General features: G+C 73.0%; 61 protein-coding genes and 2 pseudogenes (2 of these 63 only partly in view). 43 read left to right on the forward strand and 20 right to left on the reverse strand.

Annotated elements, in window-relative coordinates:
- Positions 1–727: the 5' portion of a helix-turn-helix domain-containing protein gene (locus tag AB0B41_RS04780; protein WP_358198986.1), read on the reverse strand. Its footprint begins 206 nt before the window's first position; the window shows 727 of its 933 coding nt (coding positions 1–727); the start codon lies at positions 725–727; its stop codon lies beyond the left edge, outside the window.
- Between the two features lie 229 nt (positions 728–956).
- Between AB0B41_RS04780 and AB0B41_RS04785 the strand changes: the two genes are divergently transcribed.
- The 13 genes from AB0B41_RS04785 to AB0B41_RS04845 all read left to right on the forward strand — a co-directional run bounded on the left by AB0B41_RS04785 (position 957) and on the right by AB0B41_RS04845 (position 13,136).
- The gene (locus AB0B41_RS04785; protein ID WP_358198988.1) at positions 957–1,961 is read left to right on the forward strand and encodes a GDSL-type esterase/lipase family protein; all 1,005 of its coding nucleotides are present in this window, start codon (positions 957–959) and stop codon (positions 1,959–1,961) included.
- Positions 1,958–2,734 (forward strand): SDR family NAD(P)-dependent oxidoreductase, encoded by a 777-nt coding sequence (locus AB0B41_RS04790; protein ID WP_358198990.1) that lies wholly within the window; start codon positions 1,958–1,960, stop codon positions 2,732–2,734. Before AB0B41_RS04785 ends, AB0B41_RS04790 begins: the two co-directional genes overlap by 4 nt.
- A 43-nt stretch (positions 2,735–2,777) precedes the next feature.
- Positions 2,778–4,307, forward strand: a complete 1,530-nt coding sequence (locus AB0B41_RS04795) for an NAD(P)/FAD-dependent oxidoreductase (RefSeq protein WP_358198992.1) — start codon at positions 2,778–2,780, stop codon at positions 4,305–4,307.
- Positions 4,304–4,498 carry a hypothetical protein gene (locus AB0B41_RS04800; protein WP_358198994.1) on the forward strand — a complete coding sequence of 65 codons (195 nt, stop codon included), beginning with the start codon at positions 4,304–4,306 and terminating at the stop codon, positions 4,496–4,498. Before AB0B41_RS04795 ends, AB0B41_RS04800 begins: the two co-directional genes overlap by 4 nt.
- 102 nt (positions 4,499–4,600) lie before the next feature.
- On the forward strand, positions 4,601–5,518 hold the full coding sequence (locus tag AB0B41_RS04805; protein ID WP_358198996.1) for an alpha/beta hydrolase: 918 nt from the start codon (positions 4,601–4,603) through the stop codon (positions 5,516–5,518).
- 37 nt (positions 5,519–5,555) lie between these two features.
- Entirely contained in the window at positions 5,556–6,761 is a 1,206-nt protein-coding gene (locus tag AB0B41_RS04810; protein ID WP_358198998.1) for an acyl-CoA dehydrogenase family protein, read from the forward strand.
- A gap of 137 nt (positions 6,762–6,898) precedes the next feature.
- The gene (locus tag AB0B41_RS04815) at positions 6,899–7,792 is read left to right on the forward strand and encodes a transporter substrate-binding domain-containing protein (RefSeq protein ID WP_358199000.1); all 894 of its coding nucleotides are present in this window, start codon (positions 6,899–6,901) and stop codon (positions 7,790–7,792) included.
- 1 nt (position 7,793) lies between these two features.
- Positions 7,794–8,669: an amino acid ABC transporter permease gene (locus AB0B41_RS04820; RefSeq protein WP_358199002.1), complete on the forward strand. Its 876-nt coding sequence runs from the start codon at positions 7,794–7,796 to the stop codon at positions 8,667–8,669.
- Positions 8,666–9,409 (forward strand): amino acid ABC transporter ATP-binding protein, encoded by a 744-nt coding sequence (locus tag AB0B41_RS04825; protein ID WP_358199004.1) that lies wholly within the window; start codon positions 8,666–8,668, stop codon positions 9,407–9,409. The genes AB0B41_RS04820 and AB0B41_RS04825 overlap by 4 nt, the downstream gene beginning before the upstream one ends.
- A gap of 20 nt (positions 9,410–9,429) precedes the next feature.
- A complete protein-coding gene (locus tag AB0B41_RS04830; protein ID WP_358199213.1) occupies positions 9,430–10,878 on the forward strand; it encodes an AMP-binding protein in 1,449 nt (482 codons plus the stop codon).
- 71 nt (positions 10,879–10,949) lie between these two features.
- On the forward strand, positions 10,950–11,708 hold the full coding sequence (locus AB0B41_RS04835) for an SDR family oxidoreductase (RefSeq protein WP_358199006.1): 759 nt from the start codon (positions 10,950–10,952) through the stop codon (positions 11,706–11,708).
- Between the two features lie 13 nt (positions 11,709–11,721).
- Positions 11,722–12,939 (forward strand): acetyl-CoA C-acetyltransferase, encoded by a 1,218-nt coding sequence (locus tag AB0B41_RS04840; RefSeq protein WP_358199008.1) that lies wholly within the window; start codon positions 11,722–11,724, stop codon positions 12,937–12,939.
- The gene (locus AB0B41_RS04845; RefSeq protein ID WP_358199010.1) at positions 12,936–13,136 is read left to right on the forward strand and encodes a GntR family transcriptional regulator; all 201 of its coding nucleotides are present in this window, start codon (positions 12,936–12,938) and stop codon (positions 13,134–13,136) included. Before AB0B41_RS04840 ends, AB0B41_RS04845 begins: the two co-directional genes overlap by 4 nt.
- Before the next feature lie 146 nt (positions 13,137–13,282).
- Here the strand turns inward: AB0B41_RS04845 and AB0B41_RS04850 are convergent, their stop codons facing one another.
- From AB0B41_RS04850 to AB0B41_RS04865, 4 genes are all read right to left on the reverse strand, one after another.
- A complete protein-coding gene (locus AB0B41_RS04850; protein ID WP_358199012.1) occupies positions 13,283–13,990 on the reverse strand; it encodes a helix-turn-helix domain-containing protein in 708 nt (235 codons plus the stop codon).
- A complete protein-coding gene (locus tag AB0B41_RS04855; RefSeq protein WP_358199014.1) occupies positions 13,987–14,385 on the reverse strand; it encodes a nuclear transport factor 2 family protein in 399 nt (132 codons plus the stop codon). The genes AB0B41_RS04850 and AB0B41_RS04855 overlap by 4 nt, the downstream gene beginning before the upstream one ends.
- Entirely contained in the window at positions 14,382–14,858 is a 477-nt protein-coding gene (locus AB0B41_RS04860; protein WP_358199016.1) for a hypothetical protein, read from the reverse strand. Before AB0B41_RS04860 ends, AB0B41_RS04855 begins: the two co-directional genes overlap by 4 nt.
- Positions 14,859–14,955: 97 nt before the next feature.
- Positions 14,956–15,579 carry a PaaI family thioesterase gene (locus AB0B41_RS04865; RefSeq protein ID WP_358199018.1) on the reverse strand — a complete coding sequence of 208 codons (624 nt, stop codon included), beginning with the start codon at positions 15,577–15,579 and terminating at the stop codon, positions 14,956–14,958.
- Between the two features lie 112 nt (positions 15,580–15,691).
- Between AB0B41_RS04865 and AB0B41_RS04870 the strand changes: the two genes are divergently transcribed.
- The 9 genes and pseudogenes from AB0B41_RS04870 (at position 15,692) to AB0B41_RS04910 (ending at position 20,627) form a co-directional block, all read left to right on the forward strand.
- A complete protein-coding gene (locus AB0B41_RS04870; RefSeq protein ID WP_358199020.1) occupies positions 15,692–16,969 on the forward strand; it encodes a TetR/AcrR family transcriptional regulator in 1,278 nt (425 codons plus the stop codon).
- Between the two features lie 93 nt (positions 16,970–17,062).
- The gene (locus tag AB0B41_RS04875) at positions 17,063–17,506 is read left to right on the forward strand and encodes an OB-fold domain-containing protein (RefSeq protein ID WP_358199022.1); all 444 of its coding nucleotides are present in this window, start codon (positions 17,063–17,065) and stop codon (positions 17,504–17,506) included.
- Positions 17,503–18,681: a thiolase family protein gene (locus tag AB0B41_RS04880; protein ID WP_358199024.1), complete on the forward strand. Its 1,179-nt coding sequence runs from the start codon at positions 17,503–17,505 to the stop codon at positions 18,679–18,681. The genes AB0B41_RS04875 and AB0B41_RS04880 overlap by 4 nt, the downstream gene beginning before the upstream one ends.
- An 18-nt stretch (positions 18,682–18,699) precedes the next feature.
- Positions 18,700–19,218: pseudogene (locus tag AB0B41_RS04885) on the forward strand (FAD binding domain-containing protein); the annotation flags it as partial.
- Positions 19,215–19,382 (forward strand): hypothetical protein, encoded by a 168-nt coding sequence (locus AB0B41_RS04890; RefSeq protein WP_358199026.1) that lies wholly within the window; start codon positions 19,215–19,217, stop codon positions 19,380–19,382. The pseudogene AB0B41_RS04885 and the gene AB0B41_RS04890, both read left to right, overlap by 4 nt.
- Positions 19,379–19,639: a 2Fe-2S iron-sulfur cluster-binding protein gene (locus AB0B41_RS04895; RefSeq protein WP_358199028.1), complete on the forward strand. Its 261-nt coding sequence runs from the start codon at positions 19,379–19,381 to the stop codon at positions 19,637–19,639. Before AB0B41_RS04890 ends, AB0B41_RS04895 begins: the two co-directional genes overlap by 4 nt.
- A 68-nt stretch (positions 19,640–19,707) precedes the next feature.
- Positions 19,708–19,866: a 2Fe-2S iron-sulfur cluster-binding protein gene (locus AB0B41_RS04900; RefSeq protein ID WP_358199030.1), complete on the forward strand. Its 159-nt coding sequence runs from the start codon at positions 19,708–19,710 to the stop codon at positions 19,864–19,866.
- Positions 19,867–19,903: 37 nt separating this feature from the next.
- Positions 19,904–20,344, forward strand: a complete 441-nt coding sequence (locus AB0B41_RS04905) for a hypothetical protein (protein WP_358199215.1) — start codon at positions 19,904–19,906, stop codon at positions 20,342–20,344.
- A gap of 4 nt (positions 20,345–20,348) precedes the next feature.
- Entirely contained in the window at positions 20,349–20,627 is a 279-nt protein-coding gene (locus AB0B41_RS04910) for a hypothetical protein (RefSeq protein ID WP_358199032.1), read from the forward strand.
- A 178-nt stretch (positions 20,628–20,805) separates the two neighbouring features.
- On the opposite strand, the gene AB0B41_RS04915 is transcribed toward AB0B41_RS04910, so the two are convergent.
- The gene (locus tag AB0B41_RS04915) at positions 20,806–21,039 is read right to left on the reverse strand and encodes a hypothetical protein (protein ID WP_358199226.1); all 234 of its coding nucleotides are present in this window, start codon (positions 21,037–21,039) and stop codon (positions 20,806–20,808) included.
- Between AB0B41_RS04915 and AB0B41_RS04920 the strand changes: the two genes are divergently transcribed.
- From AB0B41_RS04920 to AB0B41_RS04930, 3 genes are all read left to right on the forward strand, one after another.
- On the forward strand, positions 21,013–21,468 hold the full coding sequence (locus AB0B41_RS04920) for a molybdopterin cofactor-binding domain-containing protein (RefSeq protein WP_358199217.1): 456 nt from the start codon (positions 21,013–21,015) through the stop codon (positions 21,466–21,468). The two genes, AB0B41_RS04915 and AB0B41_RS04920, sit on opposite strands and share 27 nt — an antisense overlap.
- Positions 21,469–21,668: 200 nt before the next feature.
- Positions 21,669–22,982: a phenylacetate--CoA ligase family protein gene (locus AB0B41_RS04925; RefSeq protein WP_358199034.1), complete on the forward strand. Its 1,314-nt coding sequence runs from the start codon at positions 21,669–21,671 to the stop codon at positions 22,980–22,982.
- Positions 22,979–23,677, forward strand: a complete 699-nt coding sequence (locus tag AB0B41_RS04930) for a hypothetical protein (RefSeq protein ID WP_358199036.1) — start codon at positions 22,979–22,981, stop codon at positions 23,675–23,677. Before AB0B41_RS04925 ends, AB0B41_RS04930 begins: the two co-directional genes overlap by 4 nt.
- Before the next feature lie 49 nt (positions 23,678–23,726).
- Here the strand turns inward: AB0B41_RS04930 and AB0B41_RS04935 are convergent, their stop codons facing one another.
- The 7 genes from AB0B41_RS04935 to AB0B41_RS04965 all read right to left on the reverse strand — a co-directional run bounded on the left by AB0B41_RS04935 (position 23,727) and on the right by AB0B41_RS04965 (position 30,156).
- Complete coding sequence (locus tag AB0B41_RS04935) at positions 23,727–24,308, reverse strand: DoxX family protein (RefSeq protein ID WP_358199038.1); 582 nt, start codon at positions 24,306–24,308, stop codon at positions 23,727–23,729.
- Positions 24,309–24,410: 102 nt separating this feature from the next.
- On the reverse strand, positions 24,411–24,626 hold the full coding sequence (locus tag AB0B41_RS04940) for a hypothetical protein (RefSeq protein WP_358199040.1): 216 nt from the start codon (positions 24,624–24,626) through the stop codon (positions 24,411–24,413).
- A 27-nt stretch (positions 24,627–24,653) separates the two neighbouring features.
- On the reverse strand, positions 24,654–25,778 hold the full coding sequence (locus AB0B41_RS04945) for an amidohydrolase family protein (RefSeq protein WP_358199042.1): 1,125 nt from the start codon (positions 25,776–25,778) through the stop codon (positions 24,654–24,656).
- 115 nt (positions 25,779–25,893) lie between these two features.
- The gene (locus AB0B41_RS04950) at positions 25,894–26,535 is read right to left on the reverse strand and encodes a TetR/AcrR family transcriptional regulator (RefSeq protein WP_358199044.1); all 642 of its coding nucleotides are present in this window, start codon (positions 26,533–26,535) and stop codon (positions 25,894–25,896) included.
- A 132-nt stretch (positions 26,536–26,667) separates the two neighbouring features.
- Positions 26,668–27,795 carry a hypothetical protein gene (locus AB0B41_RS04955; RefSeq protein ID WP_358199046.1) on the reverse strand — a complete coding sequence of 376 codons (1,128 nt, stop codon included), beginning with the start codon at positions 27,793–27,795 and terminating at the stop codon, positions 26,668–26,670.
- A gap of 81 nt (positions 27,796–27,876) precedes the next feature.
- Entirely contained in the window at positions 27,877–28,491 is a 615-nt protein-coding gene (locus AB0B41_RS04960) for a TetR/AcrR family transcriptional regulator (RefSeq protein ID WP_358199048.1), read from the reverse strand.
- 120 nt (positions 28,492–28,611) lie between these two features.
- A complete protein-coding gene (locus AB0B41_RS04965; protein ID WP_358199050.1) occupies positions 28,612–30,156 on the reverse strand; it encodes an AMP-binding protein in 1,545 nt (514 codons plus the stop codon).
- A gap of 217 nt (positions 30,157–30,373) precedes the next feature.
- On the opposite strand from AB0B41_RS04965, the gene AB0B41_RS04970 reads away from it, so the two are divergent.
- Both AB0B41_RS04970 and AB0B41_RS04975 read left to right on the forward strand, forming a co-directional pair.
- Positions 30,374–31,687, forward strand: a complete 1,314-nt coding sequence (locus tag AB0B41_RS04970) for a phenylacetate--CoA ligase family protein (protein WP_358199052.1) — start codon at positions 30,374–30,376, stop codon at positions 31,685–31,687.
- Positions 31,684–32,382: a hypothetical protein gene (locus tag AB0B41_RS04975; RefSeq protein ID WP_358199054.1), complete on the forward strand. Its 699-nt coding sequence runs from the start codon at positions 31,684–31,686 to the stop codon at positions 32,380–32,382. Before AB0B41_RS04970 ends, AB0B41_RS04975 begins: the two co-directional genes overlap by 4 nt.
- A gap of 81 nt (positions 32,383–32,463) precedes the next feature.
- Here the strand turns inward: AB0B41_RS04975 and AB0B41_RS04980 are convergent, their stop codons facing one another.
- Complete coding sequence (locus tag AB0B41_RS04980) at positions 32,464–33,276, reverse strand: SDR family NAD(P)-dependent oxidoreductase (RefSeq protein WP_358199056.1); 813 nt, start codon at positions 33,274–33,276, stop codon at positions 32,464–32,466.
- Positions 33,277–33,434: 158 nt separating this feature from the next.
- Between AB0B41_RS04980 and AB0B41_RS04985 the strand changes: the two genes are divergently transcribed.
- Positions 33,435–34,853 (forward strand): MFS transporter, encoded by a 1,419-nt coding sequence (locus AB0B41_RS04985; protein WP_358199058.1) that lies wholly within the window; start codon positions 33,435–33,437, stop codon positions 34,851–34,853.
- A gap of 10 nt (positions 34,854–34,863) precedes the next feature.
- Here the strand turns inward: AB0B41_RS04985 and AB0B41_RS04990 are convergent, their stop codons facing one another.
- Entirely contained in the window at positions 34,864–37,341 is a 2,478-nt protein-coding gene (locus tag AB0B41_RS04990; RefSeq protein ID WP_358199060.1) for a GNAT family N-acetyltransferase, read from the reverse strand.
- Positions 37,342–37,683: 342 nt separating this feature from the next.
- On the opposite strand from AB0B41_RS04990, the gene AB0B41_RS04995 reads away from it, so the two are divergent.
- The 4 genes from AB0B41_RS04995 to AB0B41_RS05010 all read left to right on the forward strand — a co-directional run bounded on the left by AB0B41_RS04995 (position 37,684) and on the right by AB0B41_RS05010 (position 40,962).
- Positions 37,684–38,526, forward strand: a complete 843-nt coding sequence (locus AB0B41_RS04995) for an SDR family NAD(P)-dependent oxidoreductase (RefSeq protein ID WP_358199062.1) — start codon at positions 37,684–37,686, stop codon at positions 38,524–38,526.
- Between the two features lie 282 nt (positions 38,527–38,808).
- Positions 38,809–39,099, forward strand: a complete 291-nt coding sequence (locus AB0B41_RS05000; RefSeq protein ID WP_358199219.1) for an acyl-CoA dehydrogenase family protein — start codon at positions 38,809–38,811, stop codon at positions 39,097–39,099.
- The gene (locus tag AB0B41_RS05005; RefSeq protein ID WP_358199063.1) at positions 39,096–39,854 is read left to right on the forward strand and encodes an acyl-CoA dehydrogenase family protein; all 759 of its coding nucleotides are present in this window, start codon (positions 39,096–39,098) and stop codon (positions 39,852–39,854) included. The genes AB0B41_RS05000 and AB0B41_RS05005 overlap by 4 nt, the downstream gene beginning before the upstream one ends.
- Before the next feature lie 82 nt (positions 39,855–39,936).
- Positions 39,937–40,962 (forward strand): acyl-CoA dehydrogenase family protein, encoded by a 1,026-nt coding sequence (locus tag AB0B41_RS05010; protein ID WP_358199065.1) that lies wholly within the window; start codon positions 39,937–39,939, stop codon positions 40,960–40,962.
- 60 nt (positions 40,963–41,022) lie between these two features.
- Here AB0B41_RS05010 and AB0B41_RS05015 read toward each other — a convergent pair whose 3' ends face one another.
- A complete protein-coding gene (locus AB0B41_RS05015) occupies positions 41,023–41,775 on the reverse strand; it encodes an SDR family oxidoreductase (protein WP_358199067.1) in 753 nt (250 codons plus the stop codon).
- Positions 41,776–41,890: 115 nt separating this feature from the next.
- Positions 41,891–42,304, reverse strand: a complete 414-nt coding sequence (locus AB0B41_RS05020) for a PaaI family thioesterase (RefSeq protein WP_358199069.1) — start codon at positions 42,302–42,304, stop codon at positions 41,891–41,893.
- 78 nt (positions 42,305–42,382) lie between these two features.
- Between AB0B41_RS05020 and AB0B41_RS05025 the strand changes: the two genes are divergently transcribed.
- From AB0B41_RS05025 to AB0B41_RS05045, 5 genes are read left to right on the forward strand one after another with little or no spacing between them, the layout of a single operon-like run.
- Positions 42,383–43,228, forward strand: coding sequence for an enoyl-CoA hydratase-related protein (locus tag AB0B41_RS05025; protein ID WP_358199071.1), 846 nt, complete (start codon positions 42,383–42,385; stop codon positions 43,226–43,228).
- A complete protein-coding gene (locus tag AB0B41_RS05030; RefSeq protein ID WP_358199073.1) occupies positions 43,225–44,220 on the forward strand; it encodes a nitronate monooxygenase family protein in 996 nt (331 codons plus the stop codon). Before AB0B41_RS05025 ends, AB0B41_RS05030 begins: the two co-directional genes overlap by 4 nt.
- Complete coding sequence (locus AB0B41_RS05035) at positions 44,213–45,811, forward strand: AMP-binding protein (protein ID WP_358199075.1); 1,599 nt, start codon at positions 44,213–44,215, stop codon at positions 45,809–45,811. The genes AB0B41_RS05030 and AB0B41_RS05035 overlap by 8 nt, the downstream gene beginning before the upstream one ends.
- Entirely contained in the window at positions 45,808–46,620 is an 813-nt protein-coding gene (locus AB0B41_RS05040) for an enoyl-CoA hydratase-related protein (protein ID WP_358199078.1), read from the forward strand. Before AB0B41_RS05035 ends, AB0B41_RS05040 begins: the two co-directional genes overlap by 4 nt.
- 14 nt (positions 46,621–46,634) lie before the next feature.
- Positions 46,635–47,381 carry an enoyl-CoA hydratase/isomerase family protein gene (locus tag AB0B41_RS05045; RefSeq protein ID WP_358199080.1) on the forward strand — a complete coding sequence of 249 codons (747 nt, stop codon included), beginning with the start codon at positions 46,635–46,637 and terminating at the stop codon, positions 47,379–47,381.
- Here the strand turns inward: AB0B41_RS05045 and AB0B41_RS05050 are convergent.
- Positions 47,368–47,724, reverse strand: coding sequence for a hypothetical protein (locus tag AB0B41_RS05050; protein ID WP_358199221.1), 357 nt, complete (start codon positions 47,722–47,724; stop codon positions 47,368–47,370). The two genes, AB0B41_RS05045 and AB0B41_RS05050, sit on opposite strands and share 14 nt — an antisense overlap.
- A 102-nt stretch (positions 47,725–47,826) precedes the next feature.
- Positions 47,827–48,714 (reverse strand): annotated as a pseudogene (locus AB0B41_RS05055) (AMP-binding protein); the annotation flags it as partial.
- A gap of 212 nt (positions 48,715–48,926) precedes the next feature.
- Here AB0B41_RS05055 and AB0B41_RS05060 point away from each other — a divergent pair.
- The 5 genes from AB0B41_RS05060 to AB0B41_RS05080 all read left to right on the forward strand — a co-directional run bounded on the left by AB0B41_RS05060 (position 48,927) and on the right by AB0B41_RS05080 (position 54,196).
- The gene (locus AB0B41_RS05060; protein WP_358199082.1) at positions 48,927–49,787 is read left to right on the forward strand and encodes an ABC transporter permease; all 861 of its coding nucleotides are present in this window, start codon (positions 48,927–48,929) and stop codon (positions 49,785–49,787) included.
- Between the two features lie 9 nt (positions 49,788–49,796).
- A complete protein-coding gene (locus AB0B41_RS05065; RefSeq protein ID WP_358199085.1) occupies positions 49,797–50,909 on the forward strand; it encodes an ABC transporter substrate-binding protein in 1,113 nt (370 codons plus the stop codon).
- Positions 50,890–51,723 carry an ABC transporter ATP-binding protein gene (locus AB0B41_RS05070; protein WP_358199087.1) on the forward strand — a complete coding sequence of 278 codons (834 nt, stop codon included), beginning with the start codon at positions 50,890–50,892 and terminating at the stop codon, positions 51,721–51,723. The genes AB0B41_RS05065 and AB0B41_RS05070 overlap by 20 nt, the downstream gene beginning before the upstream one ends.
- Complete coding sequence (locus AB0B41_RS05075; RefSeq protein WP_358199089.1) at positions 51,720–53,330, forward strand: AMP-binding protein; 1,611 nt, start codon at positions 51,720–51,722, stop codon at positions 53,328–53,330. The genes AB0B41_RS05070 and AB0B41_RS05075 overlap by 4 nt, the downstream gene beginning before the upstream one ends.
- 83 nt (positions 53,331–53,413) lie before the next feature.
- A complete protein-coding gene (locus tag AB0B41_RS05080) occupies positions 53,414–54,196 on the forward strand; it encodes a PaaX family transcriptional regulator C-terminal domain-containing protein (protein WP_358199091.1) in 783 nt (260 codons plus the stop codon).
- A 24-nt stretch (positions 54,197–54,220) separates the two neighbouring features.
- Here AB0B41_RS05080 and AB0B41_RS05085 read toward each other — a convergent pair whose 3' ends face one another.
- Entirely contained in the window at positions 54,221–54,994 is a 774-nt protein-coding gene (locus AB0B41_RS05085; protein WP_358199093.1) for an SDR family oxidoreductase, read from the reverse strand.
- Positions 54,995–55,053: 59 nt separating this feature from the next.
- Here AB0B41_RS05085 and AB0B41_RS05090 point away from each other — a divergent pair, with 59 nt between their 5' ends.
- Positions 55,054–55,390, forward strand: partial view of an acetyl-CoA C-acyltransferase gene (locus AB0B41_RS05090; protein WP_358199096.1) — the 5' portion only. It continues 833 nt past the right edge of the window; only the first 337 of its 1,170 coding nucleotides appear in the window; its start codon is at positions 55,054–55,056; the stop codon falls past the right edge of the window.

Genomic DNA, 55,390 nt, shown 5'->3' on the forward strand with positions numbered 1-55,390 from the left:
TCCAGTCCACCTCGACCCTGTCGAGCCGGCTGAAGTCGGTGAACGCGTACTGGCTGCGACGCAGCTCACGCATCATGTCAGGCAGCTGCGACTCGTCGGCGACGGTGGCGTAGTCGTCGAGCGCCTTCTCGATGCGTGCCTTGACGTCCAGCCTGCTCGCGGCGGCCACGCCGGTGGTCCGCAGCAGGTCGACGGCGCTGAGGGCCAGCTCGATCTCGGCGGGGTCCATCGGCGGCTGGGCGCGGTCCAGCCAGTCCTGCACCTCGCTCATCGGCTTGCTCGCCAGGAACAGCACGCCCAGGGGCGGGGCGAACGGGTTCGCCCGCGCGCCCAGCCGGAACAGGGTGGTGACCCGGCTCGGCTCGCCCGCGGCCGCGATCGGCACGATCCAGTCGTCGAACACGGCGCTGACCAGGCAGTGCGCGTCCAGGTCGTGGGCGAGGACCTCCATCGCGGGGCGCAGCGAGTCGACCATGTGCGCGCGGTGCCCGAGCGCCGCCGCCCCGATCCCGGTCAGGACGGGCCCGAGCCGGATGAGCCTGCTCGACTCGTCCCGCATCAGGTAGCCCGCCTCGGCGAGGGTCTCGACGAGCGGGTGCAGCGTGGACTTGCTGATCGTCAGCTCGCGGGACAGGTCGGAGAGCGAGTAGCTGCGCCCCGGCCGTCGGGCGAGGAAGTTCAGCAGCGCGACGACCCGCTTCGTCGGGTTCGACGTTGCCCCTGCCACGGACGCTCCTCGAGTGCTCCGGTGATCCTCTGCGGCCCGACGGGGCGACGGGTCCGTCGGGCTCCCAGTGTCGCATCGCACGAGCAGGCGGGACGAGACGGGTGACGACACGCCGGCCCCGGCCCGGGCCGTCACTGCGCGGACCGGGCGTTGACGTGGCCGACTGTCGTGCCTAACATTTTCGACATTCGGTCTAGCTGTCCGAATATTCGAACAGAGAGGTTCGCCGGTGCCGCATCCACCCTCGCCGACGTCTCCCCTTCCCTTCCTGCGCGGAGGACCCGCCGACGGCGCCACGGGGAGCAGGCTCACGGAGGCGCTGCGGTCCAAGCTCCCGCACGACACGTGGGACACCGCACAGGTGCCCGCGGGTCTGCGTCTGGAGCTGGTCTCGCACGCCGAGGCGGTCGTCCTCGGGCTGCGCACGGGGGAGCGGCACGTACTGGCGGCCCCGACCATGGCCGACGCGGTGACCGTGTGGCGCGGCGCGGAGCGGCTGGCCGCGGTGCCGGTCGCCAAGGGCGACACCGCTGTGGTCGTGCCGCTGCGGGCCGACGGGGAGCGCCACACGCTGCACCTCCCCGAGGCGCTGCGCGCCTACCCGGTGTCGCTGGTGCCCGTGGGCGGCACGATCGCCGCCGCCCCGGCCCAGCCGCGGTGGCTGGCCTACGGGGACTCGATCACCCAGGGCTGGTCGGCGACCGACCCCGGGCTGACGTACCCGGCCGTCACCGCGCGCCGACTCGGGCTCGACGTGTGGAACCTCGGCTTCGCCGGGGCGGCCCGCGGGGAGATCGGGGCCGCGTTGCAGATCGCCGGGCTCGAGGCGGACCTGATCACGCTCGCGTTCGGCACGAACAACTGGAGTGCGCTGCCCACCGGGCCCGCGCACCTCGCGGGACTTCTGTCGGACTTCGTGGCGGTGGTGCGCTCCGGGCACCCGGAGACCCCCGTCGCCGTGCTCAGCCCCATCCTGCGACCCGAGGCCGAGGACACGGCGAACGTCGTCGGCGCCACGCTCGCCGAGCTGCGCGCCGCCTTCGAGGCCGAGGCCCGGCGGCTGGCGGCTGCGGACCCCCTGCTCCGTCTCGTCGAGGGCCTGCCGCTGGTGGCGGAGGGGCGGCTCGCGGACGGCATCCATCCCGACGACGACGGCCACCGGGCGATGGCGGACGCCCTCACCCCCGTGCTGGCCGAGCTCGGCGAACCCACGATCCGGAAGGTGACCCCATGACGACAGCACAGTCCACGGACGCGGCGGAGGGACGGACGGCGATCGTCGTCGGGACTGGACCCGCCATCGGGCGGGCGTGCGCCCTGGCCCTGGGCCGGGACGGCCTCGCGGTCGCCTGCCTCGACCGGGACGCCGACGCGGCGAAGGCCACCGCGGACGCGGTCCGCGCGGCCGGCGGCACCGCGGAGGCCTACGTCGTCGACGTCCTTGACCGGGACGCCGTGCGGTCCACGATCGCCGACGTCGTGCAGGCCCAGGGCGTGCCGGACGTGCTGGTGAACGTGGTGGGCGGGTCGAAGTGGGCGCTGAGCGCCGACGAGGACGACGCCACCTTCGACTCGGTGCTCGCGATCAACCTGCGCCAGCAGTGGGTCGTGGCGCAGGAGACGTTGCGGCACATGATCCCCGCCGGACGCGGCGCGATCGTCGTCATCGCCTCGGTGAGCGGCCTGGACGGATCGACGCGGCACGGCTCGTACGGCGCCGCGAAGGCGGGCCTGATCAGCCTGGTGAAGACCCTCGCCGTGGAGAACGGGCGGCACGGGATCCGGGTCAACGCCGTCGCTCCGGGCACCATCGACACCCCCGCCCGCGCGGGCACCGGTGACGACCAGCTCGTCGTCAAGGTGCCGCTGGGCCGCCGCGGCCGGCCGGAGGACATCGGGAACGCCGCGGCGTTCCTCGCCTCCCCGCTCGCGGACTACATCACGGGTCAGACGTTGACCGTCGACGGCGGCGTCACGGTCAGGCACAGCCTGATGGACCTGGACTGACCGGCGCCGAGCCGCCGACCGACTTCGAGGAGGGACCGCAGGAATGCTGCGCAGACTACTGAGACGACGCCGTGAGGACCCTGCGGTCGCCGTGATCGGCGCCGGGTTCGCCGGCATCGGGATGGCCGTGCGGCTCCGCAAGGCCGGCTTCGACCGGGTGACCCTGCTCGACAAGGCCGGGGGGCCAGGCGGCACCTGGTGGCACAACACCTACGCGGGCGCCGAGGTCGACACCCCGTCGGTCCTCTACTCGTACTCGTGGATGCCGTGGAAGTGGAGCCGCACCCACGTGCGGCAGGCGGAGCTGCAGGCCTACCTCGCCGCCGTGCTGGAGCGGTTCGGGCTGGCCGACAAGGTGCGCTACAACGTCGAGGTCAAGACCGTGCAGTGGCACGAGGACCGGCAGGACTACACCCTGCACTCGGGCGACGGCGCGGAGATCATGCGGGCCAAGTACGTGGTCAGCGCCGTCGGGCTGCTGAGCGACCCGCAGCTACCGAACCTGCCCGGGATCGACACCTTCGGCGGGCCGCTGTTCCACACGGCGAAGTGGGACTCCGGCTTCGACCCCGAGGGCAAGCGGATCGGCGTGGTGGGGTCGGGCTCGACCGCCGCCCAGGTGGTGCCGACGCTGGCGGGCCAGGCCAAACAGGTCGTGATGTTCCAGCGCGAGCCCGGCTGGATGGTGCCGAAGATGGCCCGCCCGTACACCGACGTCGAGCGCGCCGCGCTCGACTCCCGGCTGGCGCAGAAGGCGATCCGCTGGCGGCAGATCTACCAGCGAGACCGCGGGCAGCTCGGCGGCGGCGTGTGGCGCCCCGGCACCCCGCAGAACACCGGCGCGGAGGCGGCCGCCCGTGGGTACATCGAACGCAGCCTGGCGGGCCGACCCGACCTGATCGAGGCCGTCACGCCGAGGTACCCCTACGGCGGCAAGCGGCCCATCATCACCGACGACTTCTACCCGGCGCTCCTGCTGGACAACGTCAAGCTGGTCACCGAGGCCGTCCGCGAGGTCACCGAGACCGGTGTCGTCGACGGGGCGGGCGCCGAGCACGAGCTCGACGCATTGGTCATGGCGACGGGGTTCAAGGCGAACTTCCTGAGCACGTTCGACGTGACCGGGCGCACCGGGCGCAGCATCCACGACTACTGGGCCGGGGACGAGCGGGCCTTCCTGGGGATCATGGTCCCGGAGTTCCCCAACTTCTTCATCATGTACGGCCCCAACACCAACGGCGGCACGATCGTCACCAACTTGGAGCTGCAGGCCTCCTACATCGCCTCGGCGATCAGCCGGGTCGAGCGGGCCCGGGCGAGCTCGGTCGAGGTCCGCGAGTGGGCGGCCGACCTCTACGACCGGTCGGTCCAGAAGATGCTCGTCGGGACCGCCTTCCAGTACGAGAACAACTACTACCGCTCGGAGTCCGGCCGGATCGCGACCCAGTGGCCGGACGGCGTGATGATCTACGGCGCGCTCACCAAGGCGCTGCGCGGGCCGTGCCTGCGGGTCGAGTCGAAGCTCGGAGCCTGTGCGCCCGCGCCGGAGAAGGAGGAGGTGGCGACGCCGTGAAGCTCGTCGCATGGACGGCGGGGGCGGCCGCGGTCGCGGCCGCCGTGCCGCTGGTCGGCAAGGGCCGCCGCACCTGGCAGGCGTTCCAGGTCCTGCGGGCCATCGACATCCGCACGGTCAACACCGTGTCCGCGGACGCGCAGCGGACCGCGGGTGTCCCGGCCCCCGCCGCGACCCTGGACCGGGGGTGACCCGCCGGGACGACCGAGACGGCGGGCACCTCGACCCGACCGGCCCCGACCGCGTCCGATGCCGGGCACCGCGGTCGACCTCATGGAGGAGAGAACAGCCGAATGACCGCTGACACGACACGAGACCTGTACCGGCACTGGGCCGCGGAGACCGGGTCGCTGCTGCGCGGCGAGCTCTCCCCGGTCGCCCTGACCCGCTACCAGAACGAGTCGTGGCTCCATCTGGGAGCGGAGCCCGTCGGTGTGCAGTACCGCGACATCGACGTGGACGGGCTGCACGGGCTCTCCGCCCGGCCCGAGGACCCGCCCCGCGGTCCGGTCGTCCTCTACTTCCACGGCGGCGGGTACCTGGGCGGCTCCGCCGAGGCCGCCCGCAAGCTCGTCGGGCACCTGGCGGTCACCTCGGGGATCAGCGTGCTGTCCGTCGACTACCGGCTGGCGCCGGAGCACGTGTTCCCCGCCCAGCTCGACGACGCCGTGAAGGCGTGGAACTGGCTGGTCTCCCACGACTACCACCCGGCGAACCAGGTCGTGCTCGCCGGCGACTCCGCGGGTGGGCTTCTCGCCACCGTCCTCGCGCAGTACCTGCGGGACAAGGGCCTCGGCAGGCCCTCGGGCGTCGTGGGCCTCTCGGCGTACTACGACCTCGACGGCCACAGCCCGGTCTGGGACGAGAACGGGGACCGGGACGCCCTCGCCACCCGCGAGGCCGCTCTGCAGCTGCTGCCGATCATCGCGGGCCCCGAGGGCACCGTGAAGGACCCGTACCTGACCGCCCTGTCCGGTGGCGCCCACGATCTGCCGCCCCTCCACCTGAGCTACGGCGGGGACGAGGCGCTGCGCGGCGGCGGCCGGGAGTTCGCCGAGCAGGCCGCCGCGGCGGGGACCGAGGTCGAGCTCGAGATCGTCGACGGCCAGCAGCACGTCTTCCACTACGCCGCGGGACGCAGCGCGGCGGCCGACGCCGCCCTCGCGAAGGCGGGCGCATTCGTGCAGCGCGTCCTCGCCGTGAGCGCCTGACCCCCCGCACAGTCCAGTCACCGAGGAAGGACACGGCATGACCCTCATCGACGACCCCGCCCCCCACCAGGTCGACGGCGACTTCGTCGACCGCGCGCGCGGGTTGTACGACCTGATCTCCGCCGAGGCGCCCGCGGCCCGCGAGCAGGGCAGGCTCACCGACGCCGTCGCCCAGGCCATGAAGGACATCGGGGTCTTCTGGGCGCTCGTCCCCGAGGAGTACGGCGGGGAGCCGGTCGACATCGCCCAGTACCTGGGGATGCTCGAGGAGCTGTCCCGCGCCGACCCGTCGGCGGGCTGGGTCGGCCTCGCGGCAGGCCAGGGCAACGGGATGATCTCCTCGCTGCTGCCTGCGGAGAACGTCCGGGAGCTGCTCTGTGGCGACCCCAAGGGCATCTCCATCGGGCACATCGCGCCGCTGGGCAAGGCGGTGAAGGTCGACGGCGGGTACCGGGTGACAGGCCGCTGGCAGTTCGGCTCGGGCGCCAGCGTCGCGACGCTGATCGCGGGCGGCTCGCTCGTCGAGAACCCCGACGGCACGCCGGTGATGTTCGGCGACATGCCGGAGCTCGTCTTCCCGATGATGCCCGCGGACCAGATCGAGCTGCTCGGCAACTGGGACGTCACCGGCATGCACGCGACCGCCAGCTGGGACTACGCCGCGAAGGACGTGTTCGTCCCCGAGGGGCACACGCTCCCGGTCTCGCGGGTGCTGGCCGACCCGGTCGGCACCTGCACCCGCGACGAGCCGATCTTCCGGCTCGGCTTCATGGGGCGGGTCTACGCGGGGCACTCGGCGGTGGCGCTCGGCCTCATGGGGCGCGCGTTCGACGAGATCACGAGGATCGTCGCCACCAAGGGCCGCGTCGGCTACGCCACCACGATCGGCGAGTCCGACGTGTTCCGGCACGAGTTCGCACAGCGCGAGGCGGACTACCAGGCCGTCCGGGGCTACGTGTACCGCACGTTCCGGGACGTCGAGGACAGCATCGTCGCGGGCAACCCGTTGACCCCGCTCGACGACGCGCGGATGAACCGGGTCTGCGCCTGGATGCACCTGCGCGCCAACGAGCTCGTCCAGTGGTGTGCCTCATGGGCGGGTTCGGCGGCCGTGCGTGAGCCAAGCGTGATCGCCCGGCTGACGGCCGACCTCGACGTCATGATCAACCACCTCTACGTCGACCGCGCCAACCTGATCCCGACCGGTGGCGCGATCCTGCAGGCCTGGACCGCGAAGAGCTGACGCGAGGATCGGCCCTGACTGGGCGCCGGCCTCCCCCGGCGCCCGGTCAGGCCGTGGCGAATCCGATAATTGATTGACCGCTTTGCCGTGGCGGGTTACGGTTCATGATCGAACGACTACGGCAAAGGAGCCTGGTGATGCGCGGAGCGCTCACAACGGTGGCCGTCGGCCTGGTCCTGGCCCTCACCGCCTGCGGCAGCGGCACGGTGACCGCACCGAAGCCCGTCGCGGGCGTCGCTCCGGTGCCCGAACTGATCGCCCAGCTGCCTCCCGAGCTGGCCCGCACGAAGGTGCTGCCCGGGGCGAGCCCGATGAGCACCGCCCCGCTGTACTTCCTCGGCGAGGACGCCCAGACGCCGACGGGCCTGGTCATCGAGCTGATCGACAACGCGGCGGCGCACCTCGGGCTGACCGTGGAGTGGCGGCAGATCCCGTACGCGGGGCTCGTGCCCGCGATGTCCGCGGGCCAGGTCGAGGTCGCGGGCGCCCAGTTCTCACCGACCAGGACGAACCTCGACGCGGCCAACATCGTGACCCTGTACAGGTCGAGCACCAGCCTGCTCACCCGCACCCCGGACGTCGGGACCTTCGCGGAGCCGCTCGCGGTCTGCGGGCGCGCCCTGGCCGTGAGCCGGGGCTCGGCGCCGGACCTCGCCGTGGCGAAGGGCCTGGGCGAGGAGTGCGGGGCGGCGGCGCAGCCACCGCCCACCATCCAGCAGTTCGGCAGCGCCGGGGACGCCCAGGTCGCGCTACGGGCCGGGCGGGTGGACGCCTTCGTGCTGTCGACCGCCTCGTGCCAGTACGCCCACGACACCTACCCGCAGATCTTCGACATCGCGCGCAAGGGCGAGTTCAGCTCACGGGCGGCGGGCGTGGCGTTCGCCAAGCAGGGCACCGCCCTCGCCGAGCTGTTCCGCAAGGCCTTCCAGGCCGGGATCGACGACGGCTCGTCCGCGCAGATCCTCGCCCGGTGGGGGGCCTCCGACCAGTCCGTCCCGCGGGCGGAGCTCAACGTCCCGGTGGGGGTGTGACATGACCGTGTCGTCGGTGTCGACGGAGCGGGCGGCCGACGCGTTGCCGGACGTGCGGGCCCGGCAGCCGCACGTCGGCCGCTGGATCCAGGCCGTGGTGCTGGCCCTGGTGATCGTGATCGTGGTGCACACGATCTTCTTCAGCCCGAACCTGCAGCCGTCGGTGATCGCGCAGAGCCTGTTCAGCCCACGGATCCTCGAGGGGCTCGGGAACACCCTGCTGATCGCCGTCGTCGCGCAGGTCCTGGCCCTGCTGATCGGCGTGCCGGTCGGCTTCATGCGGGTCAGTGCCAATCCGGTGTCCCGCACCGGGAGCTGGCTGTACCTGTGGATCTTCCGCAGCACGCCGCTGATCGTGCAGATCCTGCTGTGGGGCAACCTGGCGCTGTTCCTGCCGAACCTCGTGCTGGGCGTGCCGTTCACGGCGGTCACCTGGCTGTCGGTGCCCACCAACGTCGTGATGACCGCGTTCGTCGCCTCGGTCATCGCGCTGGGCCTGCACGACGGCGCCTACATCGCCGAGATCGTCCGCAGCGGCGTGCTGTCGGTCGGGGACGGGCAGCGGGACGCGGCCGCCGCGCTCGGCCTGTCATGGTGGCAGACCCAGCGCACGGTCGTGCTGCCGCAGGCGCTGCGGGTGATGATCCCCCCCGCGGGCAGCGCGTTCGTGCTGCTGCTCAAGTCCACGTCGATGGTCGTGGTGATCGCGGGTGGTGACCTGCTGACCGAGGCGCAGAACATCAGCTCGACGAACCTGCGCACCGTCGAGCTGCTGATCGTGGCGACGATCTGGTACCTGCTCGTCACCAGCATCGCGGCCGCCGGGCAGGCGCTGCTCGAACGCCGCTTCTCCCGGTCGGACAGGAGGCGCCGATGAGCCGCGTGGAGCTCCGCAGCATCGTGAAGTCCTTCGGGGACAACCAGGTCCTCCGCGGCGTCGACCTCGACGTCGCCGAGGGCGAGGTCGTCTGCCTGCTCGGCCCGTCGGGCTCGGGGAAGAGCACCCTGCTGCGCTGCGTGAACGCCCTGGAGCTGCCGGACAGCGGGCACGTGCTCGTCGACGGCGACCTGATGGGCTTCCGCGCGGCAGGCGGCCGGCTGCACCCGCTGCCCGCGAAGCGGCTGCAGGCGCAGCGCCGGGGCATCGGGATGGTCTTCCAGAGCTTCAACCTCTTCGGCCACCTGACGGTGTGGGACAACCTGATGCTGGCGCCGCGGCTGGCGGGGAGGGCCGATCCGGACCGGGCCCGGCAGCTGCTCGAGCGCGTCGGGCTGGGCGACCGTGGGGACAGCTACCCGAGCATGCTCAGCGGCGGGCAGCAGCAGCGGGTGGCGATCGCGCGGGCGCTGATGACCGGGCCGCGGCTGATGCTGTTCGACGAGCCGACCTCGGCGCTGGACCCGGAGCTGGTGGGGGAGGTGCTGGCGGTGATGCGCGAGCTCGCCGCCGACGGGATGACGATGATGGTGGTGACGCACGAGATGCAGTTCGCCCGCGAGGTGGCCGACCGGGTCGTGTTCATGGCCGACGGGGTGGTGGTCGAGGAGAACACCCCGGCAGCGTTCCTCGACGCGCCGAGCTCCGAGCGCGCCCGCGCGTTCCTGGGGCAGCGGTGAGGGGGCCGGGCGTGCTGCCCATGGGCCAGGCGCTGACCTGGCTGGCGGAGCAGCAGCCGGACGCCGTGGCCGTGTCCGACGACGAGCGCACCCTGACCCGCGCCGAGCTGGACCGGGCCGCGAACCGGCTCGCCCGCGTCTACGCCGAGCAGGGCGTGCGCCAGGACGACCTGATGATGCTGGTGCTGCCCAACGGGGTGGACCTGTTGGTGGCGAGCGCCGCCGCCTGGAAGGTCGGTGCGGTCCCCACCCCGGTCTCGGTGCGGATGCCCGTGCCCGAGCGGTCGGACGTGGTCGCCGTCGCGCAGCCCCGGCTCGTGGTGGGCGCCGAACCACAGGACCATCCCGGCACGCCCACCGTGGGCGGCGACCTGGCGGCGCTCTCCGCGGGCCGGTCCGCGGAGCCGTTGCCGCCGAAGGCCGCCGGGTGCTGGAAGGCGGTGCTGTCCGGCGGCAGCACCGGCACGCCGAAGGTCGTGCTGTCGACCACGCCGGCCACGATCGACCCGACGGGCCCGCCGTCGGTCTACATCCCGGCGGGCGGCACGCAGCTCGTCGCCGGCCCGATGTTCCACGCCGCGTCCTTCACCTACGCCACCCGCGGGATGCTCACCGGTCAGCGGCTCGTGGTGCTGCCGCGCTTCGACCCCGCCCGCGTGCTGGAGGAGATCGCCCGGCACCGGGTCACGTTCGCCGCGTTCGTACCGACCATGCTGCGGCGGATCCTGCAGCTGCCCGCCGAGACGCGGGCCGCCGCGGACCTGTCGTCGCTGGTGGAGGTGCTGCATGTCGGTGCACGCTGCCCCGAGTGGCTCAAGCGCGAGTGGATCGCCTGGATCGGGCCCGAGCGGCTGCTGGAGGTCTACGGCGGCAGTGAGGCCCTCGGCGTCGCGACGATCCGGGGCGACGAGTGGCTGGCCCACCCGGGGTCGGTCGGCAGGCCGCTGGGGGACTCGGAGTTCCGGATCGTGGGTCCGGACGGGGCGGACGTGCCCGTCGGCGAGGTGGGGGAGATCCTGGCCCGGCGCACGTCCGGCGCGTCGACCTACCGCTACCTGGGCGCTCCCTCCCGGTGGCGGGACGACGGCTGGGACGCCAGCGGCGACCTCGGCAGGCTCGACGCCGGGGGGTACCTCTATGTGCTCGACCGGGTCGACGACATGATCATCACCGGCGGGGCGAACGTGTTCCCTGCCGAGGTCGAGGGCGTGCTCGACGGGCACCCCGGCGTCCGCACCTCCGTGGCGTTCGGGCTGAGCGACCCGGACCTGGGCCAACGGGTCCACGCCGTCGTCGAGCTCGCCGACCCGGCCGTCACGCCCGCGGAGCTGCTGGGGTGGGCGGGGGAGCGGCTGGACCGGGAGAAGGTGCCGCGCGCGGTCGAGATCGTCGACGGGCCGCTGCGCAACGAGGCAGGGAAGGTGCGCCGGAAGCTCCTGCGCGCCGAGCGCGAGGTCACTGCGGGCTGACACGGGCCTATCTATCATCTATATTATTGTTCGCTATCTGCGATGTCGGTCGCACAGAGGAGGAGATGTCGGTGACGACTCCCGAGAGGGTCGCGATCGTGACGGGCGCCGCGCGCGGGATCGGGGCGGGCACCGCCCTGCGTCTCGCGCAGGACGGGCTGAAGGTCGCCGTGCTGGACCTCGAGGAGGGCGCGGCGAAGCCCACCGTCGACGCGATCGTCGAGGCGGGCGGCACCGCACTCGCCGTCGGCGCGGACGTGGCGGACCCCGCGGCGGTCACGGCGGCCGTGGACCGGGTGGCGGCGGAGCTGGGCGCGCCCACGGTCCTGGTCAACAACGCCGGGATCACGCGCGACAACCTGCTGTTCAAGATGAGCGAGGCGGACTGGGACGCGGTCATGGCGGTCCACCTGCGCGGCTCGTTCCTGATGACCCGCGCCGTGCAGTCGCACATGGTCGCGGCGAAGTGGGGCCGGGTCGTCACGCTGTCGTCGACCTCGGCGCTGGGCAACCGGGGCCAGCTCAACTACGCGACGGCGAAGGCGGGCCTGCAGGGCTTCACGAAGACCCTGGCCATCGAACTGGGTAAGTTCGGCGTCACCGCCAACTGCATCGCGCCCGGGTTCATCGCCTCGGACATGACCAGGGCGACGGCCGAGCGGCTCGGCGAGCCGTGGGAGGACTACAAGGCCGCCCGCGCCAAGGCCATCCCCGTCGCGCGGGCCGGTGAGGTCGAGGACATCGCGAACGCGGTGTCGTTCTTCGTGGACGAGCGCTCCGGCTTCGTGTCGGGGCAGATCCTCTACGTGGCGGGCGGGCCGAAGGCGTGACCGGAGCATGACCATGCGTGATGCGGTCATCTGCGAGCCGATCCGGACCCCGGTGGGCGGGTTCGGCGGCTCGCTGCGGGACGTGCCGGTCAAGACCCTGGCCGCCACCGTGATCAAGGCGCTCCTCGAGCGCACCGGCCTGCCGCCGGAGTCGGTGGACGACGTGCTGCTCGGCAACTGCTACCCGTCGATGGACGCCCCGGCGCTGGGCCGGGTCGCGGCGCTCGACGCGGGCCTGCCGATCACCGTCGGCGGCTACCAGATCGACCGGCGCTGCGGCTCCGGCCTGCAGGCCGTGCTGAACGCCGCCATGCAGGTCCAGAGCGGCGCCTCGGACGTCGTCCTCGCGGGCGGCGCGGAGTCGATGTCCAACGCGCCCTTCTACTCCACGGCGATGCGGTGGGGTGCCAAGGCCGGTCCCGGCGTGCTGCTGCACGACTCGCTGGCCCGGGGCCGGGTCACCGCGGGCGGGGACAACTTCCCGGTGCCCGGCGGGATGATCGAGACCGCCGAGAACCTGCGCAGGGAGTACTCGATCCCGCGCGAGGAGCAGGACGAGTTCTCGGTCCGCTCGCACCTGCGGGCGGCGGCGGCGCAGGCCGAGGGCCGCTTCGCCGAGGAGATCGTCCCGGTGACGATCAAGGGCCGCAAGGGCGACACCGTCGTCACGGCGGACGAGCACATCCGCCCGGACTCCTCGATGGAGAAGCTCGCGACCCTGCGCCCGATCATGGGCAAGCAGGACGCGGAGGCCACGGTCACCGCGGGCAACGCGTCCGGCCAGAACGACGGCGCCTCGATCTGCATCGTCACCAGCCCGGAGAAGGCCGCCGAGTACGGGCTGCGTCCGCTGGTACGGGTCGTCTCCTGGGCGGTCGGTGGGGTGCCGCCCAGGACCATGGGCATCGGCCCGGTCCCGGCCGTGGCCAAGGCGCTGGACCAGGCCGAGGTGGCGCTCTCCGACGTCGACCTGATCGAGCTGAACGAGGCCTTCGCCGCGCAGGTCCTGGCCTGCACCCGGGAGTGGGGCTTCACCCCGTCCGACTTCGACCGGTTCAACGTCAACGGGTCCGGGATCTCGCTCGGCCACCCGGTCGGCGCGACCGGCGGCCGGATCCTCGCCACGCTCACCCGGGAGATGGTTCGCCGCGACGCCCGCTACGGCGTCGAGACCATGTGCATCGGCGGTGGTCAGGGTCTCGCGGCCCTGTTCGAGCGCGTAGCGGCATGATCGACGCCCGGACCTCGCTCGCACGGTCGATCGAGGCCCTCGTCGAGCGCGGACGCGCCGGGGACAGGCTGCCCGCGGAGCGCGACCTGGCTGAACGCTTCGGCGTCGGCCGGGCCGCGGTCCGCAAGGCCCTGTCCGAGCTCGGCGAGGCGGGGCGCATCGTGACTCACGCCCAGGCGGGCAGCTTCATCCGCTGACCGTTCCCGGTGCCGGCTCTCCGCGCCGACGGACCGCCTGACGCCGTCCGTCGCGTGCTGGTCCGGTGGCCTCGGGACAGCGGCGCTGAGCGTCTCCCGGGTCGGCGGCGTGGGCGACCTTCCTCGGCCGCACGACAGAGGAGACGTCAGGAGCCCGTCGAACGGGGGGTGAGCGTGACGCAGCAGTCGGGGGAGACGCCGTCGCCCACCACGCGGTAGCGGTCGTGCAGGCCCAGCCCGGCGACCAGTCCTGCGAGGTAGCGTTCGTTCACCACGCAGACGACCTCGGGGCTGCGGTCGGCGAGGGAGCGGAACGGGCAGTTGCGCAGCTCGATGCGGTCCGCGGGGGTCCGGTGGCCGACGTAGCCGAGGCGGCCGAGCAGGTCGAGCAGGTCGGCCTGCTCCGGCTCGGTCTGTCGAACGTCGGCGTGCTGGGCGGGCAGCTGTGCTGCGTCCCGCTTGCCCCGCGCGTACGCGACGTTCGAGGCCTGGTCGAGCAGGTTGTCGTCGTCGGGGTCGCCCGCGGCCTCGACGAGGATCCCGGCCAACCGGGCGTAGTCACGCGGCGGCAGGCTCAGGTCCAGCTCGGTCTCGACCACGGCGTAGTGCTTCGCCGGTCGCCCGGCTCCCGGTCCGGAGCGGCCGGGGGGCCGGGCGAACGACGTCTCCAACAGTCCGGCCTCGACGAGCTGGTCGAGGTGGAAGGCCGCGGTGGGGCGGGCCAGGCCCACCGCCGCCGCGACCTCGTCCCTGGTCACGGCCCGCCGGGCACCGACCGCGAACTCGTGGATGGCCCGTCGACGGGGGTCGGCGAGTGCCGCGAGCACCCGGTCCCGCTCGACGGGCGCGCTCACGCGATCGCCGCCAGCGCCTCGGGCTCGACGAACGCGCGGATCCCCGCAACCCGTCCGTCGGGCGCGACCGTGAAGATCTCGACCACCGAGGTCCACGACTCCACGCCGCCCGCGACGGAGCACACCCGCAGGTGCGCCGCCGCCTCCGCACCGTTGACGACCAGCACCTCCGGCGGCTCGATCGTGGCGCGGACGCCGTGGGCGGCGAGGGCGTCGAGCACGGCGCCGAAGTGCTCCCGACCGTGCCGGACGGGCGACCCCACCGGCTCCTCGAGGAACGGCTCCTCGACGAAGTTGGCGAGCCACCCGGCCCGGTCGGCGGCGTTGAACAGCGCCCGGTGCCGCTCGACGGCCTCCCGGGCGACGGCGGGCTCGACCGCGGTCCCCGCGCTCATCCGGCGGGCTGCGGCGTGGGCTCCGCTTCGGCCGGGTCGGCCGACTCCGCGAGGGCGTTCCACACCTTGCTGAGCAGCACGTGCGGCTCGACCGGCGCGGGCTCGGTGGGCTCCTCGCCGAGCAGCTGCGGGGTGAACCCGCGGCGGTCGGCGAAGATGTTGAGCATGTAGCAGCCCTCGGGACCGGCCTCCTCGGGCCCGTACACCGAGCCCTTCTCCTGCAACCGGATGTCACCGGGCTCGTACCAGCGCTTCCCCACGCGCAGCGATCCCCGCAGGATCAGCGACATGTAGTGGGTGCGGTGGTAGTGCACCGGGAATCGGTAGTCCGGTCCGACCTCCATCGGGAACACGGCCGGATCGCTGTCACCGTCACCGAGGAAGAAGCCGGCGAACCGGGTCCCGTCCTCCATCGTGGTGGACTCCGGGTCGTCCAGGTTGGTCTCGTACCGTCCGCGAGCTGTGCGTTCCATCCCTGCCCCTTTGCGTGGTGGTGGCACGACGCTAGCAACGCCCGACTCTAGAAACAACAGAATGTTTTTAGAGCCGGACCGCTCGGAGGCGGGGAGGTCAGGACTGTCCGGGGTTGAGCTGGACGAAGAGCCCCTCGGCCTCGGCGCAGACGGTCTCGCCGTCCCGGATGACCCCGGTGAGCCAACGCTTGCGGCCCTCCTCACGGACGAAGCGCACCTCGAGGTCGAGGTCGCGCTCGATCGGGGTGATGTGGCGGAAGTCGACGTGCAGGTAGGCGGTCCGGGCCACGGGGCGCCCGCCGTTGTTCGCGAAGCGGCCGAGGACGTCGTCGAACATCAGGGGGATGGTGCCGCCGTGGGCGGCGCCGTTCCCGCCGAGGTGGTACCGGCCGAACCGGACCCGCCCGCGCAGGACGTCGCCCTCGATCCGCGGGTCGTGCACCACCGGGAGCAGGGCGGAGCCCCGCCCGGGCAGGTCCTCGACGAAGCCGCTGATCCGGTGCCACTCGTCCCGGACCGTGGGCGCCAGCACCGCGGTCGCCCGGCGCAGGAGCGCGGAGGCCTCGGCGACGACGGCGGCGTCCGGTACGGCCGCAGCGAGCGTGTCCTGCAGATCGCGCATGTCGTCGACCATCTGGGCGTAGCCCTCGGGCGGCGTCGGCGTGTCGCGGGGGTGCCACCAGTTCGGCATCGGGTTCTGCGTGGCGCTGAGGTGCTCCATCCCAGTCCTTCCCTCGGCAGCGTCGGAGAGTCGGCGTCTGCATGAGAGAGTCTCGCACGATCGGGGGCGCGGCGACGGGGGAGGGCGCCGTCGGACGGCATAATGAGCTGTCGTGGCGGCTGACGCGGGCTCGGAGACGAGGGCGATCGTGGCTGCCGCCTGGTCCGTCCTCGAACGCTCGGGTTTCCGGTCGCTGAAGGTGCGCCAGGTCCTCGCGCCCGCCGGGGTGTCGGCCAACGGGTTCTACCGGCGGTTCCCGAGCCGGTCCCACCTGATGATCGCCCTGATGGAGGACGAGGCCGCGGCGGTGTCCGGGCGCCTGACGGCGCGCCTGAGACAGGAGGCCGAGCCGCCCCGGCAGCTGTACGCCTGGGTCGACGAGCTGGTGGACGTGGCCTTCCACCCGGTCCGGCTGCAGCGGGCGCGCATCTTCCTGGACCCCGTGCTCGCCGAGGAGCAGCCGGTGGCGACCGACCGGCTCGGCGGCGCGACGACGGTCGCACTGGCGGACGTGCTCCGGAGGGGGCGGGCGTCGGGCCACTTCGGCGCCGTCGACGAGGTGCTGACGGCCCGGGCGGTCCACCTGCTGCTGCGGGGGTTCACCTTCGAGCGCCTCGCAGGCACCCTGGCGGCGAGCCGGGACGACACGGTCGAGACCGTGCTGGCCATGCTGTCCGACGCCCTCGGCGTCGAGCCGCCGCTCGGGCCGACCCGGACCGGCGGTGCGGCTCGGCCCGTCGCCCCGGCCGGCGCCCTGCCCACCCTGTCCGACGACACCGCGGCGCTCGCGGCGGACCGGGCCGCGGGGACCACCGCGCCCGACCCGGAGACGGAGCGCATCGTGGCGGCCGCCTGGCGCGTGCTGGAGCGCTCGCACTTCCGGACGCTCAAGGTGCGGCAGGTGCTGGCGGCGTCCGAGGTGTCGGCCAGCCTCTTCTACCGCAGGTACCCGAGCAAGGGCGCGCTGCTGGTGGCGATGATCGACGACGAGAACCGCCGCGCCGCCGCCCACATGCAGGCCCGGCTGCGTCCCGAGCGGGACGTGACCGGTCGGCTGCGCGCCTGGGTCGAGGGCGGGTTGCAGATCGTCTACGACGACCGGCTCGCCCGGCGCAGCCGGCTGTTCCTCGACCCGGTGCTGGCCGCCGAGCACCCCCGCGAGTTCGAACGGCTGGTGGCGGTCACCATCGACCCCGGCCGGGACCTGCTGGTCGCGGCCGGGATGTCGCCGCAGGCGGCGGGGCTGCGGGCCCGTGCGACGTACCACGCCGTCCGGGGCTTCCTCGGCGACCGGCTCAGCGGGACCCACGACTGGGCCCGGGCCGACGTCGCGCGGACGCTGACGGCCCTGCTACTTCCGCGCCGGCCCACCGCGCCGGGTGACGGATGAGGACGGAGAACCCGGTTCGCGCGGGAGGACCTGGCCCGGTGTCATCGGCGCGGCGATAGTGGTCGGACACCGCAGGAATCGAAGGGGTTTCCGTTGTCCGTCTCCGACGTCGAGGTCCTGGAGCGCTATCCCCGCGCCCGTCTCGACCAGTTCTCCGTCGAGTTCTACCGGGGCCTGCTGGAGGGGCGCCTGCTGGTCGCGCGGTGCGCGGACTGCGGCACCCACCACACCCCGCTGCGTCCGCTCTGCCCCTCGTGCTGGTCCACCGCGGTCTCGCCGACCGCGGTCTCCGGCCGGGGGATCATCCACCTGCTGACCCTGCTCCACCAGGGGCCGCCCGGGGTGCCGTACTCGCCGCCGTGGCCGCTCGCCGCCGTCGAGCTGGCCGAGCAGCCGGGGCTGCGGATCACCGCGACCCTGGTGGACACCCCGCCCGAGCGGCAGCGGATCGGCGTCCCGGTGGAGCTGGCCTGGACCGAACGCGACGGAGCGCCGTGGCCGGCGTTTCGCGCCCTGCCCACCAGGAGTGCCCGATGAGCGCGGCGAAGGACCGGACGGCGATCGTCGGCGTGGGCCGGTCGCCCTACGCGCGCGACCGGGGGACGAGCGAGACGGCGCTGGTGCTCGAGGCGGCCACGGCCGCAATCCGCGACGCCGGGCTGACCGCCGCCGACATCGACGGCGTGGTGGCGGGCGGCCTGCACACCGGTGGCATCGACCCGTCGGTGGTGGTCTCCGCCCTCGGCCTGAGCGGGACCACCTTCTGGACCACCGCGCGCCCGCCGATCATGAACCACCTGCACGCCGCGGTCGGCGCGCTGCTCAATGGGGCGGCGACGACCGTGCTGGTCTACCACTCGGCGTACCGGTTGGGGCGGGGGCCGTTCCGCGAACGCGCCGCATTCGGCGTGGGGGACGGGCGCGCCACCCTCGGCGAGGGACACACCGAGACCGAGCCCTGGGGCATGTTCGGCCCGACGGGCTACGCCGCATGGGCGATGCGCTACCTGGACGCCTTCGGCCGCACCCGGGAGGATCTCGGGCGGGTGGCGCTCAACCAGCGGGCCAACGCAGGCCGGAACCCCGATGCGGTGATGCGGGACCCGCTGACGATGGAGCAGTACCTCGACGGCCGGATGGTCCGCGAGCCGCTGTGCCTGTTCGACATGGACGTTCCGGTCGACGGGGCGGACGCGTTCGTGCTGACCACCGTCGCCCGGGCGCGTGATCTACCCGGCCGACCGGTGCTGGTGCACGCCCTGTCCATGGGCATGGCCAGGCACCCCGAGGAGCACCTGACCGCCGGGTTCGACGACACGGGCCAGGCCGTGGCGGCCGCGGCGCTGCGTGCTCGCAGCGACCTGTGGGTGGACGAGGCCGACGTGCTCTTCCCCTACGACGGCTTCTCCATCATCACGCTGCGCTGGCTGGAGACCCTGGGGTTGTGCGACGACGGGGAGGCGGGGGACTTCCTCGCCGACCACTGGGACGCCGAGCAGGGCCGGGTGCTGATCAAGGGCAGGGTGCCGATCAACCCCCACGGGGGCAGCCTGTCGGAGGGCGGCACCCAGGGGGCCGGTCACGTCCACGAGGCGGTGCTGCAGCTGCGCGGGACGGCGACCGGCCGCCAGGTCGACGACGCCCGCTCGGCGCTGCTGACCCCGGGCGGGCTGTTCTTCAACGCGCAGGGCCTCGTCCTGCGCACGGACTGAGCCCGGGACGGCGCCGCCGAGATCGGTGCCCGCGCCACCCACCTGCAGGTCGAGCGCTCCGCCGCGCTCGCGCGGTACCGCCCGGTCCTCGCCCGGGCGATGCGCCACGTCGGCCACCTGGCGATCCGCAGCCGGGGCACGGTCTGCGGCAGCCTCGCCCACGCCGACCCCCCGGCCGAGTGGCCCGCACTGGCCGTCGCCCTGGGTGCCGAGCTGGTCGTCGAGGGCCCTGCGGGCGGGCGCGTCGTGCCCGCCGCGGCCTTCGCCACGGGGTACCTGCAGACCGTCCTCGACGACGACGAGCTGCTGGTCGGGATGCGGCTCCCGGCGCCGCCGCGCTCGGGCGCCGCGGTCGGCGAGGTGGCCCGGCGGCACGGGGACTTCGCCATGGTCGGGGTGGTGGCCGAGCTTGCCCTGACCGAGGACGGCGAGCTCGGCTCGGTGGGGCACTGTTCGGGGTCGCGGGCACGCCCTGGCGCCCCGACGGGCTCGGCGAGCTCGTCCCGTCCTCGGCGTCCGACGATCCCGCCCGGGTGAGCGAGGAGAGGGGCACCCTGGTCGCCGACACCCTCCAGCCGCCCGCGGACAACCACGCGGGCGCCGCCTACCGCCACCACGTCGCCCAGGAGCTCACCCGGCGGACGCTGGCGGCCGCGCTCGCCGAGGCCCGCGCCGCCGCCCCGGTGGCGGCGTCCCGGTGAGCGGGAAGCGGGAGGTCGTCCTGACGGTCAACGGCGTCCGCCACGAGCTGAGCCTGGAGGCGCGGCACACCCTGGCGGACGTGCTGCGGGAACGGCTGCGGCTGACCGGGGCGCACCTCGGGTGCGAGCACGGGGTGTGCGGCTCCTGCACCGTGGTCGTCGACGGCGAGCCCGCCGGTCCTGCCTGGTGCTCGCCGTCGCGCTGGACGGGAGCCGGGTCGAGACGGTTGAGTCCCTCGCGCAGGACGGCGTCCTGAACCCGGGTGCAGCGTGGGATGAGGGAGCGGCACGGTTTCCAGTGCGCGTTCTGCGCCCGGGTGTCCTGATGACCGCCAAGTGCCTGCTCGAGCGCAGTCCGCGCCCGACCCGCGAGCAGGTGCGGGAGGAGCTGTCCGGGAACCTATGCCGGCGCACGGGCTACCAGTCCCTCGTCGAAGGCGTGCTCGCCGCGGCGGAGATCGCCGCCGGGGGCGGGGACGAGTAGCTCGCGGACGGGGCTCATCGGCGCGCCCTTGCAGCGGGTGGAGGACGACCGGCTGCCCACCGGCCGCGGGATCTACGTCGACGACGTCGTGGTCCCAGACATGCTGCACGCGGTGTTCGTCCGTAGCGTGGTCCCGCACGCCTGGATCGTCGGCATCGACACCGCGGCGGCAGAGGCGCTGCCGGGGGTGCACGCGGTGCTGACCGGCGCCCAGGTCGTGGCACGGACCACCCCCTTCGTCGGCGCTGGCCGGGCTCGGCGTCGTCGCACACGCGGAGACGCTGCTCCCCAGCGGGCTCGCTCCGGTCCCGGGGCTGCCGCGGCGCTCGACGGGCTCCGCGAGCCGCACTACCCGTGCATGGCGACCGACGTTGTCCGCCTGGTCGGCGACCCGGTGGCGATCGTGCTGGCGACTCGCGCGGGTCGCCGAGGACGCCGCCGGTCTACCGGTCGACGACGCAGGCCGCCCACATGCTGAAGGGGTGCTGGCCCTGCTCGGTGAGTGCCGTCCGGCGGGAGCGCGGCTGCGCAGGCTCGTCCGCAACCCGCGGCAGCTGGCTGCGGTCGCCCGCGGCGCCCGCGCGGTGCTGGCCGACGCGCCCGCGCTGCGGGACGCGGCGAGGGCGGCCCACACCGCTGTTCCTCCGTCAGGTCCGCAGCGATCCCCGCTCCCCGCCCTGCTCGGCTCGCTCGCCAACGCGCTGGGCCCGGACCCCGGGTCGCGTCGTGAGGTCGTCACCGGCGACATCGGCGGGACCTAAGGCGCGAAGGCGCTCGTCTCCCGGGAGGAGGTCGCGCTGTACGCCGCGCCCGGATCACCGGTCGCTCGATGAAGTGGCCCAATGACCGCAGCGAGCACCTGCTCGTCGGCGGCCAGGCGCGCGAGGAGACCGCCGAGATTCAGGTCGCCGCCACCGACGCGGCCGAGACCTGGGTGCGCTAGCGGATGCTCGACATCGTGGCCCGCGAGCTCGGGCTCTCCCCGGAGGAGATCCGCCTGCGCAACATGGTGCCGAGGGCGTCCGGGGCGACCTGGGTCAGGGCCCCGCGGGCGTCGACCTCGCCGCGGTGGCCGCATACGCCTGCGCCGCCGGCGTCGGGGAGACCCTCCGGATCGAGGAGCGGTGGGACTGTCGGGGCGGGCGGGTGGGCGCAGGCCACGCACGTCTGCATGGTCGAGATCGACCCGATGACCAGGCTGGGCGCATCCCGCGCTACGTCGCCGAGGACTGCGGCGAGATCATCAATCCGGCGGTGGTGGACGGCCAGACCCGCGGCGGGTCGCCCTGGGCGTCGGCGCCGTTGTACGAGCACGCTCGCTACGGCGAAGACGGACAGTTCCAGGCCGGGACGTTCATGGACTTCCTGATCCCCACGGCGACGGAGACCCCGGACATCGAGGTGCACCACGTCGAGACGCCCTCCACCCTGACCGCCGACATCCGCGGGGTGGGGGAGGGCGGCATGATCTGCTCGCCGTCCGCGATCTCCAGCGCCATCGAGGACGTCCCGTCCGGGCACGGGGTCCGGGTCCGGGAGCAGTATCTGCCCCCGACCCGGATCCTCGAGCTGAGGGGCGTCATCGCCGCGGCGGGGCCGTGACGGTCGCCGGTCTCGGCGCACGGTTCTGCCGCCAGTATCGGGCTGGTCGGGCCGCAGGCCAAGAGATCCCGGTTCTCTTGTGACCATACAGGTGGATCATTACTTTCTTTCTTGGCTCATGCACCGGTCCCGTAGGGCCTCGTGCCGAGCCTCGATCGCACCGCGGTCGGGGAACCGCCGCCTACGCACTGGAGCGTGCCGTGACCGATGATCCCCGTGAACGTCGCTATCTCGAACCCGAGTTGGAGACGCTCCCGCGCGCGGAACTGCGCGCGCTGCAGGAACGGCGGGTCCTCGAGCTGATCCCGCAGGCCTGGGAGAACGCGCCCTTCTACCGCGAGCTGTGGTCCGCGGCGGGCGTCGTGCCGTCCGCCATCCGCTCGCTGGCGGACTTCCAGCGGCTCGTGCCGACCTTCGAGAAGGCCGACGTACAGGCCTACCGGGCCCGGACCGGGGACCTGTACGGCGGTCTGTTGATCGCCTCGCCCGACGAACTGACCACGGTCACCTCGACCTCGGGCACGACATCGGACCCGGAGCCGATCCCGGAGATCTGGGACACCGCACCGCCGTTGCCCGCGATCTCGGCCCGCGACCTGTGGGAGCTCGGCCTGCGGCCGGGGGACCGAGTGATCGTCCCCGCCGGGATCATGCGCGGCCACTACCCGGTGGCGTACCAGGCGCTGGGGCTGGTGCCGGTGTTCGTCGACAGCTGGATCGGCAAGGGTGCCGAGCTGCTGCGCGCCGTGCAGGCGCTGCGGCCGGCCTACCTGCAGCTGCTCCTGCCGACGGTCCTGGAGCTGGAGAAGCTCGAGGCCACGCACGACGTCAAGGGGGCCCTGTCGTCGCTGAAGGGCGCGTCCTTCGCGGGGCAGCCGCTCGGTGCGGTGCTGACGGCGAAGGTCCGCGACGAGTGGGGGGTGCAGCTGTTCACCTACTCCAGCGCCGCGGACACCGGGACGGCGTGGGAGTGCGGCGAGCACGACGGCTACCACCTCTGGGAGGACACCGTCCTGCCCGAGGTGCTCGCACCGGACTCCGACCAGGCCGTCGCCGACGGTCTGGTGGGCGAGCTGGTGGCGACCGACCTGGACAACGACGCGGCTCCGCTGATCCGCTACCGCAGCGGTGACCTCGTGCGTCTGTCGACCGAGACCTGTGGGTGCGGGCGCACCCACGCCCGCCAGTGGGTCAAGGGCCGCAAGGGCGACGAGCTGACGGTCGGCGGCCGCACGGTCGTGCTCAGCGACGTCTGGGCGGCGGTCGAGGCCGTCCCGGAGAGCGCCGACGGGCTGTTCCAGATCGTGCGCTCGCCGGACCCGATGTCGACGCTGCGGGTTCGCGTCGGGTACGCGCCGGACCGGACCGGGGACCTGGAGGACGTGGCGGCCCGGCTGCGCGCCTCGGTGGCGGAGCGGGTCGGGGTCGAGCCGGAGATCGAGTTGGTGACGAACGAGAAGCTGCTCGAGAGCAGCTCGAGCGTGGCGAAGTTCCCGAGGGTGGTGAAGGCATGAGCAGGGCGACGATGCTGGCCGCGGCCGGACCGCGGGCCCCGATCATGGGCATCGGGGTGCTCCCCGGTCCCGACGGGCCGGTCGACTACGAGATCGGCTGGCCGGAGTTCGAGCGCGACCAGGCCTGGGCGGACCGGGTCCTGGAGCGGTGGGGGATCTCCGCGGGAGACCGGATCCTGCTGGTCCTCGCCAACCACGAGTACGCGTGGGCCGGCTCGCTGATCGCCGCGATTCGGGCTCGACGGGCCGTGTATTCCCCCGTCGAGCCGTACGGGTGGGACGTACGCAGACTCAGCACCTTCCTGCGCAGCCACGACATCCGCGCGGTCATCGGTCTGCCGAGGGAGACCGTCGAGGCCGTCGCCGGTTCCGAGACCGTCGAACGGCTGGCCGCGGTGCCACGGCTGATCGTCCGGGCGGACGCCGTCGAGCCGCTGCGCGCGGAGGGCGTCACCGCGGCGGCGGTCCTCGGGGTGGGCCCCGCGCTCGGCATCGAGTGCCCCGAGCGCACGGGTGTTCACCTCGATCCCGCCGAGTGGGACCTCGCGGTCGAGGGCGGGACGGTTCGGCTGTCCTCGCGGGGCACCCGGGCACACACCTTCGACGGTTTCGACACCGGGTTGCCGGGCGAGCTCGTCGACGAGCCGTGCGCCTGCGGGCTCCCGGGGACCCGGATCGCCCTGCACCAGTCCTGACCGGCGGACCGACGGTGCCTGCCGGACTCCGGCGGGCACAGTCGGCGCGTCATCCGGCGACCGGCTCGCCCGGAAGGTCCCCGACGGCCACAGGTGCGGGCTCGGCGGGTGCGGGCTCCGGCGTCGGGCGGCGCCAGAAGACGGCGAGCTGGGCGGTCGCGCCGACCAGGCCCAGGACCGCGGCGGCCGCGGCGGCCCGGCCGCCGGAGATCCTGCGGTCGAGCCCGAGGGCGTGGTCGACGCTGAACCGGCCGGGGCCGATCCCGGCCAGCGCGACGGCGGCGCCGGCCAGGTTGGCCACGTACTCCCAGCCCTCGGCGGTGATGAAGAAGCCGTTGGGCGCATGGACCGAACGGGCGGCCACGCCCATCGTCCCCACGACGGCGCCCGCCGCGGCCGGGGTGGCCGCGCCGGCGAGCAGCAGCGTCCCGGCGCCCACCTCGACGACCGCGCTGGCCTTCGCCTGCAGCTCGGGCTGTCGGAATCCGATGAACCCGAACCAGCCCGCGGTGCCCTTCAGCGAGCGGCCGTGCTTGACGCCGTGGGCGATCATCGTGCCGCCGACCACGCCCCGCAGCAGCAGGCTCGCGCACTCGCGGCCGAGCCTCCCACCGGTTCCGCGCCTACTCATTGCGGTCATCCTCCAGTGGTTCGTGGTGCCTGCGTGCGTCGCAGCGCGGTCGAGGCCCCCGGGACGCGCCCGGGGGCCTCGCTCGCGGGTGGTGCGGTCCGGTCAGGCCGGTGTGACCCAGCCGGTGTGGCGGCGGGCCTCGGTGAGGCCCTCCTCCTTGGTGTCGGCGAGGATCTCCCACTGCTCGCACGTGCAGGCGCACCGGTAGGTGCCGTCGTCGAGGGGAATCACCGACTGGGCCACGCACTCACCGTTGCTCGCCACCGCCTCGTTGACGAACTCCAGCGGAGTGTCGTACATGACGTTGTCGTCACTCATCGCGTGCTCCGTCCTCCGGGCATGTCGTCAGGCGGCGACGGGCAGGGCGGGCACCGTGGGGAAGAGCTCCTGGAACGCCCCGACCGTGACCCGCTCCTTGACCTTCGGGTCGACCCCGTCGAAGAGCTCGTGGAGGGTCTTCTGGGTGTGCCCGTAGGTGCCCTCCATGTGGGGGTAGTCGCTGCCCCACATGACGTTGTTGTAGCCCATGTACTGCGCCACGGCCACGGCCGACTCGTCGTGCTGGAAGGAGGCGTACACCTGCGAGTAGATGGTCTCCTTGATGTCGCGGGTGAGCTTCGGGCGCACGGCCATGTGGTGCTGGCGGTAGCCCTCGATCATGCGGTCGGCGATGAACGGGACCCACGTCGCGCCGCCCTCGGAGACCAGGACCTTGAGGTTCGGGTGCCGGTCCAGCGCACCGGAGGCGACGAGCTTCATCACCGCGCGCTGGCCGCCGAAGGTGGTCTCGGTGTAGTTCAGCACCGCGCCGCCCGGGCCGCGGAACTTGACCTGGCCGTTGTCGCCCTTGGACAGGTCGACCGGGTCGGTGCCGATGTGGAAGGCGATGACCATGTTCGCGGCCTCGGCGGCTGCCCAGAAGGGCTCCCAGTCGTCCCGGTTGTAGTCCTTCTGCAGCGGGTGCGGCTGGACGGGCATGTAGACCGCGCGGTAGCCCAGCTCGGCACACCGCTCGAGCTCGGTGACCGCGTCACCGATGTCGAGGGTCGAGACCTGGGCGGTCGTGACCAGCCGCGGGGAGTACTTCTCCAGGGTCTCGTAGGCCCAGTCGTTGCTGACCTTCAGGCACTCGCGCAGGACCTCGGGTGTGCGGAAGGAGCTGCTCCACATGCCCAGGGACGGGAAGACCACCTCACCCCAGATGCCCTCCTCGTCGAGATCCTTCATCCGCAGCTCGACGTTCCCCGCGCCGGGGGCGCGGTGGGTCGCCTCCTCGAAGGCCTTCGCGGCGCTGGTCGGCAGCTTGCGGCGGAAGGCCATGCCGTCGATGTGCACGGTCTCCCATTCACCGTCCGGGTCCTTGACCGCATGCGGCGTGAGATTGGCCAGCCGCTTGGGCAGGTTGTCCCGCCACAGCGTCGCGGGCTCCAGGAAGTGCGAGTCGCCGGAGTTGGCCCAGATCTTGTCCATGGTGGTGGTCCCTTCGTCCGGGTGGGATCCGCCTCGACGCGGCGGACGAGTTGAAAAACTGTTTTTCAGTGTGGTCCGAGCCTGCCCGTGATGTCAACACGAAGGGGGCCGCCGATCAGCCGGAGATGCCGTGGGCTCCGAGGGCCCGGTCGACGAACGAGAGGACGCCGTCGGCGACGGGACCGACGTCGGCACCCACGGGCCTGGCCATGACGAGTCCGAAACCCTCGGTGAAGGCGGCCCGGACCAGCGGTGCGTCGGTCTCGGGCCGGGCCCGGGGCAGCGACCCGTCACCCAGCCCGCGGCGGAGGATCTCGGCCAGCGCGGCGTCCTGTCCCGCCTCGTAGCGGGCCTGCTCCGCGCGGTAGCCCTTGGCGCGGCGCACCTCGTCGGAGGCGATCACGAGCGCGCGGCTGCGCCGCCGCGGGTCGGCGGCGAAGTGCAGGATCGACCGGATCCAGCCGTGCAGCGCCTCATGGGCGGTCACCGCCCGCTCCGCCGCCGCGCGCAGCTCGCGCAGCACGCGTTCGCTGTCGGTGCGGAACATCGCCAGCAACAGCGCGTCCTTGGAGTCGAAGTGCCGGTAGAAGGCCCGGGTGGACATGCCGGCCTCCGCCAGGACGGCGGTGATGGGCACCGATGCCCCGGCGCTGGCGGTGAGCAATCGGTAGGCCGCTTCCACGATGACGTCGCGTTCGGCGCCCCGGTCCGGCGGGCCGGACTCCTGGGGTCGGTCGGCCCGGTGCACGGTCGCCATCCGCATCCCGCTCCCGTCCCGACACCGACCGTCCGCGAGGAGGCCCTCGCGGACGACGACGTTACGGGAGGACGGCTCGGACCGGGGCGGGAGGGTGGCCGAGAGACCTCCGGGCGACTCCTCCCCGACGGGTCAGGGCTGCTCGAAGACCGGACCCACGCTGGTCTCGTTGGCGGTCATGATCGTGCGGCAGAACGAGTTCACCGTTAGGTGGTTGTCCAGGGTGACCTCGCGCCCGTCCGGCAGTGCGACCGTGCCCGTCATCGTGGAGAGCAGGTAGCAGTACAGCCGCGTCCCCGTCGAGGTCGGCCAGAAGCTGTAGGCACGTCCGTGCGCGGCGATGTCGACATCGACCGAGCAGCCCTGGTCGGCCATCGCCAGGTGCCACTTCACCGGCAGGTTCAGCCCGTTGCGGGGGTCCTCCCACTTCTCGGTGACGTCGAAGGACGTGGCCCCCCGCCCGCCGCCGATGGTGACCTGCTGGTCAGCGAACTTGACGAACCCGAGCTGCATCCCGTCCCGGGGCTGGAAGAAGTTGACCTTCACGTCACCGGAGATGGTGTACAGCCACCACATCCAGTTCGGTGCGGGCAGGTTCTTGATCGGGTCGTTCGACTGCCCGGTGATGATGTGCTCGCGCACCCCGTAACCGTCGGTCAGGTGGAGGTCGTGCGCCCCGGTCCGGATCGTCCCGTCGACCCCGACGAACGTGTCGTACCCCGCCCGGTCGCTCTCGTGTGCTTGGTCGAACGGACCCCAGTTCCACAGCGGGGTGCCCTTCTGGGTGTAGGTCAGGTCGAACTGCGCGTCCCCGGCCTTGCCCTCGAGCTTCCACTGCGGCGGCTGGGAGACGAACCGAAGTCCGTCGAAGTCCCAGGTGACCGAGTCCGCGGCGGTCTCCACGGAGAACCGGTCACCGCGCAGTCGCTCGGTGGGGGTCCAGCCGACACGGACGAAGTCGTTGTCGCTCATGGTCCCGCGCTGCGCGCGGGGGACGACGATGAGCTGGACCTCCCGCTCGGCGGAGGCGCCCGGGCCCCAGAGGCCCTTGCCGTTGCCGAACAGCGCGTAGCCCGCTGCCCAGAGCAGCACGTCGTACTCGCCGGCCTCGCCGACGACGCCGAGCGCGGTCTCCTCCCAGAGGTCGGTCGCGCTGGAGGGGACCGACAGCGACTCGAAGTGGGTGCCCTCGTCCTCGAGGGTCACCGAGGCGTCGGAATGGCGGATCGCCGTGTACTTGGCGGTGTAGTCGTCGGTCATCGGGGTTCCTTCCCGGTCGGGATTCGGACGGCCGCGAGGTGCGGACCGTCGGATCTGACAAATCTGTCGGGTCTGTCGGATCTATCGGGTCTGTCGGTCGGCGGGCAGACCGCAGTAGGGCAGCAGGACGCGTTCGACGAAGGTCGCGATCCGGTCGTCGTCCGGCGGGGCGCCCCGGACCAGGAGCTCGTGGAGGAAGAAGGAGCGGGCGAGGTCCGCGAGGAGTTCGGCGTCGACGTCCGGACCGATCTCGCCGCGCTCGGCCGCGGCGTCGACGAGCATGGCGCTGTACCCGGACTCGTAGCGCCGGATCAGCTCGCGCGCGAGGGCGCCGAGGTCACCCGCGACCCGGGAGGCCACGACCAGCCCGATGACCAGCTCCGGCGAGGCCCGCCAGGAGCGGGCCTGATGGCCGATGTTGGTGATCAGGTCGGTGCGCAGCGACCCGGTGAGCAGGGGGGGCGTCCGGGCGTCGACCTCGCGCAGCACCGCGCGCTGCAGCGCGGCGGTCATCAGCTCGTCCTTGTCGGCCCATCGTCGGTAGGCGGTCTTGGTGCTGGCCCCGGCCTCCACGCAGACCGCGCCGACGGTGAGCCGGTCGTAGCCGACGCGGCCGAGGACGGTCAGTGCCGCGTCGAGCAGCGCGTGCTCGCGCTCCTCGCTCATCGGGCGGCCGGGGGGACGGCTGTCGGGCACGGGGGAAACTCCGAAAGGAAAGTGGGTCGTTTCCTAACTAGGATAGCGCGAACCGGCGACCCCGGCCGCCCACCCCGGCCCGAAGGTTGGGGCCGGGGTGGGGTGGCGGGGGGCGACGGGTCAGACGTTGACTCCGCCGGGGTAGCCGCCGCCGCCGAAGCGCTCGTCGAGCGCGGCGTAGTCGGTGGGCCCGTCCGGGCCGCCGACCCGCGGCAGCGCATCGACGAACTCGACCGTGCGCGGCTTCTTGTAGGAGGCGATGCGCTCCCGGCAGTGCGCGATGATGTCGTCCTCGCTCGCCGTGGCGCCCGGCTCCAGCACGACGACCGCCTTGACCGACTGCATGAACTGCTCGTCCGGCACGCCGATCAGCGCGGCCTCCCGGACCGCGGGGTGCTGGGTCAGGCAGAACTCGACCTCGGCGGGGTAGATGTTCTCCGCGGCCGACTTGAGCATCCGGGTGCCCGTGCCCACGAACTCGATGGTCCCGTCGGCCTCGCGGCGGCCGAGGTCGGTGGTGCGCCACCAGCCGTCCCGCATCCGGCGCGCGTTGAGCTCGGGGCGGTTCCAGTAGCCGGCGTGCACGACCTCGCCGCCGATCACCAGCTCGCCGACCTCGCCGGGCGGCAGCTCGTTCCACTCGTCGTCGACCACCCGTACCCTGGCGAACGGCACGGGCCGACCGGAGTTGCCGGCGCCCCGCCCGCCGTGGCCGTTGACGACGGCGAGCCCGGTGACCTCGGTCTGACCGAAGCCTCCGGGCTGGGTGCCCCACAGCGCGGTGTCCTTCGCCACGATGCCCTCGCCCCACACGGGCGCGAACGGGCCCGGCCGCAGGGCGCTGAGGTCGTGCACCGCGGGATCGTAGAGCTCCTTCATGGCCAGGATGGTCGGCGGCATGAGGAACGCCGAGGTCACCTTCTCCGCGGTGAGGATCTCCAGCAGCTCCTTGGGGTCCGCGCGCCGGATGAAGACGTTCGTCCCGCCCTCCAGCAGCACGGCCATCGCGTCCCACTGGAAGTTGCCGATGTGGAACAGCGGGCCCGAGTTGAGGAAGACCGACCCGCTGCCGGAGGAGGTGAGGTACGCCGCTTCGGTCCCCATGACCAGCAGGTTGCGCTGGGTGATCAGCGACCCGTTGGGCCTACCCTCGATCGCCGCGGTGTAGATGACCAGCAGGGGGAGGTCGGGGTCGACGGGGGCGAAGTCGTCCTCGGCCGACTCCGCCGCGACCACCTGCTCCCACGAGTCCGGACCGGTGCCGTCGTGCTGCCACCAGGTGGCCCCGCCGCCGCCGGAGAGCTCGCGGGCGCCGCGCACGGCCTCGCCGATCTCCTCGTCCTGCCAGACGACGACGGCGGGGGAGAAGTCTTCGATGACGAACGCCAGCTCGTAGGCGGTCTGCCGCCAGTTCACCGGACAGACCATGGCGCCGAGCTTCGCGCAGGCGCCCAGTAGCTCGAACACGCGGAAGGAGGTCTGGCCCAGCCACAGCACCCGGTCACCGGTGCCGACCCCCGCCTTGGCCAGCGCGTGTGCAGTCCGGGTGATCCGGTCGTCGAACTCCGGCCAGGTCAACCGGACCGGGCCGTCGACGACGGCGGTCCCGGTCGGGAAGCTGCGCCGGTGCTCCCGGATCACGTCGCCGACGGTCTGACGCTGCATGGTCGTCCTCCTCCACCCGGGCGAACCGGGACGATGTGCGGTGCGCGTGGGCTGACGCGTCAATGCGCTAACCCATTATGGCGAGAGATACTCTCAGAAGTCGACCCTCTAGCTCTTGGCGAGATACTGTCATATCATTATGCTGTTCGTTGTTCGGTGAGGTCGGCGGGTGGTCGGCCCCGGCCGACCGTGTCCCCCGACCGCGTTGGAGCGTGCCGTGACCGATGACCTGCGCGACCGCCGCTACCTCGAACCGGACATCGAGACCGCGTCCCGGGCGGAGCTCGAGGCCCTGCAGGAGCGACGTGTCCTGGAGCTGATCCCGCTGGCCTGGGAGAACTCCGCCTTCTACCGGAAGCTGTGGTCGGCCGCCGGGGTCGATCCCTCGGCGATCCGCTCGCTGGCCGACTTCCGGCGCCTGGTGCCGACCTTCGGCAAGGCGGACGTGCAGGCCTACCGGGCCCGGACCGGCGACCCCTACGGCGGGCTGCTGCTCGTGCCCCCGGACGAGCTGACCAGCGTCACGTCGACCTCGGGCACCACCTCGGACCCCGAGCCGATCCCCGAGATCTGGAGCACCGCGCCCCCGTTGCCCGTCATCTCCGCGCGCGACCTGTGGGAGGTCGGGGTCCGGCCGGGCGATCGGGTCGTGGTCCCCGTGGGGACCTTCCGCGGCCACTACGGCGATGCCTTCCAGGCCATGGGCCTGGTCCCGATCTACGCGGACATGTGGATCGGCAAGGGTGCCGAGCTGCTGCGCGTGCTGGAGACACTGAAGCCCACCTACATCTCGCTGCTGATGCCGACGATCATGGAGCTGGAGAAGCTCGAGGCCACGCACGACGTCCGGGGGGCGCTCTCGTCGCTCAAGGGCGCGGCCTTCGCCGGCCAGCCGCTGGGGGCGGTGCTGTCCCGCAAGGTGCGCGAGGAGTGGGGCGTCGAGCTCTTCACCTACGCCAGCGCGGCCGACACCGGCACGGCGTGGGAGTGCCGCGAACACGACGGGTACCACCTGTGGGAGGACACGGTGATGCCCGAGCTGCTCGACCCGCACGCGGACACCACGGTCGCCGACGGGCTCGTCGGCGAGCTCGTCGCCACCGACCTGGACAACGCCGCGGCCCCGCTCATCCGCTACCGCAGCGGCGACCTCGTCCGGCTCACCACCGCGACCTGCGGGTGCGGGCGCACCCACGCCCGGCAGTGGATCGTGGGCCGAAAGGGCGACGAGATGACGATCGACGGTCGCACCGTCGTGCTCAGCGACGTCTGGGCGGCGGTCGAGGCCGTCCCCGAGGCGGCGGACGGCATGTTCCAGGTGATCCGCTACGCGGACACCATGTCGACGCTGCGGTTGCGGGTGGGCTATGCACCCGACCGGACCTCCGACCTTGACGAGCTGGCCCAGCGGGTCCGCGCGTCGGTGGCGACCCGGGTCGGCGTCCAGCCCGACCTGGAGCTGGTGACGACCGCGACACTGCTCGAGCGCAGCTCGAGCGTGGCGAAGTTCCCGAGGGTGGTGAAGGCATGAGCAGGACGACGATGCTGGCCGCGGCGGGTCCGCGCGCTGCCGTCTCGGGCATCGGGACGGTAGTGGGCCCGGAGGGGCCGGTGGACTACGAGATCGGCTGGTCCGAGCTGAAGCGCGAGGAGGCCTGGGCCGACCGGCTGCTCGACGCGTGGGGCATGGGAGCCGGGCAACGGGTGCTGGTGATCATCGCCAACCACGAGTACGCCTGGGCGGGTCCGCTGCTGACCGCCGTCCGCGCCCGGCGCGCGGTCTACACCCCGGCCGAGCCCTACGGGTGGGACGCCCGCCGGCTGACCACGTTCCTGCGGATGGAGGAGGTGGCCGCGGTCATCGGGCTGTCCGGGGAGACCGTGCAGGCCGTCGCCGGCTCCGAGACGATCGAGCGGCTGCGGGCCGTGCCGCGGCTCGTCGTGCGACCGGACGCCCGCGGACCGCTGCGCGGCGAGGGCATCGAGGCCTCGGTGATCGGGCCCGTCGGTCCCGCGCTCGGTCTGGAGTGCCCGGAGCGGGCCGGCCTGCACGTCGACCCGGCGGAGTGGGGGCTCGACGTGATCGACGGCACCGTCCGGCTGACCTCGCGAGCCGACCGGGCGCACGCGTTCTCCGCGTTCGACACCGGTGTGGAGGGCACTCTCGCCGAGGGGCCGTGCGGGTGCGGGCTGCCGGGCCCGCGCGTCGTCCTGCCCCGGGACTGATGTGCCGCCGGACCGCCCGACCGCACGGCGCGGGTCCCGCACGCAGCACTGCCTGCGGGATCCGCGCCGCTCGGGAGGTGGTCAGCCGGTGGCGCGCATCCGCTGCAGCCTGCCGCGGGTCCGGTCCAGCCACGCGTCGTAGTCAGTCGCCTTGCGCAGGAACGACTCCCCGACGCGGCGGTGCGGCAGCACCAGGAAGGGCTCGGCGCCCTCCATCGCGGCCACGGTGGTGTCCGCGACCTGCTCGGGGGTGAGCAGCTCGCCGAGCGAGCCCGCCTCGGGCAGTGCGGAGTCGTCGTCGGGATCGCGACCGAACATCCCGGTGTAGACGGCGTTGGGGCACAGACAGGTCACCCGAACGCCCTCGTGGCCGTGGTTGAGCGTGAGCCACTCGGCGAAGCCCAGCGCACCGTGCTTGCTCGCGGTGTAGCCCGGGGCCGAGGGCCCGGTGATCAGTGCGGCGGAGGAGATCGTCTGCAGCAGATAGCCGTCCCCGCGCTCGACCATCGACGGGACGACCCGCCGGGCGGCCCACACGTGTGCGAGCAGGTTGACGTCCATGATGGACCGCCAGGCCTCGACCGATTGGGAGAGGTCGGCGGGCGCGAGGTCGCTGTAGCCGGCGTTCGAGCAGAAGACGTCGACCGGACCGAACGCCGCCTCCGCGGCGTCGACGAGGCGGTCGACGGCGGCCGGGTCCCCGACGTCGCAGCCCACCCCGAGCGCGGGCGTGCCCGCCGCCTCGATGCGCTCGGCGGCCCGTCGCGCCCAGTCCGGGTCGAGGTCGGCGACCGTGACACCGCGCGCGCCCGCCGCCGCGAAGCGCAGCGCCAAGGCCCGTCCGATGCCGTTGCCGCCGCCGGTGACGACGACCGACCGTCCTGCGAGCCGCATGTTCTACCTCCACCTCGGGTTCCGGGCGGCAGCGCCCGATCGCCCCTTGTTCGTCGGGGCTTCGATCGGCACACTAGGGAGTCCGCCGGTCACTGTCCAACATGACAGAGACTGTCACAGGCGGAATCCACCCAGCAGCCGATCGACGAGGAGAGGCCGTGTCCGAGGACGGATCCACCCCAGGCGCGCCCGCGCCCGACGGCGCGCGGCGAGGCGAGGACATCGCCGGCCGGTTGGCGCGCCTGCCCACCCGGGGCATGAGCAGGCGGCTGGTCGTCGCCATGGCAATCGCCTTCTTCTTCGACCTCGGCGATCAGGGCGCGCTCGGGATCGCCGCGCCGGCGATGCGCGCGCAGCTCGGGTTCGAGCTCTCCGACATCGCGCTGCTGGTGTCGTCGACCTTCGTCGGCCTGCTGATCGGCGCGCTGACGGGCGGGCGGTTGGCGGACCGGATCGGGCGACTCCCGGTGATGTGGGCGAGCCTCGCGGTGGCGTCGGTCGGGTCCGGGTTGCACGTGCTGATGAACGACCTCGTGGCATTCGCCGTGCTGCGGGTCGTCAGCGCAATCGGGATGGGCGCGCTCTTCGTGGTGGCTGTGACCTACCTGGTGGAGATGAGCCCGACGCACCGGCGCACCACCCGCACCGCGATCGCCTACTTCGTCGGCATGATGGGTACGGCCGTCATCGCGACGACGGCCCGGTTCGTGATCCCGCTCGGCCCGGACGGCTGGCGGGTCGTGTTCGCGATCGGCGCCCTCGGGCTGCTCCTGCTGCCGCTGCTCAAGCGCCTCCCCGAATCGCCGCTCTGGCTGGCGAGCCGGGGTCGCCTCGATGACGCGTACGCAGCTCTGCAGAAGTTCGAGGCGGGCACTGCGCCGGTTGAGACCCTGCCCCCGCCTCAGCCCCTGGCCGTCCCGGCCCCGGCGCGGCAGGCCGCCCAGAGTACGGGCGCCTGGCGGGACCTGTTCCGTGGCTCGCTGCTCAGCCCGATGCTTCTGCTGATCGTGGTCTGGATCGTCTTCTCGATGCTGACCCAGACCTTCAACTCGTGGCTGCCGACCATCCTGCAGCTGCGCGGGTTCAGTGGCGAGACCCTGCTCACGATCACCGCGGTGGCCCTCTACGGGGCTCCGCTGGGTTCGTTGGCGGCCTTCCTGCTGGGTACCCGGTTCCGGCGCCGCGCGATGCTGGCGGGCGTCACCGCGGCGGCGGCGCTCAGCGGCATCCTGTTCGGCCTGGTCCCGGCCGCGGGCCTGGTGGCCACGGCGACGTTCGCCCAGTTCTTCCTCATCGCCTGGTTCGCCCCGATGCTCAACGCCACGATGGCCGAGAGCTTCCCGAGCAGGCTGCGCTCCAGCGGCAGCGGGACCGCATTCGGCGCCGGCCGACTGGCCAACATCGTGGCGCCCTTCACCGTCGCCGCCGCGCTCACCGCGCTCGGACCGGGCTTCATCGGCTGGTTCATGGTGGTGGGCTGGATCGTCGTCGGCGTCGCGTGCGTGGCGCTGCAGCGTCTGCAGGAACGCCGCCTCAGCGTGCCGGTGGCCGCGACGACCGGCGCGGCGGGGGAGTAGAACTCTCGGCTCAGCCCGGGTCGACGGTGGCCTCGCGCACCCGCCGGGCCGCCGTCGGCTTCTGCAGCCGGGCGGAGACGTCGTCGAACACCACCCCGCCGTCCCCGACGCCGACCCGGAGCCCGCCGACCCGGAGCTCCGCGAGCTCGGGCAGGCTCTCGACCATCGCCGAGACCTGCTGGACGGCCGCGACGAGGGCGTCGACATCGACACCGGGGCGGTCCAGCCCGCCGCGGAGCCGCGGGTACGAGGGCAGCCCGCGGACGAGCGCCTCGGCGTCGCGGTTGGACACCGGGGTGATCCGGTGGCCGACGTCGCCGAGCAGCCGGGCGTACTCGCCGACCGCGCCGAGGGTGACGACCGGGCCGAACAGGGGATCGTCGGACACGTCGAGGATCAGGTCCTGGCCCTCGGGCGGTGTGGTGCCGGGGGCGACCCGGAAGTCGAAGCAGCGCAGCAGCTCCGCGGTCCCCGCGGGATCGAGCGGCCCGACGCCGCGGCCCGCGAGCAGCTCCCGGGCCCGGCGCACCACGGAGTCGGCCGGGTCGCGCACGACACCCGCCGGTCGCCGCAGCCACTCGCCGTAGCGAGCGGCATGGCCGAGCGCCACCGCGGCGGACTCCGGGAACAGGTAGGACGGGATGGAGCGTCCGTCCGGCGACCGCAGGAGCTCGCTGAGCCCGGCGCGGGACAGGAAGCTGGCGAGCACCGGCTTGGCCGGGGCCGTGGCCGCCGCCGCCACGATGGCCTCGGCGACCGCCTCGGACTCGTCGACCAGCGGCGGGATGAACAACACGACGACCGCGTCCACGCCGGGGTCGGCGAGCAGCGCGGCCAGCGCCCGGCGGTAGTCGGCGCCGGTCGCCTCCGGGGTCAGGTCCACCGGGTTCGCGGTGTCGCCGCGGGTGCGCTCGGGCAGGGCCGCTGTGGTCTCGGCGGTGAGCCGGGCCAGCCCGAGGCCCGCGCCGCGGCAGGCGCCCGCGGTGAGCGCGCCGGGCCCACCCGCGTTCGTGAGCACCGCGACCCGGGAGCCTGCGGGGACCGGCTGGTGGGCCAACAGCAGGGCGGTGTCGAACATCTCCTGCATGGTCCGGGTCCGGATGATCCCGGCCTGGGTGAACAGGGTGTCTACGGCCGTGTCGGAGTCCGCCGGGCGGGCGGCGGACTCCGGCTCGGCCGGGTCGGGCGCCGGGGCGGTGGTGCCGGGGTGCACGGCGATGATCGGTTTGCGGGCCGCGACCCGGCGCGCGGTGCGGGCGAACGTGCGCGGATTGCCGAACGCCTCCAGGTGCAGCAGCACCAGCGAGGTCGCGGGATCGGCCTCCCACCACTGCAGCAGGTCGTTGGGGGAGACGTCGAGGGAGTCGCCGAGGGACACGAACCCGGAGAAGCCGAGTCCGAGCCGGTGGGCGTGGTCGAGCACCGCGAGCCCGAGCGGACCGGACTGACTGGCCATCGCGACCCGGCCGCGCGGGGGGACGACCGGGGAGAACGTGGCGACGAGGTCGACGTCGGGCCGCAGGCTGACCACGCCCATGCAGTTCGGTCCGACGAGCCGCATCCCGTGCCCGCGCGCGAACTGCAGCAGCTCGCGCCCCTGCGGGTTGCGGGCGTCCATCTCGGTGCTGACGACGACGACCGCGCCGACGTCGTGCGCCGCGCAGTCGGCGAGGACCTGCGGCACCATCCCGGCGGGCACGGCGACGACCGCCATGTCCACCGGCCCGCCGGCGTCGCGCACCGACGGGACCGACGGGATGCCCGCGATCTCCGTCGCCTTCGGGTTGACCGCGTAGAGCGGGCCGGCGAAGCCGCACTCCTGCAGGTTGCGCAGGATGGCGTGCCCGACGTTGCGGCGCTCGCGGCTCGCGCCCACCACCGCCACCGAGCGCGGGGCGAAGATCGCGTGCAGCGACGACCGGGTGGCGGTCTGCATCCGCCGGTCCGACCGGGCCAGCACCTGGCGTCGCGGGTCGACGGCGATGTCGACGTGCTGCACCGAGCCGGGCGGGCCGAACTGCAGGCGGTACCCCGAGCTCTCGAACGCCCGCAACATCGGCATGTTCTCGGCGAGCACGTCCGCCTCGAAGACCGCGATGCCGCGCTCCCGGGCCGCGGCCGCGAGGTGCTCCATCAGCAGCCCGCCCAGCCCGATCCCCTGGTAGCCGTCCTCGACGGTGAAGGCGATGTCGGCCCGGTCCGGGTTGTCCGGCTGCCGGGCGTACTCGGCGATGCCGATGACCTCGTCGTCGAGCGTGGCGAGCAGGTTCAGCCGCTGGTCGTGGTCGGCGTCGAGGAAGTGGGCCGTCCGCGCGCGATCCATGGTCACGACCGGGCCCAGCATCCGGAACGACACGGTGCGGCGGGACAGCCTGCCGAAGAAGGTCGACAGCGCGTCGAGGTCGACCGGTCGGCTGGGTCGGATCATGATCGAACGGCCGTCGCGGAGCAGCCCGGGCCGCTCGAGGTCGGAGGGGTACGGGGCCACGACGATCAGCCTAGTGGGGCCTCGGTGCCGTGGCCGCCCTCCCGTCGGCCCGGGTCGGTCTCCGGGGCCGTCCTCGTGCGCCGAAAGGCACGGAAGGAACGGAATGGCACAGTGTGTCGGCTGTGACGGTGACCGTCATCCCACGGTGTCGCGGGGCGGTGCCGCCATGGGATATGCCTGGGGAGGCCGCGGCGGGCGCCGTGGTTGGAGAGGGTGCGGTGATGACGCGGGTCGGGGCTGGGGTCGTAGAGGTGGGGGCCGCAGGAGCGGGGGCGTCCCGCCGGGGGGCCGGGACGGGCCCGGAGGGCGGCACGCCGTCGGCCTGGTCGAGGACGGCCTGACGTGGCCGGGCGGACGGGAATCCTGACCGGACGGGTCGCGCTGGTGACCGGGTCCGGCCGCGGCCTGGGCCGGGCGCACGGCCGCGAGCTCGCCCGGTTGGGGGCTGCGGTGGTGGTGAACGACACGGGTGTCGGGCTGGATGGCGCGGCGCCGGACCCGACCGTGGCCGAGACGGTCGCGCAGGAGATCCGGGCCGACGGCGGCCGGGCCGTCGCCGACCGCTCCGACGTGCGCGGGTTCGTCGGCGCCGAGGCCGCGGTGGAGCGCGCCGTGGCGGAGTTCGGCAGGCTCGACATCGTGGTCAACAACGCGGGCACCATGCACGCCGCGCCGGTCGACGAGCTCACCGAGGCGGACTTGCGGGCCGAACTGGATGTGCACGCGTTGGGGACCGTCGCGGTCATGCGCGCGGCGTTCCCGGTGATGCGCGCGCAGGGCTACGGCCGGATCGTCAACACCCTCTCGGAGGCGTCGCTGCACCTGGAGATGGCGGCCGCCGTCGCCTACTCGACGGCGAAGGCCGCCGTCTGGGGCGCCACGATGGCCGGGGCCCGCGCCGGGCGCCCACACGGCATCACCGTCAACGGGCTGTCCCCGGGCGCCTACACCCGCATGTCGGCGGTCTACCTCGACGAGCAGGGGATCCCGCCCGGCCTGGACCTCTCCCCTGAGCGGGTCGCGGAGGTCACCGCCGGGTTGTGTACGGAGGAGGCCGGGGACCTGACCGCACGAATCGTGCACACCGCGGGCGGACACGTCCGGGAGTTCCGGATGGGCCGGGTCGACGGCACCGACCTCGTCGAGCGGCTGCGCGCGTTCACCTCCGAGCACGCCGGTCGGTGACCGGCTCGGGTGCGGGTGATCATCGATTTAATGATTCAGCGCTATCCTCGGTGGTGCCGCCCTCTTCACCGTCGTCAGGAAGCGAGCCGGATGAGCACCGACACCCCCGTCGACGGCCCTCCCGACGCGGACCTGGCCGACTTCGAGCAGGCCGCGCGGGCCTAGCTGGCCGAGCAGGCCCCCCGGCACGGCTGGGAGAGGGGCGCGCGCACGCGGGCGGGGGACGCCCTCGCCGCGGCCCGTGAGTGCCAGGCCCTGCTGTTCGACAGCGGTTACGCCGGGATCTCGTGGCCGAGCGAGTACGGCGGCCGGGGGCTGGGCATCCGCGAGCAGATCGCATTCAACATCGCCTCGCTGGACTACGACCTGCCGCTGGCCCCCTACATCATCGGGCTGGGCATGTGCGGGCCCACGATCCTCGCCGTCGGCACGGACGAGCAGAAGGAGCGCTACGTCCGCCCGATGCTGCGCGGCGAGGAGATCTGGTGCCAGATGTTCTCCGAGCCGGGCGCCGGCTCGGACGTGGCGGGCCTGACCACCCGCGCGGTGCTCGACGGGACTCCTACGTCGTGACCGGACAGAAGATCTGGACGTCCGGGGCGCAGGACTGCGACTTCGGGCTGCTCATCGCCCGCACCGACCCCGACGTGCCCAAGCACCGGGGCATCACGATGTTCGTGCTGGACCTGAGCTCGCCGGGGGCCGAGATCCGGCCGATCCACCAGATGAACGGCGAGGCGCACTTCAACGAGATCTTCCTCGACGGGGTGCGGATCCCCGCCGCGAACGTCGTCGGGCGGGTGAACGACGGCTGGCGGGCCGCCACGACCATGTTGGCGAACGAGCGGGTCTCGCTCGGCGCTGTGCGCGCGATGGACGACACCCCGAACGCCGAGGAGCTGATGGAGCTGGCCCGCACCCGCGGGCGGGCGCAGGACCCGGTGACCCGGCGCGAGCTCGTCGAGCTGTGGATCGCCGAGCGCACGGTCGGGCTGTTGGGGGACCGGATCACCTCGGCGATCCTGCGCGGCCAGACCCCCGGACCGGAGGGCTCGGTGGCGACGCTGGTGCGCACGGACCACTCCCGCCGGGCCGCCCGGCTGGGCGCGGAGCTCGCCGGCGCCACGACCGCGGCGTGGGCGCCGGACGCGGACGGGGACGATCTCTGGGCGGCCACCCTGCTGTCGGTGCCCGCACTGTCCATCGCGGGCGGCACGGACGAGATCCTGCGCACGATCATCGGGGAACGGGTGCTGGGGCTGCCGAAGGAGCCGCAGGTCGACAAGGACGCCCCGTTCCGGGAGCTGACCGGGAGGGCAGGCACGTGAGTCTCCTGTTCACCGCGGAGCAGCAGGACCTGCGCCGCACCGTGCGCGGCTTCCTCGCCGACCACTCCTCGAGCGCGGCGGTGTGGCGGCTGATGGCGACGCCGGAGGGGCTGGACCGCGCGGTCTGGGACCGGATGGCGGGGGAGCTGGGCTGCACGGGCTGGCGATCCCCGAGGAGTTCGGCGGCAGCGGGTTCGGGCCGGTCGAGCAGCTGGTCGTCGCCGAGGAGAGCGGGCGGGCGCTGCTCGTCGCACCCTTTTTCGGCAGCGTCGTGCTGGTGGCGAACGCGCTGGTCACCGCCGCCGACAGCGCCGCCGACACCGCAGCGGCCAAGGATCTGCTGCCCGGCCTGGCGGACGGGTCGCGGATCGCCGCGCTGGCCGTCACCGAGGACTCCGGCTCCTGGGACCTCACCGAGAGCACGGTGACCGCCGCCGGGGACCGGCTGTCCGGGCACAAGAGCTTCGTGCTCGACGGCGCCGCCGCGGACCTATTCCTGGTCAGCGCGCGCACCGAGCAGGGGCTCGGGCTGTTCGCGGTGGAGGCCACCGCGTCCGGCCTGCGGCGAAAGTCGCTGGTGACCCTGGACCCCACGCGTCAGCAGGTCCGGCTCACCTTCGACGCCGTCGCGGCCCGGCCCGTCGGGGATCCCGGCGGAGCGGCGGCCGTCCTGGCCCACACCGTGGACCTGGGGCTCGCCCTACTGTCCGCCGAGCTGGTCGGGTCCGCCCAGGCGGTGCTGGACATGAGCCTGGAGTACGCGAAGACCCGTGCCCAGTTCTCCCGGCGGATCAGCTTCCAGGCGGTCAAGCACCGCCTGGCGGACATGCTCGTGGCGGTCGAGTCGGGGCAGGTGGCGGCGTACGAGGCGGTCCGGCTGGCCGTCGACACGCCATCGCAGCTGCCTGCGGCCGCGGCGATGGCCAAGGCGGCGGCGTCGAAGGCGGCGGTGTTCTGCGCCATCGAGGCCATCCAGCTGCACGGCGGCATCGGCTTCACCTACGAGCACGACGCCCACCTGTACTACCGGCGCGCGCACTCCTCGGCCCTGCTGTTCGGGGACGCGAACCGGCAGAAGGAGCGTCTGGCGTCGCTCCTGGGCATCTGAGAACCGGCATGGGCGGAGCCGCTCCGGTGGAGCGGCTCCCGCCCGGCCCACTGCCGTGGGTCACAGACCGCCGGTCAGCATCAACGTGTCGCCGGTCAGGTACCCGAGGTCGCTTGTCATGAGCGCGACGACCGCCCCGCCGATGTCGGTCTCGGGGTCACCGACGCGGCGCAGCGCGAGCGCGTTCTGGACGGCCGCGAAGCGCTCCGGGTGGTTCTCGGAGAAGTCGACCGTGGCCGGCGACAGGGACACGGGCACGATCACGTTGACCCGGATCCCGTAGCGGCCCCACTCGCGGGCGGCGACGCGGGAGGCCCCGCGGATCGCCTCCTTCGCCATCGCGTAGGCGCCGAACGTGGCGTTGCCGTTCACCGCGGTGCTCGAGCCGAAGTTGACGATCGAGCCGCCGCCCGCGGCCTTCAGGTGCGGCAGCGCGGCCTGCATCCCGTAGAGGGTGCCCATCGCACCGGAGCGCCAGCACAGGTCGACGTCGTCGTCGGTGGTGTCGGCCAGCGGTTTCTGGACGCTGGACGCCGCGTTGTTCACCAGCCCGGTGAGGCCCCCGAACCGCTCGACCGTGTCCGTGACCGTGCGGTCCACGGCGGCCCGGTCGCCGACCTCGCAGGCCAGCGACAGCGCCGTCCCGCCGAGCGCCGCGATCTCCTCGGCGACGACGTCGCACTTGGACTTGGTGCGCCCGGCGAGGGCGACCTGCGCCCCCTCCTTCGCCAGGGCCAGCGCGATGCCCCGGCCGATTCCCTGCCCGGCGCCCGTGATCAGGATGGTCTGCCCCTCGAGCCGTGTGCCCGTCATGTCCACTCCGTTTCGGTTCGATGTCGGGATGACGTGCGACGGCGCGTCGGCGACCGCTCGCTCGCGAGGCAGCTCGTCCCCGGATCTCGCGTGCCCGGGATCGGGAACGTCGCGGCTACTTCATCACGATGCAGATCATGGCGGTGGCCACGGGCGCGCCTTCGGCGTCCACTACGGCCACGTCGACGAAGGACGTGCTGCCGCCCCGCCTGCTGACCGTCGCGGTGGCGATCACCGTGGAGCGCGCCGCCCCCAGGTAGTGGACCGTCATGGCCGTGGTGAGGGGAGTGCGCTTGTCGCCACGCTCCCGCCCCGCCATGACGACCGCCGTGGCCGCGGTGTCCGCCAGGGTCCCGATGACACCTCCGTGCAGGGTGCCGTGCCCGTTGGTCTGGTCCTCGGCGTACGCCGCCGCGAGCACCACCTTCTCCTCCTCCCAGCTGCGCACCTGGATGTGGCACTTGGCGTTGAAGGGCATCGCCTCCCAGAAGCGGCTCAGCTTCTCGGTGCGGGTCGTGGTCTCCGACATGGTTCTCCTTACACTCTCGTCTTCACGTGTGAATTGTACGTAATATGACGGCTGCCGGTACAGACACAGGGAGGTGCGGTGGAGCTCAAGACCGTCCGATACGGGATCGACGCAGGTGTGGCCACGGTGACGCTCGACCGACCGGAACGCGGCAACGCCTGGACCGGGAGGATGGAGGCCGAGTACCGCTGGGTGCTCGGTGAGCTGGACCGCTCGCCACACGTGGGCGTCATCGTGCTCACCGGTGCGGGGCAGCGGTTCTGCGTCGGCGCCGATGTGCGCGCGGTCTCGGCCAACGCCGAGGCGGGGGAGTACCGCTCCGGCCGCACCGAGCCGCTCACCCAGCCCGGTGACCCGTCGCACCCGGCCTTCGGCTCGCGCCACGGCTTCCTGCTGTCGCTGTCCAAGCCCGTGGTCGCCGCGGTCAACGGGGCGGCGGCGGGCATCGGGTTCGTGCTGGCCAGCTTCGCCGACGTCCGGTTCGTCGCCGAGGACGCCAAGCTGACGACGTCGACGTCGAAGCTCGGGCTGCCGCCGGAGTTCGCGATCTCCTGGATCCTGCCCCGGCTGGTCGGGGTGACCCGGGCGACGGACCTGTTGTTGCGCAGCGCCGTCATCCGCGGGCGGGAGGCGGTCGAGATCGGCTGGGCGCTGCGCGCGCTGCCCGCCGAGGACGTCCTGCCCGCCGCACTCGCCTACGCCGCCACTCTGGTGGCCTGCAGCGCTCCGTCGTCGATGGCGGCGGTGAAGCAGATGGTGTGGCGGGACCTCGAGCGTTCCCTGTCCGACGCGGACGCCGACGCCCAGCACGCCCTCGAGCGCGCCACCCGCCATCCCGACTTCCGCACCGGCGCGGCCGCCCTGGCCGCCCGGACCGACCCCGACTACTCAGGGCGGTACCGCCCGACCGAGGAGGACCGGTGACCCCCACCCCGCCGTTGCGCACACGCCTGACCGAGCTGCTCGGTGTCGACCATCCGATCATGCTCGCCGGGATGGGCGGCGTGGCCTACGCCGAGCTCGTGGCCGCGGTCAGCGAGGCGGGCGGGTTCGGCACGCTCGGCGCTTCGTTCATGCGTCCGGAGAAGCTGGAGAAGGAGCTCGCGGAGACCCGCGCGCGCACCGCGAAGCCCTTCGGGGTCAACGCCCTGACGGCCGTGGCCGAGGACGTCCGACGGTACACGCCGATGATCACCGCGGGCGGGACCACGCTGTACGTCTCCGGGCTCGGGGTGGACGCGGAGACCGTCGCGACCATGCACGAGGCGGGCCTGCTCGTGGGGAGCCTGTGTGGCAAGGTGCGGCACGCCGTCAAGGCGGTCGAGGCCGGTGTCGACCTGGTGATCGCCACGGGTACGGAGGGTGGTGGCCACACCGGTACGGTCGCCACGATGGCCCTGATCCCCGGTGTGGTCGACGCGGTCGAGGGCCGGGTGCCCGTCGTGGCCGGCGGTGGGATCGTGGACGGCCGCGGGCTGGCCGCGGCGCTGGCCCTCGGGGCGGACGGTGTCTGGGTGGGGACCCGGTTCGCCGCGAGCGTCGAGGCGCGCAGGCTGCGCGGCTTCCACGAGGCCATGATCGCCGCCCGCGAGGACGGCACGGTGATCACCCGGGCGTACTCGGGCAAGACCATGCGGGTTCTGAGGAACGAGTGGACCGACCACTTCGAGGCCCATCCCGAGGAGCTGCGGCCGTTCCCACAGCAGCGGCTCTACGCGATCGAGCAGGCCGTCACCCACCTGGGGGCGCGGGACGACTCCGGCGTGGACCCGGCTCGCGAGGCCTACCTGTGCGGTCAGGCCGTCGGCTCGGTGCACGAGATCCGGACCGCGGCCGAGATCGTCTCGGACATGGCGCACTCCGCGGCGGAGATCCTCGACCGCATCGCACCCGCGAGGACGGTCGACCGTGTCTGAGTGGAACTTCGCGGACGTCTGGGACGTCATCGCCGCCGCGATCCCGGAGCACACCGCGATCGTGCACGGCGACACCCGGTTGAGCTGGGCGGACTTCCACCGCCGCGCCGCGGGCGTCGCCACCGGCCTGGCGCCGGAGTTCGGCGAGGGCACCGTCGCGCTGATGCTCTACAACGGTCCGGAGTACCTGGAGACGCTCTACGCGGCCTTCATGATCGGCGTCGGGCCGGTGAACACGAACTTCCGCTACCGTGCCGACGAGCTGGAGCAGCTCTGGTCGAGCGGGGACGTCCGCGTCGTCGTCTTCGATTCCACGCTGGGCGAGACCGTCGGCGAGGTGCGGACCCGGCTGGGCTCCGTGCGCACCTGGGTCTGTGTCGGGCCCGATGGTCCGGACTGGGCGGTGCCCTACGAGGACTGGGCGGACCGGGACGTGCCGCCACCTGCGGCGAAGCGCAGCGGCGACGATCTCTTCCTCCTCTACACCGGTGGCACCACCGGCCTGCCCAAGGGCGTGATGTGGCGGCAGGACGACATGTTCTGCAATCTCAACGGCCAGGCCCTGCACCGCTATCGCGAGGACACCCCGCTGACCGAGATCCCCGGCCTGCTGCCGGACCCCGCTCCCGTGCACCTCGCGGCCTGTCCGTTGATGCACGGCGCGGGGTCGATCACGTCGATGAGCGCGCTGAGCCAGGGCGGCACCGTCGTGCTGCTCCCGTCCCGCTCGTTCTCGGCGGTGGAGATGCTGGAGACCGTCGAGGCCGAGGGCGTCTGGACGATCGCGATCACCGGGGACGCCATCGCCCGCCCGCTCGTCGAGGCCCTGGAGGCGGACCCGCGCCGTTGGTCGCTGGACACCGTGCGGTACATCGTCTCCAGCGCCGTCGCCTGGTCGACGGAGGTCAAGGAACGGATCCTCGCGCAGGTCCCGGGCCTGCGGCTGGTCGACACCCTCGGCGCCTCGGAGGGTTTCGGCGCGGGTCGGTCGGTCACCCAGAACAGCACCCGCGAGCGGTCCTGCATCGGGGACTTCCTGCCGGGCAGGCACACCGTGGTCCTCGCCGACGACGGCCGCCTCGTCCAGGCGGGCTCCGGTGAGACCGGCGTGCTCGCCGTCGGCGGGCGGCAGCCGCTCGGCTACTACAACGACCCCGAGGCCTCCGCCGAGGTGTGGAAGACGGTCGACGGCGTCCGCTACGCCATCGGCGGGGACATGGCGAAGATCGAGATCGACGGGAGCATCACGCTGCTCGGGCGGGGCTCGTCGAGCATCAACACCGGCGGCGAGAAGGTGTACCCGCACGAGGTCGAGGCGGCGCTGACCGCGCACCCCGGCGTGCGGGACGCGGCCGTCGTCGGGGTGCCGAACGAGCGGTTCGGGCAGGCCGTCAGCGCGTTGGTCGAGCTGACCGGGGACACCCCGCCGGAGACCGAGGAGCTCCGCGCGTTCGTGCGCGCGCGGCTCGCGCCGTACAAGGCCCCCAAGCACATCGCCGTCGTCGACACCGTCCCCCGGCTGGCCAACGGCAAGCTGGCCTACCAGCTGGCGCGCGCCGAGGCGGAGCGCCTGTTCGGAGCGAAGTCGTGAGCGACACCATCCTCACCCACGACGAGGGCGCGGTCCGCGTCGTCACCCTGAACCGCCCGGACCGCGCCAACGCGTGGACCCTTCCGCTGGAGGAGGAGTACTTCGGCGCCCTGCTCGGGGCGGCGCACGACCCGGCGGTCCGGGCGATCGTGGTCACCGGGGCCGGGCGGGCGTTCTGCGCGGGTATGGACGCCGAGGCGCTGAAGGCGGCGTCGAGCGGCGGCTTCGCGAACGCCGGTCGGATCCGGCAGACCCTCCCGCTGTCCCTGCCGAAGCCGGTCGTCGTCGCGATCAACGGTGCGTGCGCCGGCATCGGCCTGGTCGTGAGCCTGATGGGCGACGTGCGGTTCGTCGCCGCGGGCGCCAAGATCACGACCGCGTTCGCCCGCCGCGGGCTGCCCGCCGAGAACGCCGTGGCCTGGCAGCTCGCCCGGCTCGTCGGCGCGGGCACGGCGGCGGACCTGCTGCTCTCCGGCCGGGTCGTGCGCGCCGAGGAGGCCGCCGAGCTGGGGCTGGTCAACCGGGTCGTCGCCCCCGAGGAGCTGCTGTCCACCGCGCTGGCCTACGCCGCGGACATGGCCCAGAACTGCTCACCCGCCGCGATGGCGGACATCAAACGCCAGCTCTACGGCGGGCTGGAGACGGACATCGAGAGCGCCCGCCGTGAGGACAAGCGGCTCGCCGTGGTCGCCCGCTCCCGTCCCGACCTCGCCGAGGGCGTCGCGAGCATGCTGGAGAAGCGGCCGCCCCGGTTCGCCGGGCTGGCCGCCACCGACCTCGTCGCGGACGACTTCCGCGACACGCAGTGAGCTGAGAGGCACCCATGACCGACCCCATCCTCGTCACGCGCGCCGACGGCATCATCACCGTCACCCTGAACCGGCCCGAGACGCACAACGCCTTCGACGAGGTCCTGCACGACGAGTTCCCCCGCCTCATGGCGGACCTCGACGACGACTCCGATGCCCGCGCGGTCGTCCTCACCGGCGCGGGCACGTCGTTCAGTGCCGGTGGCAACCTCGACGACTTCGCCGCCTTCGTCACCGACTTCGACGCCCGGCGCCGTGCCATGCGCCGGGCCAGGCGCCTGGTCGAGGCCATGCTCTCGACCGAGCTGCCGGTCGTGTGCGCCGTCAACGGACCTGCCGTCGGACTCGGCTGCACCCTGGTCACGCTGTGCGACGTCGTGTTCATGGGGGAGTCCGCCTTCCTCGCCGACCCGCACGTGAAGATCGGCCTCGTCGCGGGCGACGGCAGTGCGGTCACCTGGCCCTTCCTCACGAGCCTGCTGAAGGCGAAGGAGTACATCCTCACCGGCGACAAGATCCCCGCGCCGCTCGCCGTCGAGCTCGGCCTGGCCAACCGGGTCGTCCCGGACGCCGACCTGCTCACCGAGGCGACGGCCTTCGCCGCCAGGATCGCGACGCTGCCGCCACAGGCGGTGCGGGACACCAAGTCCACGCTGAACCAGCACCTGCGCGGCGCCATGGTGTCGACCCTGGGCATGGGCCTGGCCGCCGAGAGTCAGTCCCACGACACCGAGGAGTACCAGGCGATCATCCGTCGCTGAGCCGGATGCGCAGCTCGTCTCGCAGCAGCTTCCCGTTGGGGCTCACCGGCAGTGCGTCGACGAACCGCCACACCGTGGGGAGCTTGTGGCGGGCCAGCCGATCGCGCGCCGCGGCCCGCAGCTCCTCCACGGTGGGGGTGGCGCCGGGCCGCGGGACCACGAACGCGGCGACGGTCTGCCCCCACAGCGGGTCCGGCACGCCGATCACGGCGGCGGCCTCGACGTCCGGGTGTGCCACCAGCACCTGCTCCACCTCGACCGGATGGATGTTCTCCCCGCCGCGGATGATCAGGTCGTGCCTGCGGCCCGCCAGGAAGAGGTAGCCGTCGTCGTCGGCGCGCACGATGTCCCCGGTCCGCAGCCAGCCGGCGGCCGCGGTGGTGGACAGGTGCGGGGCCCGCGCGTGCAGCTCGCCGAAGCCCTCGTCGTCGGGATCGACGATCCGGTGGACGACCCCCGGCAGCGGCCGCCCGATCGACCGCAGCAGGTCCTCGCGGCCTCCGGCGGCGGCGCGGTGGTCGTCCGGGGTGAGCGAGGTCAGCGGGCTCCCCTCGGTCTGGCCGAAGATGTTCACGAAGTCCACGCCGGGCAGCGCCGCCATGGCGGCGCGCAACGTCTCCGGGTGGATCGGCGAACCGCCGTAGATCAGCGTCCGCAGGGTGGGCAGGGCGAGCCCGCCACCGCGCAGCAGCATCTCGATCATCGTCGGCACCACGAGCACGTGGGTGGCTCCGAGTTCGCGCAACGTCGGCCACGCGGCGACGGAGAACCGCGGGAACGACGCGACGGCGGCCCCGCGAGCGAGCGCGACGACCGCGTTCCCCACCCCGCCGATGTGATGGAACGGCGAGGCTCCCGCGTAGACCGCACCCGGGCCGAGCCGCAGGGTCGCCCCGCTGACCCGGGTCCGGTGGCCGAGCCCGGCGTCGGTCACGTCGACCCGCTTCGGCATCCCGGTGGTGCCGGACGTGTGCAGGACGAGCACCGGGTCCGCCGTGGCGAGCCGCAGCGCCGACCCGCTCCCGAGGGGGACGACGTCCACCACCTGCAGTCGCCGCCCGGTCGCCGCCGCCACCTCCTCCCCGGTCTCGGCGTGGTCCGGTTCGGCCAGCAGGGCGTGTCCGGGCATCCGTCCGACCATGGCCGCCAGCTCGTCGACGGTGTGCCGGGGCGGCAGCGGCGCGATCGGCCTGCCGACGCAGGCACCGCCCAGGGTGAGCGCCAACGCCGTGGAACGCGCGCTGAGCAACCCGGGCACCGGCTGTCCCCGCTCGCCGAGCTCGGCCAGCAGGTCGGCGGCCCCGGCCGCCCGGTCCCGGAACTCGCCGCCGCTCCACCGGCCACCCCCCGACGGCTCGGTCCCGAACACCGCGGGCTCCTCCGCCCGCTCCTCCAGCACACGGAGGGTCTCCGCCGTCCACGGGGCGACGGCACTGTCACGGACTGCGTTTACAGACGTGGACACGATCGATAGTCTTACGTAGAAATCGACAAGCATCAATGCCGATGTAATGCGAGGTCGCTGTGAACGATGCTCGTTCTCCCGTGCTCGACCGTCCGGACGCCCCCGGCGTCACCGTCGACATCACCCCGTCCCGGCCGGCCGAGCGTCGCGCCGCCCACCACCGCACGCAACGGCTCGTACGCCGCGCGCTCGCGGTCGCGGTACCGATCGCGCTGCTCGCGATCTGGGAGATCGCGGCCCGGGTCGGGCTGCTGGACATGCGGATCTTCCCCGCGCCCACCACCATCGTCGGTCAGGGCATCGACCTGGGGCGAGACGGCCGCCTGCTCGACGACGTGTGGAAGACCCTGAGCCGGGTGCTCGTGGGCTACCCGCTCGGGGCGCTGGCCGGCTTCGTGCTCGGGATCGTCATGGGACTCAGCGCCTATGTCCGCTCGGCGCTGGAGTCCACGCTCAACGGGCTCTACGTCGTCCCGAAGCTCGCACTGCTGCCGGTGTTCCTCTCGATCGTGGGCTTCGGCGAGCCGCCGCTGGTCGCGTTGATCGCCACGACCGTGTTCTTCTTCGTGTGGATCGGCACGATGGAGGCGGTCGCGGCCATCCCGGAGGGGTACCGAGAGGCCGCGCGGTCGTTGGGACTGAGTCGCAGGCGAACGTTCGGTGAGGTCGTCGTCCCCGCGATCCTGCCCGAGGTCTTCGTCGCGCTCCGCGTGGGAATGGGAGTGGCGGTCCTCGTCATCGTCGCCGCGGAGTTCATCGCGACCGACACCGGCCTCGGCTTCCTGATCTTCAACTCCCGGGCACTGCTGATCAACGGCTGGATGTACGTCGGCATCCTCACCGTCGCCGTACTGGGCGTGCTGCTCACCATCCTCGTCGGCGCCGTGGGCCGCCGGCTGACCCCCTGGGTCCGGTCGTCGACCGGCTCCATCACTCGCTAGGAGCACCTGTTGAGACGCTCACGTGCCGCGTTGCTACTGCTCGTGCCCCTGTTGGTGGCGGCCTGCGCCACCGGCGGCGGTACCGCCACCTCGAAGGACTCGGTGGCGGGTGCGCTCACTCCGGAGGCCGGCTGCGAGGGCTACGGCGTCAGCGCCGCCCCGGGCGGGCCGGTCGCGCGATGCGCCCCCGGGGCGCCCGCGCCGAAGCCGCTGGTCCAGCCCGCGACGATCGTGATGAACATGCCGACGGGCTTCGAGTTCGCCGCGCCCTGGTACTGGGCGAAGGAGCACGGCGAGTTCGAGAAGGAGAACCTCACCGTCGAGATCCAGAACCTGCCCTCGGCCGACGCGTACACCCTGACCGCGCAGGGGCGCATCGATTTCGCGTGTTCGGGGCCCAACGCCCCGATGTACAACGCGATCGCACAGGGCTTCGACATCAAGTGGGTCACCGGCTCGATCGCGACGCCGGCGTCGTCGAAGTCCGGCCTGTGGGCGCGCAAGGGCACCTCACTGGCAGACCTGCAGGGCAAGGTGATCGCGTCCGCGGCCGGTCCCGGCTCGGCGAGCCTCTACCCGGTCGACCGCATGCTCACCGCCGCCGGCGGCGGCGACCTGAGCGGGGACACCGTCAAGACGGTCTCCGGGCCGGACATGCAGCAGGCCCTGGAAGCCGGTGCGATCGACGCCGGCATCTTCCTCGACCCGCGCTGGGTCCCTCTGGAGCAGAGTGGGAACTTCGAGTTCCTCGGCAGCACCACGCCGCCGGGGGAGTCGCTGCTCGGCTGCATCGCCGGCCCGTCGTTCTACGCGAAGCGCGACGCGGCGGTGGCGTTCCTGCGCGCGGTCAGCCGCACGGTCAACACGACGTTCGCGGGGGACTACCACGCCGATCCCGCCGTGGTCGCCGACGTCGCGCGGATGATGGGGACCACCCCCGCGGAGCTGGTGAAGACCCCGAGCCCGGTGTTCGACCTGCTGGTGCGCACGAACACGTCCGAGCCGCTCCAGCAGACCTACCGCAAGACGAACGCACTGCAGTACAGCGAGATCCTTCCCGACGACCGGGTCGTCGACCGCACTCTGCTCGAGGAGGCCCACGGTGTCCGGTTCGGCAGCTGAGACCACGGCGGCGCCCGCCGCCCCCACGCGGCTCGCGGCGGTGCGAGCCGAGGGGCTGGAGATGACCTTCGGGGTGGGCGAGCGCGCCGTGCACGCCCTCGGACCGCTGGACCTGGAGGTCGGGGAGGGGGAGTTCGTCTGCCTCGTCGGACCGTCGGGGTGCGGCAAGTCGACGTTCGTGAAGATCGCGGCGGGTCTGCTGGAGCCCACGGCCGGGCGGATGCGCCTGCGGTTCCGGGACGACACCGTCGCGCGCACGGCGACCGTCTTCCAGGACTACGGCATCTTCCCGTGGAAGACCGTCGAGGGGAACGTGCAACTCGCCCTCCGCGCCCGCGGCATTCCCGCCCAGGAGGCCCGCGAGCGCAGCCGGGTGTGGCTGCGCAAGCTCGGGCTGGAGGCCTTCGCGCGGTCCTACCCGCACCAGCTCTCCGGCGGCATGCGGCAGCGTGTCGCGATCGCCAGGGCGCTCGTGGTCGAGCCCGAGCTGTTGCTGATGGACGAGCCGTTCGCCGCCCTCGACGCCCAGCTGCGCGAGATCCTGCAGGAGGAGCTGCTCGCCCTGCACCAGAGCACCGGGGGCACGGTGGTGTTCGTGACGCACTCCCTGGAGGAGGCGATCCTGTTGGGGGACAGGGTGGTCGTGATGTCGCGTAGGCCGGGCACGATCCGGGACGACACCGTGGTGCCGTTCCCACGGCCGCGCGCGTCGGACCTGCGGGAGACCGCCGAGTTCGGGGCCCTGCGGTCGCGGCTGTGGGACCACCTGCGCCGCGAGGTCACCGCGCAGATCGCCGGGACGGAGGCGCGATGAGCGTGCCGGACCCGCGGACGGTGGCGGACCTGTTCCGGGCGCGGGCGGACGACCCGGCGCCCGGCCTGGTGGTCGGCGAGCGGACGTGGTCCTGGAGGGAGGTCGTGGCGGAGTGCGACCGGCGGGCCGAGTGGCTGCGGGAGTGGGGGCCCGGGGGTGGCCGGAACGTCGGGTTGTTGCTGGACAACGGGCCGGACTACCTGTTCTCGCTCGGTGCGGTCGCGTTGTCGGGGCACGTGGCCGTGGCGCTGAACAGCACCCGCAGCTCGATCGAGCTGGCGGGGGACCTCGCGCACACCGACGTCGCGCTCGTGTTCGCGGACCGCCCGTTCACGGCGGACGTGCCGGTGGTCGACGTGGAGACCGCGGACTGGTCGGTCGCGGGCGAGCCGCCGACCGCGCCCCGGACGACCGCGGACGACTTGCTCGTCCTGATGTTCACCTCCGGCTCCACGGCGCGTCCGAAGGCTGTGCGGCACAGCCACCGCCACCTCGTCCGACGGGCCACCGGGCTCGTCGTCGACGCCGGGCTCGACGCCGACTCGACCGTCTACCTCGCCATGCCGATGTTCCACGCCGGCACCATGGCCGGGCTGTTGGTGCCGGCGATCATGGTCGGGGCGACCATCGCGACCCGGCCGCGGTTCTCGGCGTCGAACTTCGCCGTCGACGTGCGGCGGTTCGGCGCGACGCACACCACGTTCGTCGGGCGGACGCTGCACTACATCCTGGCCCAGGACCCGGAGCCGGAGCCGGAGGCAGGCTCGTCGCTGCGGGTGGCGATCGGCAACGGTGCCGCCGACGCGGACATCGCCGCCTTCGCGGCCCGGTTCGGCTGCCGGGTCGTGGACGTCTACGGCACCACCGAGGGCGCGATCAGCTTGCGCCGCGGCCCCGACAACCCGCCCGGCTCACTCGGGATCGCGGTCGCGGGGGACGTCCGGATCCTCGACCCGCGGACGGGGCGCGAGTGCCCGCGGGCCGTGCGCGGGCCCGACGGCGAGTTCGGCACCCTGGGGCCCGAGGTCGGTGAGATGGTCCGGGTCGACGGCCCCGGCAACTTCGAAGGCTACTGGAACAACCCGGAGGCGGACGCGGAGCGGCTGCGCGACGGCCGGTACTGGAGCGGTGACCTCGCCTGGCGGGACGAGGCGGGGAACTTCTACTTCGCCGGGCGGGCCGGTGGCATGGTGCGCGTGGACGGCGAGAACCTGTCCCCGCACCGCATCGAGACGGCCGTCGGCGACCGGCCCGAGGTCGGGGACTGCGTGGTGTTCGCCGTGCCGGACCCCGGCTCCGACGACGCGCTCATGATCGTCCTGACGGCTCCCGGCGGCCTCGATCCCGCGACGTTCTTCGACGGGCTCGTGGCCGAGGGCGCGTTGAGCCGTAAGGAGGTTCCGCGGTTCGTGCGGGTGACCGCGGCGATCCCACGGACCGCCACCCAGAAGCTGCTGGGTCGCGGGCTGCAGGGAGAGCGCTGGCACACCACCGATCCGGTCTGGTGGCGCCCGGACACCCGGGCCGCGTTCCGCCCGCTCACCGCCGCGGACGCCGCCGCGCTCGACGAGGCGATCCGCCGGACCGGCCGCCCGCTCGCGGGCTGAACGAGGCTGAACGAGCCCGACCGCGCCCGACCGCGCCGAACGCGGCCGGATAGGATGGCCGACCACCCAACTGAGGAGCCGAGGTGCCCGCGAGCCGACCCCTGTCCGCCCGCTCGATCATCCTGTCGGCGCTGATGGGTAGCCCGCGGGGGCTGCGCGCGGACCTTCTGGTGCACTTCGCGACCCTGTTCGGAATCGCGGAGGGCACCTCGCGGGTCGCGCTGACCCGGATGTCGCAGAGCGGGGAGATCACCCAGGAGTCCGGTCGCTACAGACTGGCCGGTCGGCTCGACGAGCGTCGTCGCCGCCAGGACGGAAGTCGCTTCGCCGCGGAGGTGGAGTGGTCGGGGGACTGGGAGATGTTCGTGGTCCAGGCCCCGCAGCGGGACCACCAGGCCCGCTACGCACTGCGCGCGGCCGGCAGCCGGCTGCTGCTCGCGGAGTTGCGAGAGGGCGTGTGGATCCGGCCTGCGAACCTCATCCGCGAGCCCGGGTCCGAGGACCTGGCGGTCGTCGCCGCGCAGTGTGAGGCCTTCACCATGCGCCCGCACACGCCGGGCGCCGAGCTCACGGCCCGGCTGTGGCCGTTGGGGGACTGGGCCGCGGCGGCGGTCGCGCTGGAGGCGCGGCTGCGCGCCGGGCTCGCGGACCTTCGCGAGCGCGGCGGCGACGGCCTCGCGGAGGCGTTCGTGCTCTCCGCGGACACCCTTCGCCTGCTGCTCGACGACCCGCTGCTGCCCGCGACCCTGCTCCCACCAGACTGGCCGGGTCCGGCGCTGCGGGCGGCCTTCGAGGAGTTCGACCGGCTCTGGCAGGAGATCTTCCTGAGCTGGGCGCGCGACTTCCGCCGCGCGGCGGTCCGCTAGGCCCTACCTGGCGACCGAGGATCGCTAGCCGATCCCGAGCGAGCGGCCGCCGTCGAGCGACAGCTCGGCCCCCGTCGTCCCCGACGCGTAGTCGCTGAGGAGGTAGGACACGGCGTCGACGATCTCCTCGAGCGTGGTGTGCCTGCCGAGCGGCACCTTCGCGAGGTCCGTCTCCAGGGAGCCGGGGGCGGCGAACAACTGCTCGATCGCCCCGGTGCCTGCGGTGACCCCCGGCGAGACGATGTTGAGCCGGATCCCGCGCCCGCCCCAGGCCGCGGCGAGCGACTTGGTGACCGCCACCACCCCGGCCTTCGCCGCCGCGGACGGCACGGTGTCCGCCCCGCCCGTGTGCGCCTTGCTGCTGCCGATCGACACGACCGCGCCGGGCAGACCGGCCGCGAGCAACCCCCGCGCGAAGACCTGGGTGCAGTGCCACGTGCCGTCGAGCACGATGTCGGTGATCGCCGCCCAGCCGTTGGGGCTCAGCTCCTCCGGGGCGCACCGGAAGTTGCCCGCCGCCGCGTTGACCAGCGCCGTCGGCACCCCGTGGGTGGCCGTGACCTCGGCGAACACCCGCTCGACGTCCGCACGCACCCGGACGTCGAGTGGCAGGGCGTGGACGGCGAGACCCGCGGCCTCGTCGAGCGTCGCGTCGATCCGGTCCTGGTTCCGCCCGAGCACCACGACGGTGCCGCCGAGGCGGGCCAGGCCGAGCGCGATCCCCTTGCCGATCCCCGACGTCCCCCCGGTGACGACGCACACCCGGTCCCGGAACGCGTCCGACGGCAGCATCGCCATCCGATCCCCCTTGTTACGTCACTTATACAGTCGACGACGGGAGTGTAACGTCACGTGTCATGGCTGCTGAGGACGTCGTCGTGGTGGAGGCTTGTCGGTCCGCGATCGGCAAGCGCAAGGGCACACTGGCCGGGGTCGAGGCCCCGGACCTGCTGGGAGACGTCCTGCTCGGGCTGTTCGAGCGCAGCGGGCTGGACCCGCGGCAGGTCGGGCAGGTGGTCGGCGCCTGCGTGAACCAGGTGGGCCAGCAGTCCGGGAACATCACGCGCAACGCGTGGCTCGGCGCGGGGCTCCCGGTGGAGGTGCCCGCGTCGACGGCCCACGCGCAGTGCGGCTCGTCGCAGCAGGCGACCACGCTCGCGCACGGGTTGGTGGCGGGCGGGATCGTGGACGTGG

Origin of the sequence: Pseudonocardia sp. NPDC049154 (assembly GCF_040648315.1) — a bacterium.
Classification (GTDB): Bacteria; Actinomycetota; Actinomycetes; order Mycobacteriales; family Pseudonocardiaceae; genus Pseudonocardia.

Coding starts and splice junctions, on each gene's coding strand:
- AB0B41_RS04790 (WP_358198990.1), top strand. CDS start 1,958: ATGACGACAGCACAGTCCACGGACGCGGCGGAGGGACGGACGGCGATC.
- AB0B41_RS04795 (WP_358198992.1), top strand. CDS start 2,778: ATGCTGCGCAGACTACTGAGACGACGCCGTGAGGACCCTGCGGTCGCC.
- AB0B41_RS04805 (WP_358198996.1), top strand. CDS start 4,601: ATGACCGCTGACACGACACGAGACCTGTACCGGCACTGGGCCGCGGAG.
- AB0B41_RS04810 (WP_358198998.1), top strand. CDS start 5,556: ATGACCCTCATCGACGACCCCGCCCCCCACCAGGTCGACGGCGACTTC.
- AB0B41_RS04815 (WP_358199000.1), top strand. CDS start 6,899: ATGCGCGGAGCGCTCACAACGGTGGCCGTCGGCCTGGTCCTGGCCCTC.
- AB0B41_RS04820 (WP_358199002.1), top strand. CDS start 7,794: ATGACCGTGTCGTCGGTGTCGACGGAGCGGGCGGCCGACGCGTTGCCG.
- AB0B41_RS04825 (WP_358199004.1), top strand. CDS start 8,666: ATGAGCCGCGTGGAGCTCCGCAGCATCGTGAAGTCCTTCGGGGACAAC.
- AB0B41_RS04830 (WP_358199213.1), top strand. CDS start 9,430: ATGGGCCAGGCGCTGACCTGGCTGGCGGAGCAGCAGCCGGACGCCGTG.
- AB0B41_RS04840 (WP_358199008.1), top strand. CDS start 11,722: ATGCGTGATGCGGTCATCTGCGAGCCGATCCGGACCCCGGTGGGCGGG.
- AB0B41_RS04845 (WP_358199010.1), top strand. CDS start 12,936: ATGATCGACGCCCGGACCTCGCTCGCACGGTCGATCGAGGCCCTCGTC.
- AB0B41_RS04855 (WP_358199014.1), bottom strand. CDS start 14,385: ATGAGCGCGGGGACCGCGGTCGAGCCCGCCGTCGCCCGGGAGGCCGTC.
- AB0B41_RS04860 (WP_358199016.1), bottom strand. CDS start 14,858: ATGGAACGCACAGCTCGCGGACGGTACGAGACCAACCTGGACGACCCG.
- AB0B41_RS04865 (WP_358199018.1), bottom strand. CDS start 15,579: ATGGAGCACCTCAGCGCCACGCAGAACCCGATGCCGAACTGGTGGCAC.
- AB0B41_RS04880 (WP_358199024.1), top strand. CDS start 17,503: ATGAGCGCGGCGAAGGACCGGACGGCGATCGTCGGCGTGGGCCGGTCG.
- AB0B41_RS04900 (WP_358199030.1), top strand. CDS start 19,708: ATGACCGCCAAGTGCCTGCTCGAGCGCAGTCCGCGCCCGACCCGCGAG.
- AB0B41_RS04915 (WP_358199226.1), bottom strand. CDS start 21,039: ATGCAGACGTGCGTGGCCTGCGCCCACCCGCCCGCCCCGACAGTCCCA.
- AB0B41_RS04930 (WP_358199036.1), top strand. CDS start 22,979: ATGAGCAGGGCGACGATGCTGGCCGCGGCCGGACCGCGGGCCCCGATC.
- AB0B41_RS04935 (WP_358199038.1), bottom strand. CDS start 24,308: ATGAGTAGGCGCGGAACCGGTGGGAGGCTCGGCCGCGAGTGCGCGAGC.
- AB0B41_RS04940 (WP_358199040.1), bottom strand. CDS start 24,626: ATGAGTGACGACAACGTCATGTACGACACTCCGCTGGAGTTCGTCAAC.
- AB0B41_RS04945 (WP_358199042.1), bottom strand. CDS start 25,778: ATGGACAAGATCTGGGCCAACTCCGGCGACTCGCACTTCCTGGAGCCC.
- AB0B41_RS04950 (WP_358199044.1), bottom strand. CDS start 26,535: ATGGCGACCGTGCACCGGGCCGACCGACCCCAGGAGTCCGGCCCGCCG.
- AB0B41_RS04955 (WP_358199046.1), bottom strand. CDS start 27,795: ATGACCGACGACTACACCGCCAAGTACACGGCGATCCGCCATTCCGAC.
- AB0B41_RS04965 (WP_358199050.1), bottom strand. CDS start 30,156: ATGCAGCGTCAGACCGTCGGCGACGTGATCCGGGAGCACCGGCGCAGC.
- AB0B41_RS04975 (WP_358199054.1), top strand. CDS start 31,684: ATGAGCAGGACGACGATGCTGGCCGCGGCGGGTCCGCGCGCTGCCGTC.
- AB0B41_RS04980 (WP_358199056.1), bottom strand. CDS start 33,276: ATGCGGCTCGCAGGACGGTCGGTCGTCGTCACCGGCGGCGGCAACGGC.
- AB0B41_RS05015 (WP_358199067.1), bottom strand. CDS start 41,775: ATGACGGGCACACGGCTCGAGGGGCAGACCATCCTGATCACGGGCGCC.
- AB0B41_RS05020 (WP_358199069.1), bottom strand. CDS start 42,304: ATGTCGGAGACCACGACCCGCACCGAGAAGCTGAGCCGCTTCTGGGAG.
- AB0B41_RS05045 (WP_358199080.1), top strand. CDS start 46,635: ATGACCGACCCCATCCTCGTCACGCGCGCCGACGGCATCATCACCGTC.
- AB0B41_RS05075 (WP_358199089.1), top strand. CDS start 51,720: ATGAGCGTGCCGGACCCGCGGACGGTGGCGGACCTGTTCCGGGCGCGG.
- AB0B41_RS05085 (WP_358199093.1), bottom strand. CDS start 54,994: ATGGCGATGCTGCCGTCGGACGCGTTCCGGGACCGGGTGTGCGTCGTC.